Below are 57,671 nucleotides of genomic sequence, written 5' to 3'. Positions count from 1 at the left end.
CAAACGGCTTTTGATGCAACAGAGATCAGTGACATTATAGAGACACAGCTGAGCTACATTGAACAGCTTGCCTCGCGCTCTTCAGGGCAAATTCAGATTTGTGGTGATGTGCCTGCTATTCGTAATGCCTTAGAGCAGAATCAATTGGCAGTCGTGATTCATATGGAAGGCGCTGATGTTTTAGATGCCAACTTCGAACGGCTGAATTACTTCTATGCGCGTGGCTTAAGAAGCCTTGGGCCACTCTGGAACACGCCCAATCAGTTTGGGCATGGTTTGCAGGCCAACTTTCCACATTCGCCCGATACAGGCGCAGGCTTGACCGAACTCGGCCAAGCACTGATTCAGTACTGCTCAGAACGCCGAATCCTGATTGACGTATCGCACATGAACGAACAAGCCTTTTGGGATACCGCCAAGCTGAGTCAGTTACCCCTGATTGCCACGCATTCCAATGCACATCAGCTTTGTGCGCAAGCACGTAATCTGACCGACCATCAGCTTAATGCAATCAAAACAAGCCGCGGCTGTGTGGGTGTAAATTTTGATACGGCTTTTTTACGATCTGACGGACAGCGTAACAAGGCAACATCGTTAGATATCATTCTGGATCATATCGAGTATTTGATGCAGCATCTGGGCGAAGACCATGTGGCTTTAGGTTCAGATTTCGATGGCGGATTTATTTCGGATCAGCTTCAAGATGTTAGGGGCTTGACTGCCTTACAACAGGCCTTCGAGACGCGTAGTTACTCAAAGGAACTGCAACATAAATTATGTTTAGATAACTGGCTTAATGCTCTCGATCGCGTCTGGCATGGTGGCAATTCACAATTAAAATCAACGCAATAAAAAAAGACGGTACAAGTACCGTCTTTTTTTATTGCAAGTGATTATTGTGCAGTGTAACCACCATCAATGAGCACCGCCTGACCCGTCACGCCTGCGGCTTTATCGCTACACAGGAAAATCGCGTAATTGGCAATTTCTTCAACAGACAGTAAGCGCTTTTGCGGCACCATTGCCAAAATCACATCTTCAAGTGCAGTGGATTCACTTACATTTCGGTTTTTGGCCAGATCGGCAATTTGCCCTCGCACCAGTGGCGTGTCGACATAGCCCGGGCATAAAGCATTTACCGTAATACCCTCTTTGGCAGCTTCCAGCGCAGCGACTTTTGTCAGTCCGATCACTCCGTGTTTGGCACTGTTATAGCCCGCTTTACCTGCAAAACCAATCACACCATTAATAGACGCCATATTGATAATGCGCCCCGATTGCTGCGCTTTCATGATCGGGAAAACATGCTTGATTCCGATAAAAGCACCCGTCAGCATGACCCCAACCAGCTTTTGAAACACATCGGTTGGGAAGTCTTCAATGGCCGCAACATGCTGAAAGCCAGCATTGTTAATCAAAATATCAATGGTTCCAAACTCGCTTTTGGTCTGTTGCAGCGCAGCTTGGAATGCGGCTTCGTCGGTAACGTCACAAGGTGCAGCCAGTGCTTCAAATCCTTCATTTTTAAGCTGTTGCACAGCCTCATCACACTTTTGTACATTGACATCTGATATAACGACTTTTGCGCCTTCTTGGGCAAATTTTTTGGCAATTTCCAGCCCTATACCACTGGCAGAACCTGTAATAAACGCAACTTTTGCTTCGAGTTGTTGAGTCACTTGCGCTCTCCTATTTTTCATGCGGTAAGTGGTGTACAACGCATAACGATTACGCGTGTACACCTTTAATATGAGTTAGACAATACCGAACCATGTAAATGCGGCAATCACCACAAATACGGCCATGGTTTTGATTATCGTGACTGCAAAAATATCTTTATACGATTGCTTATGTGTTAATCCCGTCACGGCCAACAAGGTAATGACAGCGCCATTATGCGGTAACGTATCCATACCACCCGATGCCATGGCTACCACGCGGTGCATCACTTCAGGCGGTATGCCCGCAGCCAAGATCGCAGCGTTGTATTGTTCGGCCATTGCACTGAGCGCAATACTCATACCACCCGATGCTGATCCGGTAATCCCGGCCAGCGTGGTGGTGGTAATCGCGCCATTGACTAATGGATTGGTAAAGGTATTACTCAAGGCATGGCTAATTAATGCAAAACCCGGCAAGGCTGCAATAATGGCACCGAATCCGTACTCCGATGCGGTATTCATGACCGCAAGTAAAGACCCGCCGATACTGGCATTAACCCCCTCTTTAAACTGACTCACTACGCGTTGATAATCAAACAGAACAGCCGCGATAATCCCGACGATGAGTGCCAGACCAACAGCCCAGATGGCACCAGTTTTTGCAACATCGACCGTGTAATTTGCAAGGCCAATCGCATTGAAATCGAATCCGTTGGGATACCATGTTTTGATGGCACCCGACAAATACTTGTTCATGACTGCAACCAAAATCAGGGGGACAAATGCCAATAATTGACGCCCAGCCGAGCCATTATTTTTAGCATCGACCACGGTGCTCGCCGCCACTAGATCTGCTTGATCAAAACCGGCATAGCCTTCACCTGCTTTTGCAGCCACACGGCGACGCCACTCCAGATAAGCCAAACCCATGCACAATACAAAAATTGCCCCGATAATGCCCAAGAATGGCGCGGCATAAATATTGGTTCCAAAAAATGTGGTTGGAATTACGTTTTGAATTTGGGGCGTTCCAGGCAATGCATCCATGGTAAACGTAAATGCACCGAGTGCAATGGTCCCCGGAATCAGACGCTTTGGAATATTGGCCTGCTGAAATAACTGATTGGCAAACGGATAAATCGCAAATACTGCCACAAACAAGCTCACACCGCTGTAGGTCAGAATTGCACCGAGTAATACCACCGTCAAAATGGCTTTTTTAGCCCCAATCAAGTTTACAATGGTTTTGGCAATCGACTCTGCAATACCAGACATTTCGACCACTTTTCCGAAAATTGCACCAAGCAAAAATACTAAAAAGTAATCTTTAATAAAATTAACCATTTTGGGCATAAATACGCCCGAATAAAATGGTAAAACATTGGCTGGATTGATCAGCATCACCGCTAATAAGGCACATAGCGGTGCCATTAAAATGACTGAGAAGCCGCGATAGGCTGTATACATCAACAGTCCTAACGACAGCAAAATGACAAATAATTCCCACATATTCTTTTACTCCATTACCAAGAATACATCTCAGGTACAGCCCCCATATCTTGCCTAAACGTGGGTTTTGGCCGACCTCATCCTTGTCTCGACACAATTGCTTAAAATAAAAAGCAATAATTAAAATATAAAACCGCTTTAATTTTTTAAAATATCAACAAAAAGAAAAAATACAAGAAGATTAATTTTAATTTATTACTAAATAAATTTATATCATTAAAAATCATGGTTTTAATATTATAAAAACAATATTCCCATTTATTTACAAAACAAATTGTTTATTTTAAAAAACTCATTAATCATTTTAATAAATAAATGTCGCATTATTTTAATATAAATCTAATTCAAAAAATCTTAACGTTTTAGATCCCTTAAAACGGATCAGCACGACACGCTGGTTTTACAAAAATAACCGCATAAAACTTGATAAATTCCATATAATTACATAACAAAAATCAAAAAATCGATCAGGATGACCTCGCATGACCCTCAAGCAACTGAAAGCATTTTTGGTACTCGCAAGAACGTTGAATTACGCCAGTGCCTCAACTGAGCTACATTTGAGTCAGTCTGCATTGAGCTTAAGCATTAAATCTCTCGAAGAAGAACTGGGCGGAAAGCTGTTTAAGCGCAATACCCGACGTGTCGAGCTGACCCAAGAAGGCCTCTCCTTGATTCCATTTGCACGTAAATTGCTGGCCAACTGGGAAGACATGGAAAAAGACGTCAAACAGCGTTTTAAATTACACCGTGGCACACTCAGCATCGCCTCTATGCCCTTTGTGACCCATGCTATTTTGCCTGAGGTGATCAAGATTTTTTCCAGTGAACATCCGAATCTCAGTTTTTCCATTCACGATATTCCCAACGAACGAATTATTGAAAATGTTCTGGATGGTATATTCGAACTGGGTATTTGTTTTGAGCCTGTGATGAACGAACAGCTTGAATTTAAACCACTCTTTGATGAAGACTTTTTGGCACTTGTGCCTAAGCATCATCCATTGGCTCAGCAAAATAGCGTGCAGTGGCCTGAATTATATGCCTGCCCGTTTGTGACGCTACAACATCCATCGATTGTGCGGCATCTGCTCGAACAAAATGCACAACAACACGGCTTAATTTTAGATTTGAAAGTTGAGTGCCATCAAATCAGTACCCTCTCAAGTTTGGTCGCACTCGATATAGGAGTCAGTGCCATTCCGCGTCATTTTCAAAATTTTATCGATAAAGAACACAATGTCTTGCTTGAAATCGAAAACAGCGATGTGCATCAGGCGGTCGGGATTGTCTATAAAAATGATGGTGAACTCTCCAATGTCTCGTTACAGTTTATTGAAGCGCTCACACGTTTTTCTTATGCCTCGATTTTAAAAAGCGCCTGATGATGGGCTTTTCATGATGGATTCAGCTTTGTCCTTTGATTTGCGATTGTCGTTATCGTGTTGTCTTTGATTGTTAAATCAGCATCATTAATAAGTTTTCCTCATTAAACCTTTAAAATTTTCAACTTCTTTAAGCAAGTTGCAAATGCTAAAACTAAAAACAAGGGATTATGAGTAAAGACAATGAATAAAGTTTATTCAAGTGCAGCCGATGCACTTCAGGACATCGTCAAAGATCATCAAACCATTGCGGTTGGTGGTTTTGGTTTATGTGGCATACCAGAAGCATTAATCAATGCGCTCAAAGATACGCAAGTGAAGCACCTCACCTGTGTTTCCAACAATGCAGGTGTCGACGATTTTGGCTTGGGGTTATTACTGCAAACCCGTCAAATCAAAAAAATGATTTCTTCGTATGTGGGTGAAAATAAAGAGTTCGAACGTCAGTATCTCAATGGTGAACTTGAGGTCGAACTCACCCCTCAGGGCACGCTGGCCGAAAAATTGCGTGCCGGTGGCTCAGGCATTCCTGCATTTTATACCCAAACCGGTGTCGGTACGCTCATTGCAGAAGGTAAAGAGCAACGTGAATTTGACGGCAAAACCTATATTTTAGAGCCATCTCTCACTGCCGATATCGCACTGGTGAAAGCCTACAAGGCCGATAAAGCCGGCAACCTAATCTTTCGTAAAACGGCTCGAAACTTCAATCCCGAATGTGCAATGGCTGGCAAAATCACCGTCGCTGAAGTCGAGGAAATTGTCGAGACCGGTACATTAGATCCAGATGACATTCATTTGGCCGGTATTTTTGTCAATCGCGTGGTGCTCAATGCGACCCCGGAAAAGCGGATTGAACAAAAAACCCTAAAAGCACAGGAAGCATAATCATGGCATGGACCCGCGAGCAAATGGCACAACGTGCCGCAAAAGAGTTACAAGACGGATTTTATGTAAATTTAGGCATTGGTTTACCCACTTTAGTGGCCAATTATATTCCAGAAGATGTTGAAGTCTGGTTGCAATCGGAAAATGGATTACTCGGTATTGGTGAATTTCCAACAGAAGACACCGTCGATGCCGATTTAATCAATGCAGGTAAACAAACCGTGACTGCCCGATCCGGCGCAGCGTTTTTTTCGAGCAGTGAATCCTTCGGCATGATTCGAGGTGGTCATGTAAATATCGCTATTCTGGGCGCGATGGAAGTTTCTGAGCAAGGCGATTTAGCGAACTGGATGATTCCCGGCAAAAAAGTCAAAGGTATGGGTGGTGCCATGGATTTGGTGGTCGGTGTACAGCGTGTTGTGGTGCTGATGGAGCACTGCGCAAAAGATGGTTCACCTAAAATTGTGCCAACCTGCAACTTGCCACTCACAGGTCAGCGCGTCGTGCATCGTATTATCACCGATATGGGTGTAATGGATGTAGTCGACGGTGGGATTGAATTGATTGAACTGGCCGACGGTGTTCGTTTCGAAGACATTCAGGCCGCGACAGGTGTAACACTACGCAATACAGCACCCGCTTAAGCAATGTTGCTGATGATAAAAAACCGGTTCCATGACGGAATTTTAAAATAAAAAACCGAATCGGCAGCCTTATGCCGATTCGGTGTATCTATCTAAAACGACAAAATGGATGTTGATTATGGATAAACAACCCGCTTTATTGGAGCGTTTTGCGCTAAAAGTCAGTAACTGGTCTGAAAAATGGTTCCCCGATTCCTACATTTTTGCCTTATTGGGCGTGATTATTGTCTCAGTGGCTGCCATTTTTATTGGTGCACCAGTTAAAGATGTGGCTGGTGCTTTTGGAAACGGTTTTTGGAGCCTGATTCCCTTTACACTGCAAATGACCATGCTGATTATTGTCGGTTATGTGGTGTCGGTGTCGGCACCGGTTAAAAAACTGATTCATAAAATGGCCCGAATTCCACATTCGGGCCGTAGTGCAATTGTGCTGGTCGCGACAGTGAGCTTACTGGTGTCGTTGGTCAACTGGGCGATCAGTACCATTTTGACGGCCTTACTGGTGATTGCACTGGCCAAGCGTAAAGAACTCAATATGGATTATCGCGCTGCTGCGGCTGCTGCAATCATTGGGATGGGCGCCACATGGGCATTGGGAATTAGCTCATCTGCCGCACAGCTTCAAGCCAACAAGGCCAGTCTGCCAGAATCGATTTATAATCTCACCGGCGTTATTCCATTTACCGAAACCATTTTTTTGTGGCAATCTTTAGTCATGACACTGGTACTGGTGATTGTTTCGATCGTGATTGCCTACTGGTCGGCGCCAAAAGGGCAAAACGTCAAAACGATGCAAGATTTCCAGCTTGATTTTGACGAAGATGAAAAAGTCGAGGAGAAGTCTAATCGTCCGGGAGACTGGCTCGAAAACTCTCCAATCCTAACCATTTTGGTGGTAGTACTCGGCCTAATCTGGATGGCTCTTGAGTTTTCTAAAAACAATCCGATTATTGCCATTTCTAGCCTGAACACCTACAACTTTATTTTTCTGATGCTCGGCCTTGCTCTGCATCGCACACCACGCAACTTTTTAAATGCCGTGAGTAAAGCTGTACCTGCGGTTTCGGGTGTACTGATTCAATTTCCGCTTTACGGCAGTATTGCCTTTATTATGACCCAAGCAGTGAATGCGCAAGATTTTTCATTGTCGCATTATATTGCCGAGTTTTTTGTCTCGATTGCCTCGCATGATACCTTTGCTGTGGTGATGGGAATCTACTCGGCTATTTTGGGATTTTTTGTACCCTCTGGTGGCGGCAAATGGATCATTGAAGCGCCGTATGTCATGCAGGCTGCGATCGACTTAAAGTACCATTTAGGTTGGTCGGTACAAATCTACAATGCAGCCGAGGCCTTACCAAACTTAATCAATCCATTTTTTATGCTGCCCATGTTGGGAATCTTGAAACTCAAAGCCAAAGACGTGATTGGATTTACCGTGACTCAACTGGTGGTACATTTGCCTTTGGTGATGTTTTTACTTTGGATCTTGGGCAAAACCCTGACCTACAGCCCTCCCGTATTTTAAATTTTCATGATGGGTTTGATGGCGCTCTGTCAAACCCCAAAAGAAGGAATTGAACATGTCAAAAGTCATTATTGCAGCAGCCACTCGAACCCCGATGGGAAGTTTTCAAGGCAGTCTCTCCGATTTGCAGGCCCCCGATTTAGGTGCCGTGGTTATTCGACGCGTGGTTGAACAGACTCAGCTACCAGTCGATGATATTAATGAAGTAATTATGGGCTGCGTGCTACCTGCCGGATTAAAGCAAGGCCCTGCACGACAGGCGATGCGTAAAGCCGGACTGCCCGATCATGTGGGTGCGACCACCATTAATAAAGTCTGTGGTTCAGGTATGAAAGCTGCAATGTTTGCAGCCGACGCCATTCAAGCCGGCAGTATTTCGATTGCGGTAGTGGGCGGTATGGAATCGATGACCAATGCGCCATATCTGTTGCCTAAAGCGCGTTCGGGTTATCGTATGGGCCATGGTCAGGTGCTTGACCATATGTTTTTAGATGGTCTTGAAGATGCCTACACTGGCCGCGCGATGGGTTCTTATGCGCAGGAAATGGCCGATCAGAAAAACTACACTCGTGAAGCCATGGATGCCTTTGCCATTCGGTCTTTAACGCGGGCACAAACAGCCATTGCCGAAGGATATTTTGACGCTGAAATTACGCCTGTAACTGTTCAAACACGTAAAGGTGACATCACCGTTGTACATGATGAAAATCCGGGCAATGCCAAAATTGACAAAATACCAAGCTTAAAACCAGCTTTTGCCAAAGATGGAACAGTGACTGCCGCCAATTCTAGTTCAATTAGTGATGGCGCCTCTGCACTGCTGATTGTGTCCGAACAAGAAGCCAAAACGCGTCAGTTGCCTCAATTGGCCGAAATTAAGGGTTACGTCTCGAATTCACAGCGCCCTGAAGAGTTTACGATCGCACCAGTGGGTGCAATTGAAAAGTTACTGAAAAAAGTCGGTTGGTCGGCTGAGGAAGTCGACCTTTGGGAGATCAATGAAGCTTTTGCGATGGTCACCATGGCAGCCATTGATGCCTTTGCGCTTGATCCTGAAAAAGTCAATATTCATGGTGGTGCCTGCGCCTTGGGGCATCCACTTGGATCTTCCGGCTCACGTATTATTGTAACGCTAATTCATGCACTCAAACGTCTGAACAAGCGTAAAGGTGTTGCGGCGCTGTGTATTGGTGGCGGAGAAGCCACCGCTATTGCCATTGAACTGATTGACTAAATCTCGATACTCGGGGGCTGCCTATCGCATCTCCCGAGTGTTTAAATAATCACATCGGCTATTTAAAAGACAGCGTTTTAAGAAGTCGCGATGATTTCCGCGATCTTTTCATCTGCCTTCAAGGTTTTTCCAGTTTGAGCCAGATGTTGCAGTGTACCAGCTTGATGTGCCGTTACTTGAATCTCCATTTTCATGGCTTCCATAATCGCAATCACCTCACCTTTTGCAACCTGCGCACCTTCTACAACTTTCCATGTGGTAATGACCCCATTAATCGGTGCAATCACATCATTTGGGCTGCTGCTTTGTTCAACTAGATTTTCACGACTCGGTTGAGACTGGGCTGCAAAGCCGCTAAACACGCCAACCGGTAAGCCCACGCGGTGTAACTTACCATCAATTTCCAGCATAAAATGCTGTACACCACTTTGACTGCTCAGCGAACTGCGCGGTGCAACATCAAAGTTATGCTGAAAGTCCTGTTCAATCCAGCGCGTATGCACCTGAAAATTTTCAGTGAAATCCGGTTGTGTCAGTACTGCTCGATGAAATGGCAACACCGATGCAACGCCTTCAATTTCAAAAGTCGCAAGTGCTCGTCGGGCACGTTGTAATGCAATCTCTCGGGTTGGGCCGTATACAATCAGCTTGGCCATCAGTGAGTCGAAATGACTAGACACCAGACTGCCCGAGAGCACACCAGTATCGAGACGCACTCCCAGACCAAAAGGTGCGGTAAATTTTTCGATAAGCCCAAAAGCTGGAATAAAGCCGCGCGCCGGATCTTCAGCATTGATTCGAAATTCGATTGCATGACCTTGAGGTTGTGGTGTCTCTTGAATACTTAAAGGCCGACCCAATGCAATCTGGATTTGTTCACAAACCAGATCGATGCCTGAGGTCATTTCCGTGACCGGATGTTCAACCTGTAAGCGGGTGTTTACTTCCAAGAAAGATAATTTGCCATCTCGACTCAGTAAATATTCGACCGTTCCCGCACCCACATATTGTGCAGCTCGGCAAATATTGGTCGATGAGCTAAGAATTTGTTGATGTATATGTTCATCGATAAACGGTGCAGGTGCCTCCTCCACCAATTTTTGATTGCGTCGCTGTAATGAACAATCACGGGTTCCCACCACTACGACATGACCATGCTGATCGGCGATAATCTGCGCTTCCAGATGACGGGGTTTATCCAGATATTGCTCGACAAAACATTCACCACGACCAAATGCAGCAATGGCTTCACGTACCGCAGACTCATACAACGCTTCAACTTCTTCGAGCTGCCATGCCACTTTCAAACCGCGGCCACCGCCACCAAATGCGGCCTTAATGGCCATAGGTAAGCCATAGGTTTGAGCAAATTCAAGTGCCTCTTGGGCATTGTTTAAGGGCTGAGCTGTACCATGAACCAACGGAGCACCCACCGATGCCGCAATTTTTCTGGCTTCGATCTTGTCGCCTAACTTTTCAATACTTTCTGGCGAAGGCCCAATCCAGATCAGGCCGGCATCTAACACAGCCTGCGCAAATTCGGCACGCTCAGATAAAAAGCCATAGCCGGGATGGATCATGGTGGCCTGCGCATTTTGTGCAATTTCAATCAAACGCGGAATATTCAGGTAAGTCTCTTTGGCGGTAACGCCAGACAATGCCCATGCCTCATCGGCATATTGAACATGCAAACTGTCAATATCATCATCGGCATACACCGCAATAGATGGAATGTTTAAATCTTTACATGCCTGAATGACACGTACTGCAATCTCACCACGGTTGGCAATTAAAATTTTATGTTGTTTGTCCATTATCTATTTACTCGGCGTCCAAATCTAAAACATGTGTAAATTGGCGAAACTGAATGAAAGCACCCGGCGGAATTTGCGCAACTTTATTCAGATCGTGTGTGGCAACAGCCGCCAATACCGGATAACCGCCAGTTAAAGGGTGATCATTCATAAACAAAACGGGCTGACCATTGGGCGGGATTTGTAAAGCACCTGTACAGGTTCCCTCGCTGGGTAGCTCTTGCTGAATCTGTCGCTTTAATCCATGTGGTGCCTTTAAACGCAATCCCACGCGGTTGCTTTCGTGTGTGACCTGCCATTGCTGCTTAAAAAACTGCTGAATACTTTCCGGTTCAAACCAGTCGGTGCGTGGCCCTAAAACCACATCGATTTCGATAACTTCACCGACTTTCGCTAGCTGCTCTGGTGCCTGCGCATAAAGTTCAACCGCACTTACAGCAGCGTTACCCACACAGATCAGATCATGTACCTGTAAAGGGGCTGGCCCTAACTCAGCCAAAGTATCGTAACTTGCGCTTCCTAATACGTGTGCAGTGGCAACGCCACCACGCACGGCAAGATAGTTGCGTATTCCAGCCTGTGGTGGATCGATCTGAAGCATGTCTTCTGGATCAAGTGCCAATGCGGTATAACCAGAAACACGACTACGCACCGCATTTCGATCAATCACCCAAATATTACTCTGTGCCCCTGTCACAGCGACAACAGTGGGTGCTAATACTTTGAATTTTACTCCACCGTTGAGCACCTCAAGTGCCGCCACATCTGGGCGATTACCTACAATCTGATTAGCCAAATGATAAGAAGCACGGTCCATGGCGCCTGCCGCGCCTACGCCCATGGCAGCGACGTGCTTGCGGCCTTCATCTTGAATCAGGGTTTGCAGGCCTGCCTGTAATACCTCTAAAACAGGCAAAAGCTCAGACTGTGCGACATCAGCCGTTTTAAGGTTCACACCATGTATAGCCACACGGGTTGGTCGATGCGTCACATCGATAAACCGGACCTGATCGCCGGGCAGTAATAATGCCGGATGCTCGCGTGTCAGATCCCACATTTTGCAGGTGGTTTGCCCAATGAGTTGCCAACCGCCGGGACTATCCTTGGGATAAATCCCAGAATATTCACCTGCCAGTGCCACCGAACCGGATTGGATTTTTTTACGTGGTGAATCCAATCGCGGTACGCTACCAAAGGGCTGGTCTGCACGGCTTAAATAACCAAAGCCGGGTGCAAAACCAATAAATGCCACCTGCCACGGCGCTTGAATATGTCGCTCAATCACCTCTTTTACTGATAAGTTGAGCAGTTCAGCGACATGCGGTAAATCAGGCCCGTCATAGCAAACTTCTATCTCGATATGACGATGATTTGACTGCGTATCGGCACTTGGTTTTTGTGCTTTAATCCAATGGATGAGTGCTCTGGCAGTGATTTGAAGCGGATTGAAATACACTAAAATGGTCGCTGCGGCAGGTACCATTTCACGTATATGCGGATGCGCGGCGTCTCGCAAATGTCGATACAACTGTATGGTGTGTTGTAAATCACCCAGTTCGATTAGAAAACTGTCGCTATTTACAGATAAAAATCGCATCTCGAAGTTCTCCTTATCCTTAGCGCATCCATGCCCGATCTGGCACATCGGTGATCAGCATATGTCCCGGCGCGTGACTGATCGCAAACGGAATTTTTGATTGCATGACAGCAGCTTGTGGCGTCACGCCGCATGCCCAAAAGACCGGAATTTCATCGTTTAATATGCGAGGTGCATCGCCAAAATCTGGACAGTTCAGATCTGAAATTCCCAAGCTTTCTGGGTGGCCAATATGCACTGGCGCCCCATGAACATTGGGCATTTTTGCAGTAATTTGTACGGCCTGACTCACTTGTGATGCTTTAATTGGACGCATAGAGACGACCAGTCGACCTGAAATTCGTCCTGCGGGAACACATTCAATATCGGTGAGGTACATCGGAACATTTCGTTGGTCTTGAATATGACGGACTTCAATGCCAGCCTCTATCAGTGCTGTTTCGAAGGAGAAACTGCATCCAATTAAAAACGTTACCAAGTCGTTGTGCTGATTCCAGATGGAAGTGGCATCGGTCACTTCATCGGTACATTGACCGTGTTCCCAAATTCGATACCGCGGAAAGTCGGTGCGAATATCATGGCCAGGTTCTTGAATGAGTTTGCTTTGAAACTGGCCAGCTTCAATTACATCAAGTACAGGGCAGCTTTGCGGATTGCGTTGGCTATACAGTAAAAAGTCATAGGCCCATGCCTTGGGAACCGAAATCATGTTGACCTGCGTTAGGCCCGCCGCCAAGCCAGCCGTCGGGAGGTCAAAGCCATTACGAATGTCATAGCGTGCTTGCTTTGCAGCATAAAGCGCTTCACCATGGGCAAATTGTAGCTGATTCATTTAAGTGCCCTCACAAAATGAGCGGATCTCGATACCCTCTTGAATCAAGGCCTCACGTATGGCTGCTGCCATCGACAATGCGCCCTCGGTATCGCCGTGCAAGCAAATACTCTGTGCATCGATTGGTGTAAATTGACCATCAATTGAGACAACACCTCCTTCTTTGAGCATACTCACTACACGTTGTGCCACAAAGTCGGCATCATGTAGCACCGCGCCAGGCAACCGACGCGATACCAATGATCCATCAGCATTGTACGCACGGTCTGCAAAGGCTTCGGCCACCACCTGAAGGCCTTGCTGCTGGGCATATTTAATCAAGCTTGAACCAGCAAGTGCCACCAACGTCAGGTCTGAATCCATCTTTTTGATTGCATCAATTACGGCTCTGGCCTGCTCCAGATCTGTGGCAATGGTGTTGTACAGCGCGCCATGTGGCTTTACATATTTCACTTCGGTGCCTGCCGCTTTGGCCAGACCTTGCAAGGCCGCAATCTGATACATCACATCAGTCATGAGTTCATCGTAAGAAAGCTGCATATTACGGCGCCCGAAACCGACCAGATCTGGATAAGACACATGTGCCCCGACCGTCACCTGTAACTGTGCTGCCTGTTTCAGGGTATTAAAAATACCCAGCGGATCACCGGCATGGAAACCACAGGCAATATTGGCGCTGCTGACAATGGGTAGAATCTGTGCATCATTCCCCATGCTCCAAGATCCGTAGCTTTCACCTAAATCACTATTCAAATCGATACGCATATGGGAATGTCCTATAGAGTTTTGAGGTAATTAAAAATCGTGTTAAACGATACATAACCCATGTACCACGTAAGCAAGCAGGTCAGTACGCCTAAAACGGTCAGCCACATTGGGTAGTTGTAGCCGCCGAGCATATCTTTACGGCATGCGGCAACATATACAAAGATAGTCAGACCAATCGGTAGAACCAGACCGTTTAAACCGCCGACAAATACCAATAGGCTCGCTGGCGTTGCGCCAATCAAGACATAGAGCAACAATGCAAGCGCAATAAAAATAATGGTACAAAAGTTACGCTGCTTGAGGTCGAGGTCTTTTTTAAATGCTGTAAAGAACGAAACTGAAGTATAAGCTGCACCAATTGAACTACTGATACCGGCTGCCCAAAAAATAAGGCCAAACAGTTTAAATCCGAACTCACCGGCAGCATATTGAAAGGCTTGAGCAGCTGGGTTGGCATTGTGCGATGCCAAATCAATGGTTGCGCCACTGACCACTACACCTAAAATCGCCAAGAACAGTACATAGCGCATTACGCCAACCACCACAATGCCTTTGGTTGCAGCACGTGAGACTTCTGCAATGTGCTCAGGACCCACGGCACCTTTATCGAGCAATCGGTGCGCACCGGCATAGCAGATGTAGCCCCCGACTGTTCCGCCTACAATGGTAGTAATACTGGCAAAGTCGACATGGCTTGGCAAAATCGTTTGATGAAATGCATCGGCCATTGGCGGTGCCACAATAAAAGCCACCACGACAATAATCGCGATTTTTAAAATACCCAGAATGATCATGCTCTTATCGACCACCAAACTGGCTTTACGCGATGCAAAAATCATAATTGCCATAGCACCACTAATGACGCCGCCCCATTTGGTATCGAGTCCAAACAAGGCATTTAATCCGAGCGCCGCCCCGGCAATATTACCGATATTGAAAAAGAATCCTCCAAAAATAACCAGCACCGCAAGTACATAGCCACTTCCGGGCAACGCAATATTGGCAACGTCTGGAGCACGCTTTTGTGTTAGTGTGACCACGCGCCAGATATTTTGCTGTACCACATAATCAATAATAATCGAGAGTAAAATACCAAACCCGAATGCAGCGCCCATTTTGACGGTAAATGTTGCAGTTTGGGTAAGAAAACCCGGCCCCATGGCTGATGTTGCCATTAAGAAAATCGAGGCAACAATCGCCCACTGCCGTTCACTAAAAAATGTCTTTTTGTCCATAAAATTTATTCGCTCTTTGCTTAGCCTGAGGAGGAATCATGTTGCCCTGAGCAAGAAACAGATTTTAGTTTCTTCACTAATATTGGCGCTTATTTACTTAAACACAGCAGACAGGATTGGAACAATATTTACACAACACGAAAGATAAAAAATAACTTATTAATTTATATGGTTTTTTTGACTTAAAAATGATTAATAATTTTTGCTTATCGATATCGATTAGCTACGGTTATATCTAAAAAAATAAATATTAAAAATCAGTACTTTAATAGTGCATACTGCACTTATATGACGCACTTTTTTGCGCTGATCTGGACACATCCAAATGAGTTCATTTAAGAACTCATCTTAATCAAATGCAGAGCGGTTGAGCGTGTATTTAACGATAATCATCGCCATCAAACTGGTTATTGAGCTTACGCAGTGAGTGCTGTGCAATCTGCTGCGCAATTTTCGACAAACTTTGTTTGACCAGATCATCTTTACCCGCAATATACACACACGAAAAACGAAATGGCTTTAATACCAACTCAGAGGGCAAAATCTGTAACCGTTTTTCACGTAGTTCGTGAATCACCGATAAATGTGGAATAATCCCAATTCCCATACCTTCTTCGGTCATTTTAATTAAAGTGGCTAAGGAGTAACTGGTAATGGTTTTAGGTTCTTTTAAGCCGTGCTGCATCAGCTGATTTTTTAAATCCATATAGGGATAGGTCATTTTGGGATAAGTCAAAATGGTGCTATTAGACACATCCTTTAGAGTTAGTTGACGCTCTAAAAAGCGTTTGTGGAAACGTGGTGCAATTAAAAAGCTGTGTTGAAACTGACATAGTGGTATTTCTACACAATCAAAATTACAGCTTGATTCAAGCAAAAACGCCATATCCAGTTCGCCCGCTTCAACCGCTTGTTTGAGCATGGGGGTAATATTAATCACAATATCGAAAGTTACAGCAGGATACTCTTGTTGCACTTGCTCGATAAAATCGACCAGCCAAGTGTGTACAATCGTTTCTGCAACCCCCAAGCGAATGGTGGCCTGAAGTGCCGTTTTTTCAGACAATGCTTTGAGTAACTCATGATTGAGTTGAATATATTTTTCTGCGTAGGCGTAAACGATTTGGCCTTTTTCGGTCAATTGCAAGCTGCGTGATGTCCGCTCTAAAAGCTTGACTCCAAGTTCTTGCTCAAAGGTATTTAAACGCTGAGACACCGCAGGTTGTGTGGTATTAAGTTTAACTGCGGCTTTATTAAAACTATTTAAACGGGCCACCCAATAAAAATTTTCAATACTTTTAAAGTTCATTAGCTAAACCCGTACACCACGATGTGACTTAAGGATTAGCATCATATCTGAATTATCTTGTTCTTTTCTATTTTTAAGTAAATTAACACCCGACACATAAAGCACCCTTTTTAGGTGCTTTATGCTCAAATAACGCTCACAAGATCGTTACTTAATATTGGAGTTGCCCCGGTACCCAGTTGGTTCCAGCCAATGGCACACGTGCCATGGCAGCGGCTTCTACTGTTAGGGCAACCAGATCTTCTGGATCGAGGTTATGTAGATGTGATTTACCACAAGCACGCGCCATGGTTTGAGCTTCTAAAACCAATACGCGCAAATAGTTGGCTAAATGTCGACCACCCTCAATTGGATCTAGACGATTGGCAAGTTCTGGATCTTGGGTGGTAATTCCGGCAGGGTCACGGCCATTTTGCCAATCGTCATAATAACCTGATGCCGAACCGATTTTTTTTAGTTCATCATCAAGGCGTGGATGGTTATCTCCCAAAGCAATCAAGGCAGCAGTACCAATTGCGACTGCATCGGCACCGAGTGCCATCGCTTTTGCCACATCTGCACCAGTGCGGATACCGCCAGAGACAATCAGTTGTACTTTACGGTGCATGCCCATTTCCTGTAGAGCCTGAATCGCTTGGGGAATGGCAGATAAAATCGGAATTCCCACATGCTCAATAAACACTTCTTGAGTCGCGGCTGTTCCGCCTTGCATGCCATCGAGTACAATCACATCTGCACCTGCCTTAACTGCAAGCTTGACATCATAATAAGGACGACTTGCTCCAATTTTGACATAAATCGGTTTTTCCCAGTCTGTGATCTCGCGGATTTCGGCAATTTTGATGGCCAAATCATCTGGCCCAGTCCAGTCTGGATGTCGGCAGGCGCTTCGTTGATCGACGCCAACAGGCAAAGTGCGCATTCCCGCCACACGCTCTGTCACTTTCATTCCGAGCAGCATACCGCCGCCCCCAGGTTTGGCCCCTTGCCCCAAGACAATCTCAATGGCATCGGCTTTACGTAAATCGTCTGGGTTCATACCATAGCGCGATGGCAAGTATTGATATACCAGCGTTTCGGAATGCCCACGCTCTTCGGGGGTCATCCCGCCATCACCTGTGGTAGTAGACGTACCGACCATACTCGCGCCACGGCCTAAAGATTCCTTGGCATTGGCAGATAACGCACCGAAGCTCATTCCTGCAATGGTCACAGGAATTTTCAGATGAATCGGTTTTTTGGCAAAGCGTGTGCCTAAAACCACATCGGTACCACATTTTTCTCGATACCCTTCGAGCGGATAACGAGACATACTCGCACCCAGCAATAATAAATCATCAAAATGTGGCAGATGACGTTTGGTACCACCACCGCGAATATCATAGATTCCGGTCGCAGCAGCACGTTGAATTTCCTGAATGGTCAAACGATCAAACGTAGCCGATTCACGTAGTACTGGTTCAAATTGAGTAGCTGATTGTGTCATGGTTATTTCTCCGATCTACGTTTGATCTTAGTAAGCAGATGCATTGTCTACTTTGAAGTTATAAAGTTGGCGGGCTGAGCCATAGCGTTTAAACGAGGTTGGGGATTCGTTAAAACCAGCTTTGGCCAGCAGCTCCGCCAATTCGGCAAGATGTTCAGCACGCATTTCTTTTTCAATGCAGTCTGAACCTAAAGATTTTACGGCTCCTTTCACATAAATACGGGTTTCATAAAGAGAGTCGCCCAGTGCATCACCTGCATCACCACAGACGACCAAACGGCCCGCTTGCCCCATAAAACAGCTCATATGACCGATATTGCCTCCCACGACAATATCTACACCTTTCATAGAAATACCACAGCGTGCGCCTGCATCACCTTCAATCACCAGCAATCCTCCATGTGCAGTTGCACCCGCAGCCTGAGAGGCATTGCCCTTGATACGCACAGAGCCGGACATCATGTTTTCTGCAACGCCTACCCCAACGTTACCATTTACGACAATATCCGCTTCCTGATTCATGCCTGCACAGTAATATCCTGCATGACCATCGATGGTGACCGAAATCGGAGCTTTAATCCCCACCGCTATATTATGTATACCCGCAGGGTTCTTAACCGTCCAATGTGCAATTTCATTGACCAGATCCTTGCTATGCAATGCCTGATTGAGATCGCGTACGCTATCTAGATTTAAATCGTAAGTATCTTTTAAAAGTGTTTGCTCAATTTTGTCTGCCAATACTGTGCTGTTCATATTGCTGCTCCTGATTTTTTAACCGTTTAACTTATGCCGCTGCGTTCGTTTTGGCTGACGAACGCTCCCATACATACAAGGTGGCTGGTTCGGGTTCCCACACTTTGGCTTGATCGATATTGGGTAAAGAAGCCAATGCCTGATACTCAGAGGCCATCGCAACGTAATCTTCAGTTTCGGCCAGTACAGCAGGTTTGCATGCAATCGGATCGCGAATAACAGCAAAGCCATCACGGGTTCCAATCGCAAAGGTAAAGAAACCATCCAGATCATCGAGTGCGTGATTCAACGCCTGCTCCAGATTATCGCCCTGCTGTAAACGCCAAGTGAGATACCCTGCTGCAACTTCGGTATCGTTATCTGTTTCAAAGCTAATACCTTCACGCTTTAACTCTTGACGTAAACGTGCATGATTCGATAACGAGCCGTTGTGAACCAGACATAAATCGGCACCTGTTGAAAATGGATGACTTCCCTCCATGGTTACGGCACTTTCAGTGGCCATACGGGTATGTCCGATAATGTGGCTACCTTTCATGTTGGCAAGGCCAAAGCGTTCAGAAATTTCGACAGGTAAGCCCATGCCTTTTAAAATTTCGATACTTTGTCCAACACTCATGATTTTTAGTTCAGGGGCAATTTCATCGATTGCTGCACGCACTATTTCTTCATCTGCTTCAACTTTTACGACGGCAGCAGTTGCATTTTGAAACCAGTCAAAACCTGTAGATAATTTTGCTTGAAGCTTTTGTGCAAATGTCTGCCAGTTAAACGTTTCATCTGTGGTTTGCAAGGTTAATTTGACCCAGCCGTCTTGAACCTCATCACCATAAATCGCAAAGCCTGCGCTATCGGGACCACGACCGGTCATGGCTTGCAGCATTGGCTCAAACAATTTGCCAAGTTGGGATTCAAGCGCAGGATTTTTAAGATATAAACCAACGATTCCACACATAGGATGTCTCCAAAATTTAATTTTTAATCTGTTTGTTGTTTAAGGCTTTAGAAAAACTCTGTATAGCGCTGAATTTCCCAGTCGGACACATGGCGGCAGTATTCCACCCACTCCATGCTTTTTTGTTCAATAAATTCGTTCACAATTTCAGATCCCATTTTCTGTGCAAACAGTGGATCTGCTTTGAGTGCATCAATGGCTTCTTTAAGCGACTGCGGTAAGGTTTGAATGCCACGTGCTGCAATTTCTTCAAGCCCAAGGCTATATAGGTTTTCATTACAGGCCGGTGGTGGCATCAGTTCGCGTTCGATTCCGTCAAGTCCTGCTGCAATAATGGCAGCCGACACCAGATAAGGATTACAGCCTGCATCGGGCAAGCGCAGCTCAATACGACCATACGGAATACGCACCATGGCTGAGCGGTTGTTGCCGCCATATGCAATAAAGGCTGGTGCCCATGTCGCGCCAGAGAGTGAACGACCCACCACGAGGCGTTTATAAGAATTTACCGTTGGTGCGCAAAAAGCACAGAGTGCCGGACCATGTTCAAGCAGACCTGCAATAAAGTGGTAGGCCATTTTTGATAGACCCATTCCACTTGGATCACTGGCATCATGAAAAAGATTGCTATTTTTTTCACTGCCGATCGACAAATGAAAATGCATGCCGTTGCCTGCACGTTTCGGGTCAGGTTTTGGCATAAATGAACAAATCATGCCTAAATCGTTGGCAATTTCACCCGCAGCCATACGGAAAAAGGTAAACATATCTGCCGACTTCATGGCATCTGCATAGGTATAGTTGATTTCAAACTGACCGTTGGCATCTTCATGATCGATCTGATAAATATCAAAACCCACAGGAATGAGAGCTTCAGTTAATCGTTCTAAAAATTCGCGTGAACGAGACAAGCCTTTATAGTCATAACAAGGTTTATCCAGATTATCTGAGTCGTCTACCATTTTGAGTTTGCCGTCTTCGCCACGACGAAACAGGCTAAATTCCGGCTCAAGCCCAGTGTTTAATGTCCAGCCTTGAGCTTTTAGACGCTCGACTTGCTGGCGCAGTACATAACGTGAATCATATGGATGCGGCTTTCCGTTGACATATCCTTCACAAACCACACGCCCATAACCCGGTTGCCAAGGGACTGGAGTTAAAGTAGATAAATCGCCTTTCACCATAAAGTCAGGACCATGGGGTTGCATTCCCATACCAGAAATAGCAAAACCTGCAAATCCGACACCGTCTTTCTCAATCGCTTTTAAGCCCGAAATCGGGACCGACTTGGTTTTGGCAGCACCATGAATATCAACAAATTGCGCCAAAACATATTTTAAATGATGCTGATCAATGACCTTTTGTACTTCTGGACGGTACATCGGTTGACTGGTCAATTCATAGTGATCAAACATCTCCTTCACGGCTTGCTGCAACATAATTGACATACTCCTAATATGGCAAAACTGTATTTGGCTCAAAAAATGCACGTTCGTTTCTTAAATTGTTTAGCTTTCAATACAAGAAACTTTGTTTCCTATAAAGAAAGCAAATCCCTTGCCAACTTTTAAAAATTTCTTTTGTTTTTGTAATAAACGATCATATACGCCATATATTCCCAATAAGAATATATATTTCACCACAAGATTTTTTAAATGTATTACATCTACTTTTTGTTTTGAGTAAAATTCTCAGTTCATTGTCATCAAAATAGTGCAGAGTTGAACCATAATGAGACACACCAAAAACAGCGTGAAGCTGGAACAATATATTGGTATTCAAATTAAACGACATCGTCAGGAACAAGGCCTCAAACTCTCAGAAGTAGCTCAGATTGCAGGGATTAGTCAGGGCATGCTCAGTAAGATTGAAAATGCACAAGTGTCTACGAGCTTGGAAACCTTGAGCCGCCTTTGCGAAGTACTCGGAATTCCAATGTCGACTTTATTTAGTCAATACGATCAGCAAGAAAGTCATGCCATGCTGGTTAAATCTGGAGATGGTATGGAGGTGGTACGTCGCGGTACTGAAAAAGGCCATACTTATCGTTTATTAACGCACTCTAGAGGCCCAAGAAAGAACTTTGAGGCGTATCTGGTGAGTATGGATGATGCCAGTGAAGAATTCCCGACCTTCGCTCATCCAGGCACAGAAATGCTGTATCTGGTCGAGGGAGAGCTGATTTATCGACATGGACAAGAAGTTTTTCACATGCAACCAGGAGATTGTCTGACTTTGGAAGGTGAAATTCCTCATGGACCAGAGAAACTAGTGCAGGTGCCTATTCGTCTCTTGTCTGTAATGAATTATGGAAGCAGCGAAGAGTAATTGCTCTTCATGACCTGAAGCAATCGTATCTTCTATTTCTTCACCACTTTTCTTGTACTTAGATGACACTGGAAATAGAGATACGATCCAATCTTTAATTAATGCGTTCGGTTAAATTTTTGCAGAAGATAAAGACTAAAAATTAGAAAGATTGTAATGATTTCAAATGCTCGATTAAGCGTGACATATTGCAGCATGAAGCTCCCGATTAGCGCTCCCAAGCCAATACTGGCATTAAAAACTGCAACATAGATTGCCGAGGCTGCACTTGCCAAATCATCTGCCTGCTTCAAAACCCAAGTTTGTAAACCTACAAATATGCTTGCAATTGAAACGCCCCACAACGCCAAAAATACGATTGCGATGCTCAAAGTAACGTGATACCCCAAATATCCAAAAGCAAACACACTTCCCGAAATGAATACTAAACTGACCAAGATGATTGTGTGTAAATGTCGATCTATCAACTTTCCAGCAAAGATATTGCCCATTAAACCTGCAAAACCAAAAACAAGAAGAAGTAATGTGATCTGACCCGATTCAAGCTGTGCGATTTGGCTCAGAAACGGTTCAATAAATGTAAATGCAGCAAAATGTGAAGAAATGATCAGTGCTGTAAGAATAAATAAACGATTTAAAGTCGAATGCTGAAGCACTTTTTTAAAAAAGCCAGACGCTAAAGGGGCTTGATCTGGAATTTTGGGCACAAAGAGCAGAATTAAAATACAAACAATGAAAGATAAAAGACCCAGAAATTCAAACGCCAGCCGCCAGCTACTCAGTTGAGTAAGATAACTCGCCAGAGGTACACCCAAAATACTCGCAACTGAAACACCTGAAAAAATAATTGATGTAGCCAAACCCAATTTATGTTTCGGAACCAGACTGTAAGCGACAGCTCCAATCAAGGCCCAAAAGCTACCGTGCGCAATTGCACCGATAATACGTGCAGAAAAAATCATATTAAATGATGAACTATAGGCCACGATGATATTGGAAATTGCCAAAATCAGCAGCATGATCATTAAGACCATTTTTCGTGGAAACCGAATGAGCAAAACGATCGAGCATAACGCCGAGATAGCCGCCACCCAACCATATCCTGTCACAATCAGTCCAGTGATGGCTTCGCTTTGATTCAGGTCATGTGCCAAGGCGGAAAGTAAACCTATCGGCGCTAATTCGGTTGTGACAATGGCAAAGCTACTCAAGCTTAAAACAATCAAAGCTATCCATAATTTTAAAGACATTTATATATCCTCAGCATGTGAAAGCCGAAGTATCTGTTTCCATGATTGAAATTTATATAGATAATAATTGAAACTGGTTTTTCATTTTTGGAAAATATATGCATTGGGATGATGTGAAAGTTTTTCTTGCAGTTGCCCGAACAGGCACACTCACCACCGCTGCCGAAAAATTAAATTTGGGTATTGCCACCGTATCGAGGCGTTTGGAGCGCCTAGAGCAAGATATGGCCATGACGCTGTTTACGCGACATCAAACAGGTTATCAACTTACACTCGAAGGTGAAGCCTTACTTGGTAATGCAGAAGCATTCGAAAATGCAGCCCTCAGCCTGACAGAAAGTGGACAAAATTATGCACAAGCACAGGGACTGGTTCGTTTAGCTGTTTCAGAAAATCTGGCCAATGGTTTGGTAATCCCTTCCTTACAGTCGCTTTTTTCTCGCCATCCCGAGTTACGTATTGAAATTAACAGTGGTGTGCAACTCACTAACTTGCATCGTCGAGATGCCGATTTAGCCATCAGAACGATTCAACCTGACGCTGGTAATCTCACCATCAAACGCTTGGGAACACTTCGTTTTGGACTCTATGCTGCCACATCTTACATGAAGTTTATTCAAGACAATGATCTTCAACCTGATCAATATCACTATGTAGGCTGGGCCGATACCCATCAACATTTGTCACTTGCGCACTGGATGAAAGACTTTATACGAAATCAAAATTTTAAGATTGAAACCAATAGTCTTTCCACACAAATTGATGCTGTGAAATCTGGCTTAGGCATTGGTTTGTTGCCAGACTTTATTGCGAATCAATCAGGACTTGTTCAAATCAATGAAAATACCCGAGTTGAACAACCCATCTGGTTAGTGGTGCATAGTAATTTGATTACGGCCAAAAGAATCAGAACTGTAATGGATCATCTGATCCAACTTTTTACAGAGCATCCTTCATTTCAGTAGTCAATCAAAACCCTTATTGCATTTACTAACGAAGATTTAGGCAACTTGATTAGGTCTGACATTGAGAAAATTAAGTGCAAAAAACCATCGTGGTATAAGAATTGCTTTAACAAAGTGAAATTAATATTCCCTTTAGGAATAAAAAGTTTTTCATTTTCTTTTTGCATTAGGAGTTTCTACCATGCCCTCCGATATACTCAAAAAATTAGGATTGTGTCTATTTATACTGATGCTTGCCGATGTATTTGCTGCCGATACACCTTTTGATGCTGCTTCCACTGTATGGCTAATGGTTTCAGCAATTTTAGTGCTCATGATGTTCATTCCTGGTCTGGCACTGTTTTATGGCGGAATGCTGAGAGCTAAAAACGTACTTTCAATTTTTTCCCAGTTTTTAGCAGTTGCAGGTGTAGTCGGCATTTTATGGATTACCATTGTATACAGCATCGTGGCGGATACTACACATATGAGTGAAGGTAGCCTTAATCTCAATAGTTTTGTCGGAGGTTTTAGTAAAGCATTTATGGCAGAAATTACCGATCAAACGCTGGTTGCAGGTGTGCCTGAATATGTTTTATGTATTTTTGGTTTGACCTTTGCCATGATCACACCATGTATTGCCATTGGTGGCTTTGCAGAGCGAATGAAATTTGGTGCTGTGGTATTGTTCGGTGCACTCTGGCTGGTTTTGGTGTATGGACCTTTGGCACATATGGTATGGGGCGGCCCCGGTGCAATTATGCATAACTGGGGTGTACTGGATTTTGCAGGCGGAACCGCTGTACACATCAATTCAGGTGTTGCTGCTCTGGTCGGTGCAATCGTTATTGGGAAACGTCTTGGCTGGCCAACAACCCCAATGCCTCCTCATAATCTGGTATTTACCATGATGGGCGCTGCTTTGCTGTGGGCTGGCTGGTATGGCTTCAATGTTGGTTCAGCACTGGCAGCAAATACTATAGCGGGCCTAGTACTCATGACCACCACCATTGCAACCTGCGGTGGAATTGTGGGCTGGATGATGGTTGAAAAAATAATGACCAAACATGTGACTTCATTGGGTCTTGCATCTGGAGTCATCGCAGGTTTGGTTGGTATTACACCAGCAGCTGCTTATGTTGGCCCTTTTGGTGCAATTGCAGTCGGTTTGATAACCAGTATATGCTGTTTCTTTGCGGTGACGGGGCTCAAACGTAAATTCGGCTTTGATGACGCATTAGATGTATTTTCACTACATGGCATTGGAGGAATGGTAGGTTGTATTCTGACTGGAATATTTTGTATCCCTGCCCTTGGCGGCAATCAGGATGTAAATCTGTTTAAACAGTTCATCGCGCAAATTGCCAGTATTGGCCTAACAATTTTGTACTGTGGCGTACTGACTTGGATCATTATGAAAGTCATCGATAAAACCATCGGTTTACGCGCCACATCCGAACAGGAACAACAAGGCATCGATGTGAGTGAGCACAACGAGCGTGCTTATAATTAATCCATTGAGCAACAAAAAGAGAGCTTATGGCTCTCTTTTTTAACTTAAACCTTAAATTATTTTGTAAGGTGTTCTGCTTCGTATTCTTTAATGGCTTCTTTGGCAATACGAAAGCTATCGACTGCTGCAGGTACGCCACAATAAATTGCCACCTGTAGTAATACTTCACGAATTTTTTCTTTGGACACACCATTACGCAGCGCACCTTTCACATGCAGTTTTAATTCATGAGGTCGATTCAATGCAGAAATCATGGCTAAATTGATGAGACTTCGTTCTGGTTTAGACAGCTCCTCACGTCCCCAGACTGCACCCCAGCAATACTCAGTGACCAACTCTTGTAGCGGTAGATTGAAGTCGTCTGCATGATTGATCGAGTGTTGACGTATTCTTCACCCAACACCTGTTTGCGAATACTTAAGCCTTTTTCAAATCTGTCATTACTCATTATAACCCTCCAAACAGTGTGTATTTAATTTCAAGATAATCTTCGATGCCGTATTTTGAGCCTTCACGCCCCAAACCAGAATGCTTGATTCCTCCAAAAGGTGCAACTTCATTTGAAATCAGTCCTTTATTGATGCCCACCATACCGTATTCAAGCTGTTCGCTCATCCGCCATGCACGTCCTAAATCACGTGTATAGCAGTAGGCCGCCAGGCCAAACTCAGTATCATTGGCCATCTGGATCGCTTGCTGCTCCGTATCGAATTTGAAAATTACAGCTAAGGGACCAAAGGTTTCCTGCGTTGCAACCATCATTTCGGAATTGGCATCGGCAATCAGGGTCGGTTCGAAAAATAGCTCACCTGTAGCGTCGACGTGTCCACCAGTAATTAGCCGACCATCTTTACTCAGTGCATCTTGAATGTGAGATTGTACTTTTTTTACTGCTTGCGCATTGATCAAAGGCCCAATTTCACTGCCTGCTTCTAGCCCATGTCCAATTTTTAAACTTTCGATTCTGATTTTAAATGCCTGAATGAATTTTTCATAAACACCAGATTGAACCAAGAAACGGTTTACACATACGCAGGTTTGTCCTGCATTTCTAAATTTTGCAATGAGTGCCCCTTCAACGGCTGCTTCAATATCAGCATCATCAAAGACAATAAACGGTGCATTGCCGCCCAATTCGAGCGAGACTTTTTTCAGTGTTTTTGCAGATTTTTCCAGTAAGAGTTTACCAATCGGGGTTGAGCCGGTAAAAGTAAACTTACGTACATGATCACTGGCGAAAATGGCATCACCAACCTGAACAGCATCACCTGTAATCACACTGATCATTTCGGCAGGAATTCCTGCCTGTATTGCCAGATCAGCCAGTGCCAAGGCTGTAAATGGTGTTTCAGGTGCAGGTTTGACAATACATGGACAGCCTACCGCCAATGCTGGGGCCACTTTACGGGTAATCATGGCAGCCGGAAAATTCCATGGTGTTATTGCAGCCACCACCCCAATCGGCTGTTTGTTTACTACAATTCGTGCATCCGGATAAGGGCTTGGAATCACATCGCCATAGATCCTTTTAGCTTCTTCTGCAAACCATTCTATAAAGCTCGCCGCGTAGCTAATTTCGCCTTTTGCTTCATTAAGAGGTTTACCCTGCTCGGTCGTCAAAATTTCTGCAAGTACATCAAGATTGGCGATAATCAGCTCATACCATTTTTTGAGTAAAACTGATCTTTCCTTGGCGGTTTTTGTTTTCCACGTATTCCATGAAGCATACGCTGCTTCAATTGCACGCTCGGTTTCAGCCCGTCCCATATTCGGAACATATCCAATCAATTCTTGGTTTGCAGGGTTGTAAATTGGCGTTTGCTGACCATTATCGGCATCACACCATTGCCCTGCGACAAGTGCTTTTTGTCGAAATAAAGGCTGTTTTTGAAGATCCATGTTTGCCAATCCCATTCAATCTTTTGAGGTCTAAAATGGCTATAAATGAGATTTATAGCCCACCACTGTAATGGACACCATATCTTACACATATGGTATACCATTTAAATTAAGAAAAAAATTTGAGCACTGCTGCTCTTAACCAAAAGGCTTAGAAATAATAAAACAGAGTCAAGTTGAGTAATCGGTTCGACTTGCTTGCATTATCTCCTTGTGCCAATGAGGCCGTATCACCGCCAATGAATGGATCATTTTTACTGATAATGTATTCAGCAACCAAAGACACCTTCTTATAGTCAAATGATGCACCTAAAAAGTGACGTGTTGAATTTTTATAACCGTCTGTATCCTTGATATAACTGGTATAGGTAGCATAAGGCGTAATATTGATACCCTTATAAACGTCTTTAAAGACGTAGCGAGCATCTGCGGTATAAAACTGGCCTTTATTGGCCACATAATATGATGCGCGCCGAGATAATTTCGGCGTTTTTTTGAGATAATTGACTTAAAATTAAATTCCACTATCTGCAATGAAATTTCAAATTAACCACCTAATCCTGGTAATGGTTTGGATGGAACAGAACCATGTCGATTAGATTCTTTTTGAGTTGAACCGCTAACAGAATCCAATAAAGAGCTACCATTGATGATCAGCGGAGGCTGGGGCTTGTTTGCTAGGTTCTGTAAATTCTGGTTGATAGACATTAGTAACTGTGATTGTGAAGCCGCTTCTTTGCTTTGTTGCTCTTGTTGCGCAATCATTTGATCATATTTATTTTGAGCTTCAACTGCTGCACGTGCTTCATCATTTCCAAATGCAGCTAGAATTTGAGCGATCTTTTCACCCGCCCAATCATCAAAGTTTTTTCCGGTTTCAGTTTGCATGTACATATTTCTGATACCAGTGCCAACTCCATAACCTGCAATGCCAGCTACAGCAACTTGACCTCCAACCTTGAGTGCAGTTCCAGCGCCTCCAGCCAATAATCCTCCTGCTCCAGCAATACCACCTAAAGTACCGCCCCTCATAGCTACAGCAGCGACACCGCCTGCTGCCGCAACTGCTGTCAGTCCTACAACTGCTGCGCTTGCAGCGGCAGCCACACCTGAGTTTGATGCAGCAAAATCAGCTAACTGTTGTTTAAAATCACCCCACCAACCTGCAACGCCATTGTAATTGTCTACCTTTGCATTAAATTGAGCTGTTTCAAGTGAACTATTTTTTCCATATTCTTGCGCAGCTTGTCGCTCATGAGATATTTGGATTGTTCCTTGTGAATCTGATATACCTTTATCTAATTCCTCTTTGAAACCACCTTTTTCCATGTTCATGGTAATACCCATGAAGGCCATTAAAGCTTGTTTGTTATGAAAGATTTTTCCAATTTCAGATTGCGCAGCGATTTGTGTGGCTGCTTGGACATTTTCTAGATATTCAGAATTATTACCCGATTTAAGCGCCTCCTGCGCTTTACCTCGATATTTTTGGTATAGAGGACTTTTCTCCATTTGCCTGTTCATAATTAAAGCTGCGGCTTCAACTTCACCAATACCTTTTTCTCGCATATTAGCTGCATAAGTTGTCCAATCGAAACCTGATCTTTTTTTACTCACACCATATGCAGCAATTGGATCACCTTTTTCCACCTTCACGTGTTTAGCAAAAGACAATCCCAAATGATACTGACTAAATGAACCTAATAAATCAGATAAATTCACTGCTGCACCTTCAGCAGTTCCCGCAGTTTTTTTACTTAACTGCATCATTGTCAGAAGATCACGATATCCCTTATCTCCGATATAGCCAGCACCTTTACCTTGGGTGAGTAGGTCAGGCATATAACGAGCCATATCTCTGAGTTCAAATGAACCTAATTGACCAGCTTTCATAGCCTGGTCATTTGCGCGTACTGTATCGTTTAATCCAAAGTTTTTCTGTGCAATAGTCATCAGTGCTACATCATTAGCATCTGCACCAGAACCAAATGCAGTGCGACTGACTTGCAACATTACATCCTTTAACTGATTAAAATCATAAACGTTAGAAGCTGTAAGTGTATTGAGTGCCTGAACCATCTGTTGAGGCGATGAACCACCCTTTATCGAAGAATTTCTAACAAAACCCTCCATTTCGTAAACCTTTTTATTAAACTCTGATAGTGATAGTTTTTGGCCTGCAAGTGCTGTATCAGTAGCAAGTGAAATTTGCTTCATATACTCACGCGGTTCTTTAAGATAATTAGCACCGATCATTCCGGCTGCATAACCTCCGCCAGCCAATCCAGCAGCTCCACCTATCAAATTTCGATTACTTCCTGGACTACTTCGATTTAAATCACGTTGAGCATTACCAGCTTGTTGTAATTGTTGTCTCAATCTTTCTGCTGCTGCAACTTGTTGTCTCAATGAATTTAATTGCAATTGATATGATCGTTGCTGCTGCATGAGTTGTTGATTCAACGTACTAGATGAACGTTGTTGTTGCTGAAGAATCTGTGCAAGCAAACGATTGGTTTGCAGCATACTTTGACCTGTACGTAACTGCTGTTGACCGTACTTGCTGCCTTGTTGAGTAGAAGAGTTGATTCGATTTTGTGTCTGCAATATCTGATTTAAATTTTGTCTTTGCTGCTGTTGAGCTTGACTTAAATCAAGATTCATACGCTGAATTTGTTGAGCAGCCTGTTGACCTGTAAGCTGCAATCGTAATTGAACTGTTCTAGTCGTCATGAGCACACTCGCTTGGTTGAGACGTATGATTTTGAAGAGCTTGATCGAGTCGCATGAGAATTATTACGCCGCTCATGAGGGGGTTTAGTTTTAAGTTCAGCAATCTGTTTTATTTCGGCTTTTGCAGATAAAAATGCCAATGCATAATGCACTGGCATTTGTTCAGCAGTTTTAATATCAATGCCTGCGTTATGCAATAAAGCGATTAGCTGGATGGGTTCTCTAAACTCACGGCAATTAGCTTTAGTTGCAACTCATAGTCCAGCTCTTCAAGTTTTTTGAAGTTTACCGATGACATGCCTGCAATGACGTCATAAGGAATTTCATGTTTAGTTCCGTCTGTATCGATAAGTTTGGTTTTTGCGATATATTCATAAATCGGTAAATATTCGCCTTCTTTTGCTTGTGATCGTGCAGCCATCAGTTCGATTGATGAAATATCAGAGAACTCAAAATCTTTTAATTTTTTTGGTGCACCAGCAACTAATATGGTTATAGCCACAGGAAAGGATGACAAAATTGAGAGCTTACTCATTAAATAGATTCCTTCACATAATCAAGACAAAAGCCAGTAAGATCACGACGTGACTCACCATTGACATCGTAACTGTCTGACACCGTAGTGACGCTGACATCGATATACGTCTCACGAAAGCCACCGCTAGGCGATTCAATCGAAATACGTTCATCTTCAAGCTCATCCCAGTCCACAGAGTCTTTGCCGTCAGGGATCACAACAGACCAAGAAAGCTCAAACGTGCGGATACCATTGGTTTTAAACTTGACACGCTGCTGGCGGTTCATGGTTGGCTTTGGTTTTCGGCCAGTATTTTTGGTAGAGCTAAACGTGGCAACATCGTATTCATCGCCACCGACACTCATAATGATCGTGTCGACTGAGTCTTCAGCCATTTCTAAAATCTCTTTTCAAAAAGAATGCCGCAATCATGCGGCATTTATCTCATCTACATCAGTAGGAAGTGCTTCCGTTTAGTTTAAGCCACTCTACCTTTCGTCTGACCAGAACCAATATTGGTAACTGTGACATTTCCAGTTGAGATTAATCCTGCTAATCCCGCTGTACCATTCGTTAATGTTGAAGTGCTATTTTGTCCGTTTTCACCAACACCACCGCCAGATCCAGCTTGCAAACCTGTACCCACTGCACCTGTACCAGACGTGGTTAATGTAGCTGCTGCACCTACCAAATTGACCAAAGTTTTACCCGCAGGAGTAGACTGATTAATATTGCTACCGCCCACACCATAAGGCATACCACCGCCACCAGTTCCAACTGCATAAAATTCAGTTTCACCAATTGAATATTCAGATTTGCCTGGTGCACCGCCACCACCACCGCCCGCAATCAAACCATAGTTACGTACATCAATGAAACTTGAATCATTAATTGCAACAATAGCTGTGCCGCCATCACCCACCATTGAATTATTACCATCAAAATATCCACCTGAACCACCTACACCATAAATGTTGCCATAATTGATAATTTGACGGCTTGAACCAGATAACCAGTTTCCTGATGTAATTGATACAACGGTAGTATTAGCTGCAACTACAAATACAGCCCGCGTTGTGGCTGTTGGAGCACCGTAGGTTTGAATAAACAGATCAAGTAAATTGACGCTAATGAGATTTTGATCGATGTAAACCACTTGACCCGCTTCATCATCCTGACTTGTATAGTATGGATAAGGATAATTATTTAAATTTTCTAGATCAGTATTAGATGCACCAAAGCCTGATACACGAATATACGCAAAGCGTTCCCGATTACCTGGCGTATTTGAACTGACATTATCAAAACGAAAACTTAAAACACTGCGACGTTCCTGTAAGCCATTTTCAGAAATAATAATTTCATCATAAATATCAAATAATCGAATAGTTGAATCGTCATCATTGTAATTATTTCCAAGACCTTGATATACCGCAGAAACGTTTAGAACATTTGATAGACCTATTGGTAAATATACCTGAGCGTTGTAATCGCCATAAATAGTTCTTACTTTAAATGTCTGATCAATAAATCCGTTTGGCATGATATGTACGCTGATATTTTCAACAGTATGTTTGATCTGCCAAGTGTTTGGATTTTGAGTATAAATAAGCGGGTGTTGAGTCGTCTCAGTAGTTAAGCCTTTGTATAGAAGACGAAAATCTTTTCGCTGAACATACTGTGAATGTGGGTTAAGTGCATCAGAATGTGCCTGGAGTGCAGCAATACGAGCAGTTCGTTCAGTCGTGACCAATTCTTGCATCATCGACAATAGATTTTGCAAGTCATCTTTGCCTGCGAGTGCATCAAATAGTTGTTGTCGATTATTGATATCAAGTGATATGCCACGCTTTTCCAACAAATTACAGATTTCTTCCTGAAGTGCATTCAACCACACTGGGGTGAGATAAGTAGCATCCTGACCAGGCAAATCAGCGTTATCGTTAAAGCCAGCTTTGCCAATTCCATTTTCATCAGGGCGTGCATTAATACTATCAATACGTTGCATATCAAACCTCTACAATATCAATTCTTAAAAAAGCGGGAAAATAGTTTTCAATAATGCATTGCACATCTGCATTGACAGGTTTTTGTAGCTTCAGCGTGACTTTAAAACGTAGCTGCTCTGTGTTGACAGGTGATGTACATGACTGAATGCACGTTATTGGCCGATGCTTCAGTACATTGAGCACCGTCACACCAAAGAAACCAAATAGTGTAACTAAGTATTCACGACTGAAAACATCATCGTTTTTCATAACCCAATTGAGAATATCCAGACGTTGCTGGGTACTTTGTCCAATGTTGCTGGAACACTTAAGTGGCAAGCCGTACTCATTTTCATACTCCGCTAGCAACTCAATAGGAACCGCAGATACATCGTTCAATAAGCGTCTGGCATCTATTTCGACCTGTGCAAAGGCTTTGGCATGCGCATAAATGTCTTTACCAACATTGGTATTTGGTGAACGGTCATAACCACCGACAGGTAACAACTGCCGTAATACCGCAGCATATAGTTCGGTTTTCTGCTCAAGGCTCATCATGATAGACGTACCTCAAGTAAACCAAGACGCAACCAGCCTGTGTGCTGCCAGTTTACAGTTGGAGTTATATTGCTCTTGGTATTGAGTTCAACATCAGTCACGCCATCAATAGTTAAGATGCGATCTAATAAAATGGTCGGCTGATATGTATCACCTGGTGCAAGTGCATCTACATAATCTTCAATTACGCCTTCGATGTCGCTTTTGCTTGCAGTACCTGCAACAGTTGCAATGATATTGACGTACTCTTTGGTAGGTGAATAAGCGCGACAGTCAGACCAAAATCCGCCTGATACGTCATCCAGTAATAACTGGACACTGGCTAGTAATGAGTCTGTAGGCAGCATGGCAGGCTTACCTTTTGCCGTTATTGCAACATCAACAGTACCCAAGCCACGTCGCTTGGCATAGACATAGATGTCCCGAACTAGCGAGATTGAACGAATACTTGCGATAAAGTCAGACTTGCGATCACGCGAATATCCAAGTTCTTGAATTTCTTTTAGACGTTCACGCCAGTCCTCCAGTTCTTCTTCATCAGAACCACCTGTGATCGATACCACAGTCACTGTCGATTGTAGGCCAGCCGCAGGCGCAACCCACATTAACGTGCCAGACTCCATATTCCAGCTGGCACCTGTCTGATCCGCAGCAACCTGAATGCTTAAAAATTGATTGGCTTTTACATCAACACTGCCAGCCACAGACCAATAGTAGCCTTTGCCGTTTGTAATTTTTGCATCGCTAGTAATGGTCATGTCTACATTGGATATTGCTGTGACAGACCCGCTGGCATACGTTCCACCCTGACGAGGAGCATTTAGACGTTCAGCATGAATATATAAGTATGGCTCATCGGCAGTTTCAAGAAAGCGCTGTCGTTCAATCCACTTTTGATGTTGATATAAGCCTTCAACCACCGCAGTTTCACCATCAGCACGAATGGCTGCATCTGAATCGTCTGGTACAGTGATGCCAGTCTGATTTCTGACTTCCTGAAGAATGCTATTTCGGATTTTATTAAAGCTTGGAATCGGATATGCCATATTAGCCTCCGACTGCTACAAAATATTGAATTGACTGTTTTTCCCCAGTCAAACGTACAACTTCAATAGTGAGATCAACACGGCTTTTAATGGTTTGAGTTGCCGTTGTGGTAATTGAAGAAAGCCGATCTGGAACCAGTCCATCCAATGCTTCATCTGCATATTGTTTGACTAATGCGATCATGCGTGGCACGTCTTTACTGCGCTTCATGCTGTATGAACGACTCCCCAGCAGTGGGTCTGCCCAATACTTACGACGATGAATATTGAGACGACTACAAATCGATTGCAGCACGTCAACCGAAAATGCCTCATCCAAGCTATTCAACACATAATCCTTACTTTCTAAATTAATTATTGCCATTTCTGCCTCACATTTTTTGAGTCGGTGGCGGTGTATTGCCATTGGTATGTTCGTTGTAGATGTCGCGCATTTCCTGCATCGAGCTTTTGCTATCTGAAACGTCGCCATCGGCAGTTAGATTGCCCCCGACGTGCATATCACAATTTGTTTTGATGCCTGTTTCTGTCAGACGTAGCTCATGACCAAACTGATCATAAATACAGGTTTCTCCTTCAGACACCTCAATCATCACAGGTGCGCCAGTTGAGCCAGCGATGACAGCACGGCTTGTTTTGCCGCCAAGTGGGATAATCACAACCTTTGAACCTTTAGGAATCCATGATGAGAAACCGACGTGCTGGATCACTTCAACGTCTTGCAGTACTTCGTTATCCAGACCTTTCAATTGCAAAGACTTGCCTGAGCCACGTGCGACCAGACCCAAAAACGCCTGGCGTATTTGCTGGCCAGCACCTGCAATAGTGCGTTGCATGGTTTTAATCATCTGAAGCATCCTTGGTTTTACGTTTCTTTGGTTTTTTCTGAGTTGGCTGTTGTTTTAGTTTCAATGGTTGCGACCAGTCACCCTGGCGTTTGAGTTTGAGCCGTGTGGTTTTGCCATCTTTGCGCGATAAATTCAGCGTGCGACCCATGACGACCCATTTAGCATTTGCGCGAATCAAGACATCACTCTCAAGTGTCACTGTCCAGCCTGTTTGCCACACCTTGCCATCGATCATCCAGTCTGCAACATCACAGGTCAGGCTATAGGCTTCCAAATCGTTATCTTTAATGACTTTATTTAACAAAGCCTGCGCTTCAGCCTGTGTTTCTGCATCTGAAGAGGTGACAAGCTTGAGACGTTTGAACGAGTACGGTGTATTGGAAGCGCCTTGCGCCAGAATCTTTTGAGCATCTCTGTCCTGGCTTAAAATCTGGATATCGGTATAAACGTTGCTGACATCCTCATCGTATTCAGCACTCAGGACGTTATTGTTTGTACCTGAAAACATGAGTGTTAAAGGCGTTTGTACTTGGTAGGAATTATTGAAAGGATTACCGATTTCAAAACTGCCGTCAGCATTCATCCAGATCCATTGGCCTGTAATTGCGGCAGCTTTGGCCAGTGCATCCCAGATCGATTCGCCAGGCTCAATTGATGCCTTATTTTTTAGCCAGGAATTGTCCTGAATTTTAAAATCAGAAATGATGGAACCTAAGCTCGCCTTAAGCACAAACTCTTCAATTAAATATTGCAGGGTCAGTTGCTTACCATTAAAAATGGGCACTGAACAATTGATAAGCTGGCCTGCCAGATCGCGGCCAGAAAGCTGAATTGCACGGCCAGAACGTCCAACAGCTTCTTTTAAATTATCGACAATTCCTGTCAGTACCAGCTCTGAGTCATAAAAAATCTGCATCTGAGCGCCAGCCTTGACCTTTGGGTCAAGATGACCCATTGCAGGGTTCCAGATCATTAAATTCCATTCGTCTGCGGGTACATCAATTGCGGAATCAATACTGGCATCAGACCATGTTGAGCATTCAATACCTGCTACGACCAGTCTGATTTTCTTACTATTCGAGTCAATCACAGATTGCCTCCTTGCACTCAGGCGAAGCAATGCTTCGCTTATCTTCGTTCTTATCGAGCATAAACAGTTAACTCCTGACCTGTGCGAAGCGCAGCAGGATTCTCAAGCGTTGGGTTTAAGCGTAAAATCTCGGCACTCCGGGTAAAATCGCCATAAAGTTGATGAGCAATCAAATGTACCGTGCAAGGTTGTGTAATCACTGTCGTGGTTAGCGGTGGACGTGTTTCAATCAGTGCCTGAATTTGTTGATGTACTTGATCTGCATATTGCTTAAAGATTGCAACCTGCGTAGACGTTGGTAGGTTTTCTTCAGTCACAGCACGTTCTGTACGAATAGTCGTTTGAATTTCTTCGCGTACCTTTTGACGAATCAAAGCCAACTCAGTTGGTGTCATACTGGATTCATTGCTAGATTGATTATTAGTTTTTGATAACTCGGAACGCGTTTGGCTCACAATTTCCTGTGACACAGCAACATGCGAGCTAGTGGTGGTTGCACGCCACAACTGAGCTAAAGTTGATGTACTGTCATCTTCATCGCTAAATACACCTGAGAGTTTATCGATACGTTTGCTAAGGCTTCGCCATTTAGAAATTGCTGAAATATCGGTGACATCAAAGGTCACAAGTCGCGCAACATCATTGATTAGGCCATACGCCCAATCAGCAGGTGACAAAATATTATCGACGGTTTTTTTCACGCCATTGATGATCTGATACGCTTTTTGTAATCCCGTTCTAATTTGAGCCATGCGATGAAAATAAGCATTAGGATCTGTACGCTGAAGCTGCTCCAGTTCTTTAGAGAGTGCACCTGCTGGAGCACCAACTGCCAGGGAAGTATCAATTTGCTCAACAGTCGCAACGGGAATAAATAATTCGCGCTGTTCAGCTTTAGCCTTGATAAATTTGATTGAAATACTGCAAAAATCGACATTTTCGGTATTGTGATTGACTTCCCAACTCACAACCTGAACTTCCAGAATGCCGTAGACTGGATGGATCAGTTCACCTGAACCTGTGGCTGCCAAAGCTGCTTCTAAGGCATTCGTCCACACCAGATAGTCTTCCCCCGAATACATGGCTTCAACGGATATCTGACGAGGCTCGAGCCCCATATCTTCAATATCAGCATCATCAGAATATGGTGCTTGATGTTGAGCTATAGATTTTGTATATGAATCTACTGTAGCCGCGACTTCAAACATCACGCCACGAAAGCTTGCATCATATAAATCGTCTTTCCAGCCCATAAAAAAATACCCTCTGTGATAGAAGGTATTTTTTAATAAATTGAGGTTTTAGGTCAGAAGGAACTAGTTCCACTTAATTTAATAAACATTGAGTGTCGTCGCTACTACATGCATACCGCGCACCCAATATGTCGGGATTTCAACATTACAGCGATATTTGTCATTTTCATCTTGAGTCACAATCAACTGATCCAATGAGTCTTTGACGTTCTCTAGAATTTCAGCTTTTTCAAGCTGAAGTAAGCGAGTGGCAACAATAGAGCGAACATTACGACGTTCAGGTGCGGTATTTTTACGACGACGCTTTTTATTCAAATCAGCGCGTACCACTTTACGTGTGTAATCGGTGATTAATGCACCATTAATATCTAACATTAAATCATCATCTTCGCCTGAATCCGGATTGACACGAAATGTTGAAATGGCACGCACAATTTCAGGTTTACCATCCGCACCAGTCTGAATCATTGCAACGCCTTTATTTAAAGCCGCTTCGATGCGCTCAAATTGAAGCTCGTATTGTGGATCGACAGGTGTAATACCTTCCAAGTTATAGCCATTGAACGGAAGCGCTGGATCAGCCGAGTCTGCTAATGCTGCGGCCATTGCAGCAGCCAATTCAGCTTCTTCACCAATTGCTCCATGGTAGCAGACACAAATGACGCGATAGTTGGTTTTGACTGGAGCTTGGTTTGCAAAAGTCTCAGCTGCCGTAATATTGGAAAATGGAATCACCAGAATTGCTGGCTTTTGATTGATTGCATCACTCACCGAGTTTAAGTGCGTGATCCAAGCCAATGTGTCTGCGCCTGCTGCTGGAGGTGCCGATACTGCAATGACGGTATGGCCGAGAGGGGCGATAGTGTCGAGTGTTGATTGAAGAGTCATAGCTTTTATCCTAAATTTAATTTTGTTTCAGACAACGGCTCAGGCTTCGGGCGCTCAGCTTCATACTGCTCTTTAGAAATGAACTCGACGTTGTGAATCGTATTCAATTCATTTGATTCGTGTAGTTCACCGTACATCAAGATTGCACCGGAACTTTTGTTTGTAACTTTGAAGTACTGACCATCTGCTTTTGTATATGTTTTAGCGCTCATTAAACTAACCCTCCATCGACAATTGTCCAACCCGCACCGATCAGGCCGCTCACCGCAGCTTGGCTCGCTGCTGATCGTTTTGCAACAGCGTTTACAACACGCGGGCTTGTACCGTTTGCCCAAGCCGCTTGTCGTGTTGTGCCGACGTCGAGCCACAGTGCATTCAAATATTTGTCATAGTTTTCTGTCGACCAATTTTGAGCTTCTGACACACCAACAATATTCGCATTCACATTGAATTTAGCCGGCCAAGCCGATAAATCTTGATTAAATGCGGGTGCACCAGTCAAAAACCCCTCAAAATTAAGCACATTTTTGATATTAAAATGCGATATTGGCTGGTTAAAAGACGTGGCTAAAAAGAAGAAGTAAGACATCGTCGTTGCGCTACTAAAATCAACAGTGATTGTGCTGTTAAACTTGGCATTTCCAGAAAACAACCCGCTTACATTCCATAATTTGGGTGCAATAAACTTAACAGGGCTGTTAAGAGCTGAACTCGCAAACAAATATTGTGCTTCTTCAAGAAGCGGTAAAGTACCAAAATCAATTATTTGATTAAATGACCGAGCACCTTCCAGCATATTTGAGATTCTAACGGCTTTTCTAAAATCTAAATTAGAAATACTTTGATTAAAGCTCTCTGCATCTCTGCACATCGCAGTAAAATCAGAACACTCGGAAGTGTCTATATTGATTTTCGAGTTAAAAGAAATAGCTCGATCAAGAAGACCTGCAACTGAAAGAGGTTTAGCATTCCTAATCGTGATGTTTTTATTAAACTTAGATGCTCCTCTTAAAAAATCAGTCAAACTGTTTAGTTTTGGTGCATTCCATTTTATTTCACGATTAAAGTCACGATTATTATAAAAAACAGCGGCTGCTTGAGTGACTTCAGAAAGATTCCAAAAATCTACACGCTGATTAAAGCCTCCGACATTCATTAAAAGACCAGCGATGCTTGTTGCATTTTCTGTATGAAGACCCAAAGAGTAATCGACATATGCACCAAAAAAAGCAGAGCCATCAGATGGCGTAAAGCCCATTATTCCTGCTGTATCATTCCAAGACAAATACGCATAATCACGACCTTCATCTAAAGTCATTATGATTTCTTGAGCAGGGTTTAAAAACACCTCCGTGACTGGTGTTAGAACATTATTCGATGGGCATGTTAGTGTTGCACCAGTCGCTTTAAACGTTCTAGCAACATCTGAGCGAAATTTAAAGATATACCCACCATCTACATCATCATTCTTCAGCACTCGAACATTGCTAATGTAGCCTTTCGGCGGGAATACATTGACCGATTGATCAACCGCATTTGTTGATTTAAACACTGTGCAAGACATGTTAGTCTCCTATTTATTGTATTGATAAAGATTATCTAAGTAGATAAGTCGCTGTTTTGTCCAATTCGCAATCTGAAAAATACTTGAAAAATATTGAGATGGTGAGTCTGGCCATCTCTCTCTTTCAAGCAAAACCAAATCGTACGGAAACTTTGATGCAAGTTCGTAGCAAGTGTTATAGATAAACGACTCATCAAATATTTTTAAATCTCTCAACTCTTTGTATCTGGCTCTCATTTCATTTGCATAAGTGTTCTTAACTTTATTCCAAAAATCAGCAGTTGCTGATGGCAAGTCATCTTTAGTCAGAACTGCTGTTGCGGGTATCGTTCCTGTTCCAGAGAAATTTGAACCGAATGTCGAATCCAAGTCGTATGGCATAAAGTAGAACTGTGTTCCATTCCAGCTCACAAATTGAAAGTTTTTACCCAGACCGTCATAGTTATATGTCAGATCTGAAAAGAGCCAGTAATCAATCACATTTGTTTGATTCAAAAACTTAGATGCATTTTCAGAAAAAGATGACTGTTCTGAAGATGCAAAAACATCCCATGCTCTCAAGCAATCAATCGTCACTTGAGTGACCGCTTTTGGAGATTTAAATTCATACACACTGGCACTACTTGAGCTTAACTTTGTTAAATCCGCTTGCCCCATTCCCCAATCAATTTGAATATTTTTAGGTTTTTTTCGATTCAAATTGTAATTAAAGTATTTCTTACCAATGCAAAGATTTCCAATGCCATAGAATTTATCGTTAATATAAAGTAGCGCTGAATAACCAACGACATGACCTGTTGCGTTGGTAGGCACTGCATCTACACCCGATTTACCGAGAAAAACCTGGTCGACTTCTCGCTTGTAGAGAGTATTTCTACTTTGCACCATGGCTTCCCAAAAGTTATTTGCACCAACATTACGAACATTAGAAAAATCAACATAATTCGATTTAAACACCCACTCATCATGTGCTGGTACTGAGCCAATTTGCATTTTTAGAGCGTTACTTAATTTTTGGTCGCTGTATAGCGCCAGTGTCCAGTTCTTTTTCGGATAAGCTGCACTACTTGAACCTTGGACCTCTAGTGCTGTGTAGCATGCAATAGTCTCACCATCGATGTGTAATTCAGCTTTTGCCGAAACTTGGGTTCCTTTTGATTCCGGTAAGTAATCAACATCGGTCAGATAAATTTGAACAACAGAATCGGGGGCTTTAACTGCGATTTGCTTGAGTGCTGTCACAGTTTGCGCTTTGTTCTTAAACTTCTTCAGCTCATTGATTTCATTTAAAACATCGACACCGTTGAAGACCCAATTATTGAACTTATCGACATAGCCTAAAAGATTCTTTTCAGCATCTTCAAATCGAATCAGTTTTGAGTCATCTGACTGCTTTGTTAGCTTTTTCAAATACTCAAGTGCATCAACAGCATTGTGAAGCCCATCGATCTGACCAGAGCGTATCATTCCAGATTTCGTTAAACGCAGGACAATATTTCCGTCGCTATCGTCAAACGTATATAAATCACTGGAATTACTTGTCGCAAGCAGCTTTAACAATACGCTGATATTGTTCAGATTCAGTTCATCGACGAACTTTTGTAGTTCCTTGATATCTTCTTGATTTGTGAGCAATATCGAGCGTTTTGTATCTTCATCATATGAGACAAGCTGGCACTTTTTATTCAGCGCAAGTACGACATTTCCAGCGTTGTCTTTCCACTCATAGAGATTTTCAGAGTCTGTTTCAACTACGAAATGACCAATGATATTTTCGATAGTTTCAATTTTTTGATCAGAATATTGCTTTGCGTCTTGTAAAGCTTCATCAGCTTTAAGCTGCGCATCAAAGGCAGCAGATTGAATAGCTTGAGCTGCTTTCTGATCAGCATAGTCTCTAACTAGATTATCTTTAGCATCAACTAAAGCTAAAATGTAGTCTGGTAATTTTAGGAAGTCATTCCCATCATAATGATACTGGCCATTAAAATCATTGGTTTCAGGGTTATTTGCTGAATCATTAAGGACATGCAATAAGCTGTTGGCTGGAATATTTGCAACATCAGCAACCATCAATGCTTTGCTTCGATATGCTTTAAATACTTTATTGTTTTTAAGCAAGTATGCAGCAACTTCAATCCGATCAATACGTTTATTCTGCTCATCAGCACGTGCTTGCGATTTAAGATCAACTTCAAGCACAGAACCCGATGGTTCAAAATCAGTGGTCGAAGCCTTTGCTGCTGACCCCAAGCTATCAACAACATATTTACGAATAATAGGTGCAGTAACTTTCTTAGTCACACCGTTTTGCACAATAGGTACAAGATCAGTGGCCGTTACATTTGATGCATCAGGTAACTCACTGATTTTAACTAATTCCAATTCTTCAGCCATAAATCACTCCTTATGGCGAGATGCCAGTACCTGATTCTGTGGTAACAGGATCATTAGATTCAGTCGTCAATGCACGTCCAGCAACAGTTGAACCCTCAATCCCATAGCCTTGGACATTCACAAGACGATTGGTTTTCACTGCGGCTTTAATCATGCGGCCAGCGATGGAATTCGTTCCAAATTTTGCATCTGCATCTGCTTGAGTATAGAGATCGACAGGTGATGTCAGTGCGGTGACTGGCGTATCCGGAGTGATGAATAAAATTTTCTGCGTATTGTCAGGCAGACCAGTCCGCTGAGTATTGATATTGACGTCGGTATAAACGCCCGGTGTTTTAATTCCAGCTTGAATCGTCATAATTCAAATCCTTAATCGTGATCCAACTGCACAAGATCGGATGCATCTTTAATGTCATCTTGTGGCTGGAAGTAGTAATTAATATTGATGCTGTGCATGTCTGGCGTTTCAGGATCATCACGCTCACGATCCCGATCAGATGCAACAATGGTGTAAGCAGTGGTAAATTCTTGAGCTAAAACAGAAATCGAATCACGGCGTGTGATGGTGTTAAAGACGGTTTTAACTCGTCCAAGTTCCAAAGGCGCAAGTCCGGTTAGATTTTGACTTGAAAGATCATTACCAGTGAGTAAGCGCTGCACGTAGTCCAGCATTTGAAAAGTACCGACATTTTTACCCGTGCCGTGCCGCTGTGCTTCTTCATTACGAACAGTATGATCTGCTACTAAAACCACAAAAGTGATCGGCATTTTGGTTTTGTTATAGCTGATCTTCTCAGGTGTTTTACTTCCATCGAATGTCACCCAAATGGCAGGAAATCGCTTTATAACAGCGTTAATATCATCATCAAACTCGCCACCATAGGTTTTGATTTCACGTACCCAATCCCATTTACCAGAGTCTATTTGTGCAGCCAATTCATCTTTTATTGCCTGTTCGATCATTGAAAGATTGAGCATTACCAACCTCCACGACCAAAATCATGACGGCCAACGGTCATCATGACGTTATTACTTGAGGTTTTTACAGGTTCAGATTGACCAGCTGGCGCACCACCGAGATTCAAAATACCCTTGGCAATATTGGTTAAAACCTTGATGCCATTGTCATAGCGCAGTTTGGCACGCTCATTGAGTACCGTATCGCCGAGGCAGGCATGGTAATAAGCCAAGTCACAGCCAACAGACTTTAAAAAAGGTGGAACGATTTGTAACGGTAGTGCATAACGAGTGCCAATATAGCCATCGATTTCGCTATTTGCGGCTTCAATCGCTTCATTGAGCTTGATCTGATTAATAACCTCCTGATACGGCTTTACAGTATCAGTCAGCTCAATCAATTCATGTTCGCCAAACTTGGCAATCATCGCATCTACCGTTACATACATGGTTTATGCCTCCGCACCTGTAGAGCCATAAACGGTTTGCCAGAAGCCATAGCCTGATGCACCACGTGCTTCAGCACCAAAATAGAAAACACCTTCCATGAATACATTCGGTGAATCCATTGAGGTTTGCTGTACAAACACAGGCTTTTTACGCACTTGGTAAACAAATGGTTTAATCGGTTTTGTGGTATCGAGTAGGAACCATGCATTGTCATCTGTTAAGCGTGCTGAAACCTGTACTTTGGCTGTACCTTTGTATGGGTTTGGCTTACCGTCTTCCAGCCGATCTACTGTCATCAAAGCATTTGCAATGTCTTCAAGCGCAGCAGGAACCAACAGAACGTTAGGTGTCACATTAAGAGGACGACCAGATTCATCTTTGAATTTACGCATGGCTGTACGGGCAGCACCGAAAGAGGCTTGTGCTTTGGCCAGTGTTTCAATTGAAAGTTTTTTAGTACCTTTGTTACTAATATTGACCTTGCCCACCTTATGGCTGGTAGAGATCATTGGGTGACCGTCATAACATTTCGCGGTAAATGCATTATTGACCGCATCAAAAACCAGCTCGTCAGGATGTTGCTTGGCTGACCATGCTGCGGACTGGGCTTGTGGAGCGTAAATCCCGAGCTGATCATCTTCAATATCATTACGACGTACTTCAATCGTTGCCGCGAAGTCTTTGTTGCGAATGACATAATCATATTCAGCAAGCTTTGAAATATGCTTTTTACCGATCCATTCTTTCATCTGTGGAAAGTTGGCTAACCAGCGATAATCCACGTATGCACCATTGCTAGGAACAACCATTGCAATTGATGTGTATTCAACAGGAACATCGTTAAATGTATTGTTGAAGATTTTATTCAGATTCTGAAAAATCGCGTTTAATGCTGCACCGTTTACGTTCATTCTACCCATACTCCATTTTCATCAATTCCAACCACTCGACCTGCGGCAGAAAGCGTATTACTTGCAGCGGTTTTAGCTACGGTCTGGCCATCAGCCAAATAGCAAAGCTTGCCAAAAGACGCTTGAGTCACTGGATCAGTTGTACTGTTGTCAAATTGGAAAGCACACGAATTACGCACTAACACATACACATCACCATTACCGCCAGTGCTGTTATCTACACTGTCTTCGTAGCGACCCAAATAAGTCAGTCCGGTTGCTGCTGTTACTGGTACTGCATAGCCAGTGGCATCCACAGCGGCAGCCAACCCAGCAACAATCACGGCACCAGCTTTGACGGGTACACTAAATAAACCCAAGTCACGACGTAGAGTCTGGCGTTCAGCCTGATTTAAAATACTGCTCATGCTTGTTTAACCTCATTCCAATTGACGCCCATTAAATCGCCAACAACCAATGTTTCTGCGGAAAGTTGTTGATTCCCACCTAGATTATTGTGCGTTCCAGAATTGGTCTGCTGAGTCTGACGCTGGGTCAGTGCTGCAATTTTTGGCAAATCTTCAAGATGTTTTTTCACAAATTCAGGATTAGTTTTTGCCTGATCCTTAATCCAGTTGATGGTTGATTCACCCGTCAGACGACCATCGCTACATGCGGCGGTAATCAAATCATCCAGCTCTTTCGCTTTAGCGACAGCATCGGCATTACCTGCTCGAGCCACTGCCTCTTGGTAAACAGCCATTGGTACAAATTTCGATGGATCAGGTGTAGCTTGGCTATTTGCAGCCATTTTGATTTCCACAGCCTTATCAATAGCTGCATCAAGAGTCTGATCAGCTGCGAGTGTTGTTCCGAAAGCACCATCCATTTTGGTAAAAACACTATTGGCTGCGACCATTACTTCTTGTTCTGTGGCTGTTTCAGGTAGCCCCAGCTTTTTACGCATGAGTTCTAAAAACTCTTTCATCGTAGGTTCCTCATTATTTTGGGCAAAAAATTCCTGTGCTGCTGCCGCAAGCTTGGCTTCGGGCAACTGATCTAATGCGGGGGTATTGGTTAATGCGGTGTTGAGTAACGCGAGTACGTCACCTTGTTTGTTGTATAAAAATACCGGGGAAAGATATCTGTATTCTTTTAGCTCGATAAAGTTCTTTGCTTTGTCCAACCATTCAAATTGAGTACTACATAAGCCGACACCCTCTATGTAAGTAAATGATTTTGATTTCAACCATCCAGCAGCTGGGGCAGGTTCACCTGACTCCTGGGACTTTAAAGTCGCATGTTCATAATCGATCACCATATCGATTTCACGCTGATTTAAAGCCGCAGCAATTTGATGTCCACGTTCTGGCGTTAAATTCCAGTGTGGTGCATCAAAAGGACGTCCATCGATGCCACGGAAAATCCCTTCAGGAATTAAAACCATGTAGTTCGATGTTGCGGTCAGGTCGAATGAGCACGAAGCTGCGAGTAATGTATTTTTCATACTCGCAGCATAAAGAGACGGGAAAAATTAGATCAGTCGGAAGTGCTTCCGTTTATTTTTTATTTTTCTTAATCAAAGCTTTTTTGCCAGTAGTAGTCTACATCATCAAAAATTGCATCTTCAGCTTCACGCTGTAAAAATCCACGTTGATCCATCGGTAAGTATTCACGCGCTGGAATGTCTGAACCTGGATGATTCACCTTTTTAAATACCAAGCCATTGAAAGCGAGAGCCTTGCCATTCTTTGGCCGAATCACATGCGGCTTAGTTTTACCACCAAGCTGGTGAATCGCGGCATAAGGTACATTGGTTCCAATCATTGCAAAATCACGGCCATGTGCAGTGGTAATACTACGACGTAAATTACCTGACTTGTATAACCGCGATGCACCGCCAGCTTTTAAGCCCGCCCAGGTTGGACGTCCGCCACTATCAAAATTATCCTGGGTAACCGTGTCTAGGCTTAAAGCAATCGCAGCAGCCAAAGGCGTTGTATCAGTTAATCGTTTTGCCACTTGCTCCAATCGATCAATCAGAGCCGTATTATTGATTTGAATTGCGCTCATAATTTATACTAACCTCAAGGGTGGTAGTTTCCTAATAGAAAGGTTACGAGTGTTGCAAAACATTGGTATTATGCTGTGCAAGTCAGCCGCCACCTTTATCTGATTTTCTCGTACAGATTCGACTTTAATCCCGCCGCAATATCCTGTTGTTTCACTTTAAAAATACTCACAATCTCCATCACGCCAGCTTCTCTAATCGATAGCTTGATCACTTCACTTTCATTGGTCTTGGCCAGCGCAGGCAGAATATATAATATGCTGTCATTTTTTACATCCCAGACCACTTGCTCGGCCTGAGCAATCAATTTAGACAATTGAATCCATTCATCCGTGTTTAAAGCATTACCAGCCTTGCTATGACGTTCAGCTTTCTTACCGACAAGTAAATGATCACTGACTGTCATAATCGGACTTTCAATCAGTTTATTTTTACCAGACAAAAACTGAATTTCATCAATATGTAATACACCCACAGTACTAGTGCGATTTTGCGGTTTTCCAAAGCTCAAGGCATTACGGACAAAAGACTCATGCGCTTTTAAACGTGGCTCAGAGAGCAACATCTGCTGTACTTGCTGCAAACCTTTCACATTCCCCATGAGCGCTGTAGCACGTTCTGTCAGCACTTTATCAAGTAAATAACTGGTTGCTGGTGAACCATTAAAACCTGCTGCGGGTGCAAATGTCAGCGTTCCCGACTGTGTTGGAATGCGAAATTGAGTTCGCTTAACAACCACATTCATACCCGTTGCACGATCTTTACCGACTACCTCCGTAATCTCAGTTGCATATCCATCACTGTCCAGTACTTCTTTTTCACCAACTTCACGCGCAGATCGGGCAACAATGCGACATTTGCAACCCCACTCAGATGGTGGGTAGGCAACATTCCAGAACGGATCGTCATAACGGAAAATACAACCGTTCAATGCCACGTGTTGCTTGCGCGGGTTTCTAATCGTAATGTGTCGCCATTCCCAGTATGGGCGTGTTTCACTTGCTGCAAGCATGGCTTTATAACGGCCTGCCGCAAAAGCTGACTGCATATTGGTGTCGTAAATAGTACGTAAACGACGTGGACTACCCAGTTGAACTTCCTGTTCACGGCCTTCAGGGTTTGTGACTATTTTTTTACCCCACCAACCCTTATCCTGAAGTGTCGGGGTAATACTGGCTTTCCATTGCTCCAGTGTTTGGCCTTGTTCCATTGCCGTAATTAAAGATTTACGGATATCAGAGAGCAAATCTATCCGAGCCACTTTAGCTACTGTAAACGCACGACTATGCGCATCGTCTAAAGTCTCATGCCAATCCCAGCCGATTTTAAAACCTTTCGACTTCAAATAATCAATCGCATCATTGGGGGGCAAGTTGAATAAGGCATTCAATTCAGGGCGCTGTGCAGTAGGCATCAATTAGACTCCGACTCAACACTTAAACGTCCCAGTACTTCAGTCGCAAAGATCAGACGGGTCAGCTTTTCTTGCAGTGCTGGCTCATCATCATTTGGGTAAGCATCCTGAAGAATCGCCAAAATATCATCTTCATTTTGACCAGCTTGAAGCTTTGCCAGCAGATCACTTGTCCAGGCTTCAACTGTCGATTGTGAAGTTTGAATTTGTTGATTGAGTAGCAATTGCATGGCTTGCTCTTCAATCGGAAGCTGGGCCGAATTAGCAGCAACTAAATTACCAAGCAAGTGCGGCTGAAATGTATTCATTGCCAAATTTGGCACCTGAGCAGTTTCTGGCTGAACTTTTAAAATCTGCTCTTTATCATCAGCAGGCTGTGGAATACCCAGTTTCTCATGCGCCCAACTTACGGGGATTTGCATACCCACACGAACGAGCTTATCCAGAGAATCACTAAAGACGCCCATATCTTCCGTATCGGAAGTATCAAAATGAAATTCTGGATAGCGATCCTTCTCAATATTGGGATAATTGAGCCGCATCATGTAGTCGATCAGATTGTCACTGATTGAACGTGCAAGCTGTTTTGCGTCTGATTTAATCAGCGTCTGAAATTGAATTTCATGTGTTTTAGACTGAGCATTGGTACTGCTTTTACCGTCAGCTTGAGAAATGAGCGTACCACCAACAATGACTTTCGACTGAATCTGCTCCAGATACTTGATCATGTTCATGTGATTACTGGTATCACCATCTGCCGCACTTTCAAAATCAATCGCCATACCTTGTGGAATAATACCGCCAGCGTTTCGGCCAATCATCATGACTGCTCGTTGCAGCGTCATCTTTTCCTCATTGGTTGCACCACTCGGGTATTTACCAATACGAATCGGCAGGCCATATATTTCCAAAAACTCCATGACATCACGGACACTGTAATTCTTAAATAAAAATGGCCATGAAAGGACACGGTATAAACCTGCGCGGCTGATATAACCCGATTTTGCTTGATGCAAGTGATTGAACCAGCCGAAATCCCAAAATTCAGCACCTTCCACAGAACCATCATTTAAGCGCAAACAGTTTGGCTCACCATAAGGGGTCATGAAATTACGCGGGATAACATGCTCAAACTTGGCAGGCAGCCACAAATGACCAAGTTGTTGCCAATGGATCTGCTGGCACGAATAACCATGTCCAACCGCATCCATTGCATTAAACAAAAACATTTCAAAATTCTTGATATCGTCAATCCATTCCTGAACTTCTTCAGCAATCTTTTTTTCTTGTGCGCTGGCGTTCTTCGGTGGTGTGACATTCCATGCCAGACCGTTGACGCCTTTTTTACGTTTATCCATCTCGCTAAAGACGTGACCGTCACGCTCTTCAATATCACAAAACAGATCAGCCTGAGCCTGAAGATTGCCTTGCTCAGCATTGGTGAGTAATTGGTGTAGCTTTTGTGGTGTGAGGCCAAGCACAGGATGTTCCTGCCATTGATGTGATAACCAGCTCACCTCAGCAGTTTGTTGCGCTTCAAGTGCAGCACGATCCTGTTTTGATTTACGGTCTTTTTTAGCCATGATGATGCAAACAAAAAATTAAATGGATTGGCATCACCATAAGTGCTAAGGCTGTTTTAAGTCAGACGGAAGTAGTTCCTGAGAATTTCATATTTTTATAGAAAATTAATATTCACGCTCAATTGCGATTTAAGCGCTTTTAAAAGAAAGAACACATCATTTATGTTAAAACTCTTAAAAGCGGCTAAAAATGCATTTATAAAGATTTATAAATCTATAAATCCATCAAATCAGTAATTGGTAATGATGAGTTCATGTTTTAACTCACGACCTGCACCAGAATTACCAACTGAATATTTAATTTTGGTTGTATCAATCTTTAACCCAGCAAATACTGTTCGCATGTCTTCATGATCATTGATCGATAGCATGACTTTGCTTTGACAGCTTTTCATTAACTCAGCCATCTTCTGATATTGATCAAGACCAAAGTCCATACCGTAACCCGTCAGCTTCCAGTAAGGCGGATCAGCGTACATAAAGCTATGTGGACGATCATACTTTTTAAAACAAGCATCCCAACTTAAATGCTCAACTGTTACACCTGACAACCGTAAATGCGCTTCGCTCAGCTGCTCTTCAATACGAAGTAAATTAACTGGTCTAGCAGTTGTGGCAGTTCCAAAAGTTTGGCCTGAAACTTTTGCACCGAACGCTGTATGCTGCAAATAATAGAAACGAGCTGCACGTTGTATATCCGTCATCAACTCTATACTTGCAGATTTTAGCCACTCAAACATCTGGCGGCTAACAAGCGCCCACTTAAATTGACGCACAAACTCTTCTAAATGATGTTGTACAACCCGATATAAATTGACCAGTTCACCATTTAGATCATTGATCACCTCCACCTTGGAAGGTTGATTACGCATGAAAAATAATGCTGCACCACCAGCAAAAAGTTCAACATAACATTGATGTTCAGGCATCTTTTCAATCAATTGCGACACCAGACGACGTTTACCACCCATCCAAGGAACTATAGGACTGACTTTCACGATTTCACCTACTGCAAAACAATTCTAAATTTGATAACCTCGAATGACTCTGTACAGGGTAACGAGGCTTTGTCTGCGGTAGCACTAATACCAAAGGGGGCGGTTCTTGCTCTAACAAGAATCGTCACCTCGTTTTTGATTATGACTTTTTAATAATTACTCAATCAGGGGGAAGGCGTTCCATGAATGCTCTTGTAAATAGACATACTCCAGAAATTAAAAATGAAATAAGAGAAGGAGAATTTGAGACAATCTTCGGAATCAATATCTGGAGCCGATACAACGACGATAGTGAACTTTATGAAATGCTCAAGTTTTGTAAATATCTTAATAAGATTGGAATGACTGAGTGGGTCGATGAGCTTTTCTATGACTCTAAAGCTAGCCTCTGTTACATAAGATTGATAGGAACCGATAGTGATGCTGACTGTTCCTATGAAATAGATGCTGTAAGAATAATAGCCTCACTCACCATTGAGCAATTTGAATTAAATGGAATAATTGGTCATAAAAATCCTTACCTGAGTAGTGCTATTACATTCCAGATTTAATAACACCCAACATCGCTAACCCAATCATCCGCATTCACTTCCATATCTTCTTTGGATGGAAGTGGAATAAACTCAATTGCGGATGATAAGTGCAGACTAGCAAACCAACCTAGAATCATGGCAACAGCACCGTCACCATGTCGATATAGCTCTGGTTCTTTCAAATCCTTGGCACGCACTTTTGATACCATATAAATCCCGTCGACTTCCTCAATCGCAGAGCAATCATTTTTAAGATCAGCATCACGCGGTAAGTCAATCATGTCTTCTTCAAATGCTGTGACCAACTTAGGCGTCCAGAGGCCATACCAAGCACGGCTCAACTTAATTTGATGCACCATATGTTCGCCATATTTTTCAGCAGTGTTCTCGGCCAGCGTTTCACCATTACCAGTCGCATCCATAGCAATACCACCAAAGCGTGGCAGCCGATCCAGCATGTACCAGAGTATTTTTTGTTGTAACCGAGATGGTACTCGATGCATCTCAATAGCAAAGGGAGCAATACGTCTTAAGTCCTGTGCAATATAAAAAGGCAAGATAAAACTAAAGTCACGATGCCGTGCATAGTCTTGTCCAGCACAGTGCTGAAAACGTTTATCCAGCTTCTGAAGTTCTGGTTCTAAATAACGTTCAATCCAGTCATCGATATAGGCATCACGTTCATCTGGCGTTAGTTCAGTAAAATCATCACCTAATGCCAGACGCAGCACTGTACGCACTTCTGGCATAGCACGCTCAACCCAGAGCTGTGGCAAGCATACGGACGATCCATCTCTTGGAATGGCATCCAGCTCTTCGCGCATAGCGGCCTTACGGCTACCGTATGCTTTACGAATCTTTTTATACCATTTCTCTTTACCCTCAAGCGTAGGAGCCTTGCCTTGCATAAAGCAAACACGCTCATACAAGCCATTAGCAACAGCATCATCAAAAGTGACCACATGCACTTTTGCATCTTCACCAAAAACACCATTTTCAATATCTTTAACAAACTGATTGAACGGATTGTTTTTTCCATTGTGCGAGCTGATGATTGAGATTCGACCACCCCAAATCAAGAGCGCTGTTGCAGCTTCAATCACGCCTTGGACGTTGGGATGGAAAGCAGCCTCATCAATAATGACTTTACCTTGTAGACCACGGATATTTTCAGGACGGCTGGACAAAGCCACAATTTGAAAACCACTCGAATAACGTACACGGTAGGCGGTAATCTGACGGGTTTCGCCTTTGTCGTTTTGATCCTCAAAAAGAAATTCTTCAATCTGAGAAATACCTTGACCTTGTGCCTCTGCAATCACACGAGAAAACTTGGCACAATAACCAATAAACTCCAGACCTTTTTCCTTGGTATCCCCAATATAATAAACACTCATACCGCCAGCTTCTTTACTTGCGGCTGCGGTAAAAACAGCATCAAAACTCTCGGCAAAGGTGATACCAGTACGACGACCTTTAGGACATGCTTTAATATCTGTCTTAATTTTTAGCCATTCAATTTGGTGTTTCATCAAAACACCTTCCTCGAAAGGATTTAAGTTGTTGGGTAAATTCCGTGCCCGTTCTGGAAGGTCATCCCAGTCAATAATTCGTACTGTATCTTGCCGTGGCTTTGGTGCATTCATCATTATTTGATACCCAGTACTTTTTCACGCCAGAATTGAAGTTGCTCTGCGCCCATGCCTTGAGACGCTGCCGCTTTTTTAAGATTTTCGTCTTGTTCTTTGAGCAACTCTTCACGAGCCAATCGGCGAATTTCCTGACGGTTATCTACAGCTTTTTCTTTGGTCATCATGGCTGCACGTGCAGCACGGGCCAAAGCACCTACAGCATCAATATCCATTTTCGGTTTTTCTGGATCATCTCCAGTATTGGTTAGCTCATCTAACGCTTTTTTGGTCACAATCGCTTGCACAGCCTGAGCGAGCAACATGCCGCCTTTATCGTCAGGATCTTCACCAAACTCTTTAACTAGAACTTCAGATGCAGCAGCGAATTCACGCATAGCCTTGGCTTCTTCAGCCCAGCCTTTTTTCTCGCGACCTAAAGCCGAGCGACTCGGAATACAGTCCACTGGAAATTGGGCACGAATTTCATCCATCATTTCGTTGAGTGTGAGCCGATCTTCACGCAACATCTTTTCAATAAATGCGCGCTGTTCATCAGAGAGCTTATGCATAAAAGACTTCGCCATATTTCACCTATGCAGATGGACGCTTAATGCCATGAATACGCGCACGGCCTTCAACATAGTCCTGACCACGCTCAGTTAAACGCACGACCAATACAGCAGGATTGTCCATTTCAATGTCAATACAGCCTTGCTCTTTAAGCCAGTACAGTTCAGTTTTTACTTGATCACGGGTAAAGCTAAGTCCCCAATGATTTAGTCCACTATGCAATGTGGAACTGTTCCCACGATAGCTAGGCAGCTCGTTTAAAAGTCGCAACAGTACAAGTCGCATTTCTTCTTTTAAATGATTTTCAAAGCTCATACGACCTCACTTATTATTGTTTAAAAGATAATCCTCAATACGCTTAACTCCTTTCTCGACACCGCCGAGCTGAGAATTGACCGTATTAAGTTGACCCTGTAGGTTTGAAATATCGACACGCGTGGGCATATCTTTCATTGAGTTTTCAAGGGCAATAACACGTAGATGTAGATCAAGCATTTCTTTTGCTGAAGCACTGTGCTTCTGGATAATCCATGCATAAATACCTAAAGCAGTCACCACAATCCATTGCACCTCAGCAAAGCCAAGCTTCAGAAAATCAAACATCAGCATCTCCTTTTACTAAAGGCAACGGCTTTGGTTTACTCTGATTAATGAAACGGCCAATAAAACCAATCAGTGCCAATACTCCAGTGACTGTAGATTGGTTTGCCTCTGGTACAAGAACTAAAATTTCCTGTGGTACACCATAAAAAGACACGTATCCGATTGCTGCAAATGCCCAAGTAGACAACCACTTCCAGAATGTCTGCCAATTCCGCACGAGCCAACCATGATTTTCTACATAACTGGAGACACCGAGCATAGGCACGAGCTGCTGTGCCTGTTGCTCTATTTTGTCTTTAAGTTCAGTCACACGAGCTTGATGGCGTTTGGCCTGATCTGTTTTTTCTTTTGCGAGCTGAGCCACCTGTAAAGTTAGCTCATCAACTTTAGAATTGAGTTGAGCATGAATAACTGGATCAATCCGCGGTGACTGAACAAAATTGCGTGGAAGTTTATGCTGTGTTTTTTTCATGAAAAATCCTCCACAGCATAGCGAAGGTTATCCACCATTCGATTCATCCAGCCTTTGCCAAACGTATTGAATGTTGAAATCTTTGTATAAAACTGAATGCGTTCAGCATGAAATGAATAAACAAATAAACATTGTGGCATCTTACGAATAGCGGCAAGACTGACTGAGCCAATAACACCATCGTCCTTTACGCCAACTGCACGCTGTATAATTTTTCGCGCATTGAGTAAGCCATGATTTACTGCTGCGTCAAACATATGAAATGCAATTGCAAATTCAAAACTGTCACAACTCATAGCATCCCAATATTGCTGTTTATAGATTTTCTCTACTATAGCCATTGGAATGTTTTTCATTGAACCGTTATAACCGAACTGTTTTGCAGTATTTTTGGTGATGCCGTAATTCGTTTCCCCACCAGGATCAGACGGATGATTTACATAACCGCCTTCATGTTTTAATACTCGTTTTAGAGCTTCTTGGAAGTCTTGAGACACAATAAAAAACCTCATTAAATAATGAGGTCATGGTGCAATTAATATGATTTTTAGGTCAGACGGAAGTGGTTCCGTTTAATTAATGATTTTCTGGTAAATCAAACATTCCTACCAAATAAGGAGCACTTGTTGTTCCACCCATAGCATTGGTAAATCCTACTTTACCAATTACAATTCCACAAAATGTTGCATTGGAATCTGCTACCAAATCACCTGTAGAACCAACAGCTAAAACACGAGTAACATCTCCATTGTTATTCATAATTCCAGCATGATAGGCTGGAAAACCTCCCGAACGATCTACTTGAATTTCAACTACATTACCGCTGACACAAAGACGTTTGCCACGTTCATTATAAGAATCTTTAAGAATTCTTCCACGCTTAGTTGATTCTAAATCTTTAATATCACCAATTTTGGTTGCATTACTTTGCATCCAATATGCTAAAACACCAGCTGCGGCAGGAAATGCATCAAACTCATCTGTCATTCTAGGTTTAGCATTTTCAATCGCATCAGATAAGGTTTTACTTGAATTAGAACCATTGAAAGCTTGTTGCATAGAACTCTGAGATTCTTCTGAATGTTTTTCTTCAATCTTAGTTTCTTGTTCTTTAGTTTCTACATCATGAGTATTTGATGTATTTTGCTTTGCACATCCTGATAACAAAAATAATGCAATTAATAATGGTAATGTTTTATCAAGAATCATAGTTTTCCCCGTTTTCTTAATATCTTGGTTGCTTCTTTAAAATTGTACTTATAATCTCTCAACAATTCATCATCATTATATCTAATCCAGAGAATCCACAACGTAGGTATTACACAACCTACAAACATCATCATTATCACTATTGCCCAATCAGTAGGTCTTAAATTACCAAAAAGATTAGGTAAAATAAGAATAAACATAAAATATAGAGTCGCAGCAGAACCCAACAAAAACCATGCAAAAGGCACTACTCGTTTAAGATAAAGTTCAGAAATTCTACCCTTACAAAAACTACGCTCATGGAATAATTCATGATCACTTAAATCATAAAGCGTTTGACGTTCTGGGTAATAAATATTTTTATCACCAGATATAAAATCCCCATCAAGTTTATTAATTTTAATTTTTTTAATCTCTTGGATCTCGTTCATACAACCTCCTAATTCACCTAGTTACGTTTTTATCTCCATTTACAACGTCGCCACGCTGTTTACCAATTTTTATTTTGGTTTGATTAGTTGTAGAAGGAGCATTATTTATGGTTTGAATTTTTGCATTATTTTGCGTGCCTTTTCCAGAGTTTGCCCCCTGATTTACGACATCGCCTGACGTTTCTCTTTCTAGCCTAAATAATGTAGCGAGTATCTTATCTTTAACCTCTGTAGCAGCTTGACGATATTTAATAATAAGTAGTTCTTCTTCATGTGAGTATGTTTGTTCTATTTCACCAAATAACACGTAAGAAATATCAAAACCAAGATTTTTCATAAGTATTAATTTGTCACTTGGTATAGCCGTAACACCAGTCTCCCAACGCTTAATCGTCATATCACTAACATCAAGTAATAGAGCTAATTTCTGTTGAGTTAGCTTTAATTTTTTTCGCTCATTTTTTAATCTATCAGAACATAAATGTAACATTTAGGGGTAAATCCGTATTGAAAATAGAACATATATGTTCTATTGTCTTTTTAACAGGTGAAATTATTCACCTAATTAACCAAAACAATCACCACATGAACCGCAAGGAAAACACCATGCAATCACTCAAAACAGGAGAGCAAGTAAAGCAGGACTTTATTGCTTGTGGCGACACGATTCACGCTTGGTCAGTTCGTAATGGTTTTGATCCAAGCGAGGTTTACCGAGTTATCAATGGCTATAACAAAGCCACCAAAGGTAAAGGGTTTTTAATCGCTGTTGCTCTTGGAATGAAAGCTAAGCCAGCTCATAACGCTAAAAATAGCACAATTTACCCTAACTTTGCATAACAAAAACAGGGAGAAAAATCATGAAAAACGATACTTCGATATTTGCATACATCTTTTTAGCACTAACGGTATTTAGTTTTTTTGGTTGGTACATGGCTGAACAAGACAACGAAATCCTACGCAAGGAACTCTCCATATATACCAATAAGGAGATTTTTAAATGAGCACAGTCAAATCTGCGGGCAAAGTTTTACGGGTTATTAAGGCACTACGCGGACATAGCTTGTCAGGTGTAAGCATCAAGGAGCTTTCAGAAAGCCTGGGTGAACCAGCTTCACAAGTACACCGCGCTTTACAAACCCTGATCGATGAAGGCTTTGCAAAACAAGAACCAAACGGCCTTTACACCATTGGCACAACATTAGTTCAGATCGCAAAGGCACATGACCGCGAAATCGAACGAGCAAAACAACGCATTGCCGAAGTTGAGCAACGCAGCAGTATCAATATTTACTAAGGAATCACCATGGATTTAGAACATTCACAAGATTTAGCTGTTTCTGATCATGCTCAAAAACTTGGCAACCTAGCTGTTTCCCTTGGATATGAAGGCGCATTAACTCTTGGTGCTATCGAGGATGAAATTCGTTTTTACCAGCAAC

At 43.0% G+C, this 57,671-nt stretch carries 60 protein-coding genes and 2 pseudogenes (2 of these 62 running past the window's edge); 13 read left to right on the top strand and 49 right to left on the bottom strand.

All coding sequences use genetic code 11. The features are described from left to right. On the top strand, positions 1-852 hold the 3' portion of the coding sequence (locus ADA42_RS09520; protein ID WP_004948504.1) for a dipeptidase. Its footprint begins 219 nt before the window's first position; only the last 852 of its 1,071 coding nucleotides appear in the window; the start codon falls outside the window, past its left edge; its stop codon occupies positions 850-852. Between the two features lie 41 nt (positions 853-893). Here ADA42_RS09520 and ADA42_RS09515 read toward each other — a convergent pair whose 3' ends face one another. After that, complete coding sequence (locus ADA42_RS09515) at positions 894-1,700, bottom strand: 3-hydroxybutyrate dehydrogenase (RefSeq protein WP_268843461.1); 807 nt, start codon at positions 1,698-1,700, stop codon at positions 894-896. A 54-nt stretch (positions 1,701-1,754) separates the two neighbouring features. After that, a complete protein-coding gene (locus tag ADA42_RS09510; RefSeq protein ID WP_004939072.1) occupies positions 1,755-3,170 on the bottom strand; it encodes a GntP family permease in 1,416 nt (471 codons plus the stop codon). A 482-nt stretch (positions 3,171-3,652) separates the two neighbouring features. On the opposite strand from ADA42_RS09510, the gene ADA42_RS09505 reads away from it, so the two are divergent. The 5 genes from ADA42_RS09505 to ADA42_RS09485 all read left to right on the top strand — a co-directional run bounded on the left by ADA42_RS09505 (position 3,653) and on the right by ADA42_RS09485 (position 8,849). Beyond that, positions 3,653-4,555, top strand: a complete 903-nt coding sequence (locus ADA42_RS09505; protein WP_004948509.1) for a LysR family transcriptional regulator — start codon at positions 3,653-3,655, stop codon at positions 4,553-4,555. Positions 4,556-4,738: 183 nt separating this feature from the next. Then, a complete protein-coding gene (locus ADA42_RS09500) occupies positions 4,739-5,443 on the top strand; it encodes a CoA transferase subunit A (RefSeq protein ID WP_048764892.1) in 705 nt (234 codons plus the stop codon). Positions 5,444-5,445: 2 nt separating this feature from the next. After that, positions 5,446-6,087 carry a 3-oxoacid CoA-transferase subunit B gene (locus ADA42_RS09495; RefSeq protein WP_004948515.1) on the top strand — a complete coding sequence of 214 codons (642 nt, stop codon included), beginning with the start codon at positions 5,446-5,448 and terminating at the stop codon, positions 6,085-6,087. A gap of 118 nt (positions 6,088-6,205) precedes the next feature. Continuing rightward, positions 6,206-7,615, top strand: a complete 1,410-nt coding sequence (locus tag ADA42_RS09490; RefSeq protein WP_004948517.1) for a short-chain fatty acid transporter — start codon at positions 6,206-6,208, stop codon at positions 7,613-7,615. A 55-nt stretch (positions 7,616-7,670) separates the two neighbouring features. Further along, positions 7,671-8,849 carry a thiolase family protein gene (locus ADA42_RS09485; protein ID WP_004939087.1) on the top strand — a complete coding sequence of 393 codons (1,179 nt, stop codon included), beginning with the start codon at positions 7,671-7,673 and terminating at the stop codon, positions 8,847-8,849. Positions 8,850-8,926: 77 nt separating this feature from the next. Here the strand turns inward: ADA42_RS09485 and ADA42_RS09480 are convergent, their stop codons facing one another. The 10 genes from ADA42_RS09480 to glnT form a co-directional block, all read right to left on the bottom strand. Continuing rightward, complete coding sequence (locus ADA42_RS09480) at positions 8,927-10,663, bottom strand: acetyl/propionyl/methylcrotonyl-CoA carboxylase subunit alpha (protein WP_048764891.1); 1,737 nt, start codon at positions 10,661-10,663, stop codon at positions 8,927-8,929. Between the two features lie 7 nt (positions 10,664-10,670). Continuing rightward, entirely contained in the window at positions 10,671-12,260 is a 1,590-nt protein-coding gene (locus ADA42_RS09475) for a 5-oxoprolinase/urea amidolyase family protein (protein WP_004948523.1), read from the bottom strand. A 19-nt stretch (positions 12,261-12,279) separates the two neighbouring features. Beyond that, a complete protein-coding gene (locus tag ADA42_RS09470; protein WP_004948526.1) occupies positions 12,280-13,092 on the bottom strand; it encodes a putative hydro-lyase in 813 nt (270 codons plus the stop codon). Then, positions 13,093-13,857, bottom strand: coding sequence for a LamB/YcsF family protein (locus ADA42_RS09465; RefSeq protein ID WP_004939100.1), 765 nt, complete (start codon positions 13,855-13,857; stop codon positions 13,093-13,095). Between the two features lie 11 nt (positions 13,858-13,868). Next, positions 13,869-15,095, bottom strand: a complete 1,227-nt coding sequence (locus ADA42_RS09460; protein ID WP_004948530.1) for an NRAMP family divalent metal transporter — start codon at positions 15,093-15,095, stop codon at positions 13,869-13,871. A gap of 379 nt (positions 15,096-15,474) precedes the next feature. Further along, the gene (locus ADA42_RS09455; RefSeq protein ID WP_025094928.1) at positions 15,475-16,404 is read right to left on the bottom strand and encodes a LysR family transcriptional regulator; all 930 of its coding nucleotides are present in this window, start codon (positions 16,402-16,404) and stop codon (positions 15,475-15,477) included. A gap of 151 nt (positions 16,405-16,555) precedes the next feature. Beyond that, positions 16,556-17,890, bottom strand: a complete 1,335-nt coding sequence (locus ADA42_RS09450) for an FMN-binding glutamate synthase family protein (RefSeq protein ID WP_004939108.1) — start codon at positions 17,888-17,890, stop codon at positions 16,556-16,558. 27 nt (positions 17,891-17,917) lie between these two features. Beyond that, positions 17,918-18,646: a hypothetical protein gene (locus ADA42_RS09445; RefSeq protein ID WP_004948533.1), complete on the bottom strand. Its 729-nt coding sequence runs from the start codon at positions 18,644-18,646 to the stop codon at positions 17,918-17,920. Between the two features lie 31 nt (positions 18,647-18,677). Beyond that, positions 18,678-19,601: a class II glutamine amidotransferase gene (locus tag ADA42_RS09440; protein ID WP_004948535.1), complete on the bottom strand. Its 924-nt coding sequence runs from the start codon at positions 19,599-19,601 to the stop codon at positions 18,678-18,680. Between the two features lie 47 nt (positions 19,602-19,648). Continuing rightward, positions 19,649-21,040: a type III glutamate--ammonia ligase gene (gene glnT, locus ADA42_RS09435; RefSeq protein WP_004939119.1), complete on the bottom strand. Its 1,392-nt coding sequence runs from the start codon at positions 21,038-21,040 to the stop codon at positions 19,649-19,651. A 292-nt stretch (positions 21,041-21,332) separates the two neighbouring features. Between glnT and ADA42_RS09430 the strand changes: the two genes are divergently transcribed. Then, the gene (locus tag ADA42_RS09430) at positions 21,333-21,929 is read left to right on the top strand and encodes a helix-turn-helix domain-containing protein (RefSeq protein WP_004939122.1); all 597 of its coding nucleotides are present in this window, start codon (positions 21,333-21,335) and stop codon (positions 21,927-21,929) included. 98 nt (positions 21,930-22,027) lie between these two features. Here the strand turns inward: ADA42_RS09430 and ADA42_RS09425 are convergent, their stop codons facing one another. Then, positions 22,028-23,179, bottom strand: a complete 1,152-nt coding sequence (locus ADA42_RS09425; RefSeq protein WP_004948539.1) for an MFS transporter — start codon at positions 23,177-23,179, stop codon at positions 22,028-22,030. A 98-nt stretch (positions 23,180-23,277) separates the two neighbouring features. Here ADA42_RS09425 and ADA42_RS09420 point away from each other — a divergent pair, with 98 nt between their 5' ends. Further along, positions 23,278-24,144, top strand: coding sequence for a LysR family transcriptional regulator (locus ADA42_RS09420; RefSeq protein WP_004948541.1), 867 nt, complete (start codon positions 23,278-23,280; stop codon positions 24,142-24,144). Positions 24,145-24,325: 181 nt separating this feature from the next. Beyond that, a complete protein-coding gene (locus tag ADA42_RS09415) occupies positions 24,326-25,636 on the top strand; it encodes an ammonium transporter (protein WP_048764889.1) in 1,311 nt (436 codons plus the stop codon). 56 nt (positions 25,637-25,692) lie between these two features. On the opposite strand, the pseudogene ADA42_RS09410 reads toward ADA42_RS09415, so the two are convergent. The 27 genes and pseudogenes from ADA42_RS09410 to ADA42_RS09280 form a co-directional block, all read right to left on the bottom strand. Beyond that, positions 25,693-26,084: pseudogene (locus ADA42_RS09410) on the bottom strand (carboxymuconolactone decarboxylase family protein). Beyond that, a complete protein-coding gene (locus ADA42_RS09405; protein ID WP_048764887.1) occupies positions 26,084-27,535 on the bottom strand; it encodes an NAD-dependent succinate-semialdehyde dehydrogenase in 1,452 nt (483 codons plus the stop codon). Before ADA42_RS09405 ends, ADA42_RS09410 begins: the two are co-directional and overlap by 1 nt. A 151-nt stretch (positions 27,536-27,686) precedes the next feature. After that, positions 27,687-27,998: pseudogene (locus tag ADA42_RS09400) on the bottom strand (hypothetical protein); the annotation flags it as partial. 83 nt (positions 27,999-28,081) lie between these two features. Then, the gene (locus ADA42_RS09395) at positions 28,082-30,268 is read right to left on the bottom strand and encodes a phage tail tape measure protein (protein ID WP_048764883.1); all 2,187 of its coding nucleotides are present in this window, start codon (positions 30,266-30,268) and stop codon (positions 28,082-28,084) included. A 205-nt stretch (positions 30,269-30,473) separates the two neighbouring features. Continuing rightward, entirely contained in the window at positions 30,474-30,803 is a 330-nt protein-coding gene (locus tag ADA42_RS09390) for a hypothetical protein (RefSeq protein ID WP_048764882.1), read from the bottom strand. Further along, on the bottom strand, positions 30,803-31,180 hold the full coding sequence (locus ADA42_RS09385) for a hypothetical protein (protein WP_048764880.1): 378 nt from the start codon (positions 31,178-31,180) through the stop codon (positions 30,803-30,805). Before ADA42_RS09385 ends, ADA42_RS09390 begins: the two co-directional genes overlap by 1 nt. Before the next feature lie 83 nt (positions 31,181-31,263). Continuing rightward, complete coding sequence (locus ADA42_RS09380; RefSeq protein WP_048764878.1) at positions 31,264-32,793, bottom strand: tail protein; 1,530 nt, start codon at positions 32,791-32,793, stop codon at positions 31,264-31,266. 1 nt (position 32,794) lies between these two features. Further along, entirely contained in the window at positions 32,795-33,331 is a 537-nt protein-coding gene (locus ADA42_RS09375; RefSeq protein WP_342626611.1) for a hypothetical protein, read from the bottom strand. Then, the gene (locus ADA42_RS09370) at positions 33,328-34,377 is read right to left on the bottom strand and encodes a baseplate J/gp47 family protein (RefSeq protein ID WP_048764877.1); all 1,050 of its coding nucleotides are present in this window, start codon (positions 34,375-34,377) and stop codon (positions 33,328-33,330) included. Before ADA42_RS09370 ends, ADA42_RS09375 begins: the two co-directional genes overlap by 4 nt. A 1-nt stretch (position 34,378) precedes the next feature. Next, a complete protein-coding gene (locus ADA42_RS09365; RefSeq protein ID WP_048764875.1) occupies positions 34,379-34,741 on the bottom strand; it encodes a phage GP46 family protein in 363 nt (120 codons plus the stop codon). Between the two features lie 7 nt (positions 34,742-34,748). Beyond that, positions 34,749-35,225 (bottom strand): phage baseplate assembly protein domain-containing protein, encoded by a 477-nt coding sequence (locus ADA42_RS09360; protein WP_048764874.1) that lies wholly within the window; start codon positions 35,223-35,225, stop codon positions 34,749-34,751. After that, the gene (locus ADA42_RS09355) at positions 35,218-36,315 is read right to left on the bottom strand and encodes a phage baseplate assembly protein (RefSeq protein ID WP_048764872.1); all 1,098 of its coding nucleotides are present in this window, start codon (positions 36,313-36,315) and stop codon (positions 35,218-35,220) included. The genes ADA42_RS09360 and ADA42_RS09355 overlap by 8 nt, the downstream gene beginning before the upstream one ends. A 50-nt stretch (positions 36,316-36,365) precedes the next feature. Continuing rightward, positions 36,366-37,568: a DNA circularization protein gene (locus tag ADA42_RS09350; protein WP_048764871.1), complete on the bottom strand. Its 1,203-nt coding sequence runs from the start codon at positions 37,566-37,568 to the stop codon at positions 36,366-36,368. 78 nt (positions 37,569-37,646) lie between these two features. Beyond that, the gene (locus ADA42_RS09345) at positions 37,647-38,456 is read right to left on the bottom strand and encodes a phage tail sheath-like protein (RefSeq protein WP_048764869.1); all 810 of its coding nucleotides are present in this window, start codon (positions 38,454-38,456) and stop codon (positions 37,647-37,649) included. A gap of 5 nt (positions 38,457-38,461) precedes the next feature. Continuing rightward, positions 38,462-38,668 carry a hypothetical protein gene (locus tag ADA42_RS09340; protein WP_048764868.1) on the bottom strand — a complete coding sequence of 69 codons (207 nt, stop codon included), beginning with the start codon at positions 38,666-38,668 and terminating at the stop codon, positions 38,462-38,464. Then, complete coding sequence (locus tag ADA42_RS09335; RefSeq protein ID WP_048764866.1) at positions 38,668-40,020, bottom strand: BspA family leucine-rich repeat surface protein; 1,353 nt, start codon at positions 40,018-40,020, stop codon at positions 38,668-38,670. Before ADA42_RS09335 ends, ADA42_RS09340 begins: the two co-directional genes overlap by 1 nt. A 9-nt stretch (positions 40,021-40,029) precedes the next feature. Further along, the gene (locus tag ADA42_RS09330) at positions 40,030-42,417 is read right to left on the bottom strand and encodes a CotH kinase family protein (RefSeq protein ID WP_048764865.1); all 2,388 of its coding nucleotides are present in this window, start codon (positions 42,415-42,417) and stop codon (positions 40,030-40,032) included. A 10-nt stretch (positions 42,418-42,427) separates the two neighbouring features. Further along, positions 42,428-42,775, bottom strand: coding sequence for a phage tail sheath-like protein (locus ADA42_RS09325; protein WP_048764864.1), 348 nt, complete (start codon positions 42,773-42,775; stop codon positions 42,428-42,430). Between the two features lie 11 nt (positions 42,776-42,786). Continuing rightward, positions 42,787-43,395, bottom strand: coding sequence for a phage protein Gp37 (locus tag ADA42_RS09320; RefSeq protein ID WP_048764861.1), 609 nt, complete (start codon positions 43,393-43,395; stop codon positions 42,787-42,789). Beyond that, positions 43,395-43,823 (bottom strand): gp436 family protein, encoded by a 429-nt coding sequence (locus ADA42_RS09315; RefSeq protein ID WP_048764858.1) that lies wholly within the window; start codon positions 43,821-43,823, stop codon positions 43,395-43,397. The genes ADA42_RS09320 and ADA42_RS09315 overlap by 1 nt, the downstream gene beginning before the upstream one ends. A 3-nt stretch (positions 43,824-43,826) precedes the next feature. Next, complete coding sequence (locus ADA42_RS09310; RefSeq protein WP_048764855.1) at positions 43,827-44,735, bottom strand: Mu-like prophage major head subunit gpT family protein; 909 nt, start codon at positions 44,733-44,735, stop codon at positions 43,827-43,829. Further along, the gene (locus ADA42_RS09305) at positions 44,732-45,142 is read right to left on the bottom strand and encodes a hypothetical protein (RefSeq protein WP_048764852.1); all 411 of its coding nucleotides are present in this window, start codon (positions 45,140-45,142) and stop codon (positions 44,732-44,734) included. The genes ADA42_RS09310 and ADA42_RS09305 overlap by 4 nt, the downstream gene beginning before the upstream one ends. Further along, the gene (locus tag ADA42_RS09300) at positions 45,139-46,221 is read right to left on the bottom strand and encodes a phage protease (protein ID WP_048764851.1); all 1,083 of its coding nucleotides are present in this window, start codon (positions 46,219-46,221) and stop codon (positions 45,139-45,141) included. Before ADA42_RS09300 ends, ADA42_RS09305 begins: the two co-directional genes overlap by 4 nt. 68 nt (positions 46,222-46,289) lie before the next feature. Beyond that, a complete protein-coding gene (locus ADA42_RS09295; RefSeq protein ID WP_048764850.1) occupies positions 46,290-46,787 on the bottom strand; it encodes a phage virion morphogenesis protein in 498 nt (165 codons plus the stop codon). Between the two features lie 95 nt (positions 46,788-46,882). Next, positions 46,883-48,199, bottom strand: coding sequence for a phage minor head protein (locus ADA42_RS09290; RefSeq protein ID WP_048764849.1), 1,317 nt, complete (start codon positions 48,197-48,199; stop codon positions 46,883-46,885). Continuing rightward, positions 48,199-49,782: a DUF935 domain-containing protein gene (locus ADA42_RS09285; RefSeq protein WP_048764846.1), complete on the bottom strand. Its 1,584-nt coding sequence runs from the start codon at positions 49,780-49,782 to the stop codon at positions 48,199-48,201. The genes ADA42_RS09290 and ADA42_RS09285 overlap by 1 nt, the downstream gene beginning before the upstream one ends. Positions 49,783-50,012: 230 nt before the next feature. Further along, positions 50,013-50,780, bottom strand: a complete 768-nt coding sequence (locus tag ADA42_RS09280) for a DNA adenine methylase (protein WP_048764843.1) — start codon at positions 50,778-50,780, stop codon at positions 50,013-50,015. 182 nt (positions 50,781-50,962) lie between these two features. Here ADA42_RS09280 and ADA42_RS09275 point away from each other — a divergent pair, with 182 nt between their 5' ends. After that, positions 50,963-51,331: a hypothetical protein gene (locus tag ADA42_RS09275; protein WP_048764841.1), complete on the top strand. Its 369-nt coding sequence runs from the start codon at positions 50,963-50,965 to the stop codon at positions 51,329-51,331. On the opposite strand, the gene ADA42_RS09270 is transcribed toward ADA42_RS09275, so the two are convergent. The 9 genes from ADA42_RS09270 to ADA42_RS09230 form a co-directional block, all read right to left on the bottom strand. After that, positions 51,328-52,959 carry a phage protein gene (locus ADA42_RS09270; protein WP_048764840.1) on the bottom strand — a complete coding sequence of 544 codons (1,632 nt, stop codon included), beginning with the start codon at positions 52,957-52,959 and terminating at the stop codon, positions 51,328-51,330. The genes ADA42_RS09275 and ADA42_RS09270 overlap by 4 nt on opposite strands. Before the next feature lie 2 nt (positions 52,960-52,961). Then, complete coding sequence (locus ADA42_RS09265) at positions 52,962-53,528, bottom strand: phage protein Gp27 family protein (protein WP_048764838.1); 567 nt, start codon at positions 53,526-53,528, stop codon at positions 52,962-52,964. A 7-nt stretch (positions 53,529-53,535) separates the two neighbouring features. Then, positions 53,536-53,829 (bottom strand): hypothetical protein, encoded by a 294-nt coding sequence (locus tag ADA42_RS09260; RefSeq protein WP_048764836.1) that lies wholly within the window; start codon positions 53,827-53,829, stop codon positions 53,536-53,538. Positions 53,830-53,835: 6 nt separating this feature from the next. Continuing rightward, complete coding sequence (locus ADA42_RS09255; protein ID WP_048764835.1) at positions 53,836-54,117, bottom strand: DUF2730 family protein; 282 nt, start codon at positions 54,115-54,117, stop codon at positions 53,836-53,838. Next, positions 54,110-54,589 carry a hypothetical protein gene (locus tag ADA42_RS09250; protein ID WP_048764833.1) on the bottom strand — a complete coding sequence of 160 codons (480 nt, stop codon included), beginning with the start codon at positions 54,587-54,589 and terminating at the stop codon, positions 54,110-54,112. Before ADA42_RS09250 ends, ADA42_RS09255 begins: the two co-directional genes overlap by 8 nt. After that, positions 54,586-55,101, bottom strand: coding sequence for a glycoside hydrolase family 108 protein (locus ADA42_RS09245; RefSeq protein WP_414629812.1), 516 nt, complete (start codon positions 55,099-55,101; stop codon positions 54,586-54,588). The genes ADA42_RS09250 and ADA42_RS09245 overlap by 4 nt, the downstream gene beginning before the upstream one ends. A gap of 64 nt (positions 55,102-55,165) precedes the next feature. Further along, on the bottom strand, positions 55,166-55,798 hold the full coding sequence (locus ADA42_RS09240; protein ID WP_048764829.1) for a hypothetical protein: 633 nt from the start codon (positions 55,796-55,798) through the stop codon (positions 55,166-55,168). Continuing rightward, complete coding sequence (locus ADA42_RS09235; protein ID WP_048764826.1) at positions 55,795-56,229, bottom strand: hypothetical protein; 435 nt, start codon at positions 56,227-56,229, stop codon at positions 55,795-55,797. Before ADA42_RS09235 ends, ADA42_RS09240 begins: the two co-directional genes overlap by 4 nt. 13 nt (positions 56,230-56,242) lie before the next feature. Continuing rightward, positions 56,243-56,719, bottom strand: coding sequence for a helix-turn-helix domain-containing protein (locus ADA42_RS09230; RefSeq protein ID WP_048764825.1), 477 nt, complete (start codon positions 56,717-56,719; stop codon positions 56,243-56,245). A gap of 17 nt (positions 56,720-56,736) precedes the next feature. Here ADA42_RS09230 and ADA42_RS09225 point away from each other — a divergent pair, with 17 nt between their 5' ends. From ADA42_RS09225 to ADA42_RS09215, 3 genes are all read left to right on the top strand, one after another. Further along, positions 56,737-57,069, top strand: a complete 333-nt coding sequence (locus ADA42_RS09225) for a DNA-binding protein (protein WP_241485697.1) — start codon at positions 56,737-56,739, stop codon at positions 57,067-57,069. A 160-nt stretch (positions 57,070-57,229) separates the two neighbouring features. Beyond that, on the top strand, positions 57,230-57,526 hold the full coding sequence (locus ADA42_RS09220) for a helix-turn-helix domain-containing protein (protein WP_048764821.1): 297 nt from the start codon (positions 57,230-57,232) through the stop codon (positions 57,524-57,526). Positions 57,527-57,535: 9 nt separating this feature from the next. After that, a protein-coding gene (locus ADA42_RS09215) for a DUF3102 domain-containing protein (protein ID WP_048764820.1) crosses the window boundary here: on the top strand, positions 57,536-57,671 show its 5' end (the start). It continues 752 nt past the right edge of the window; the window shows 136 of its 888 coding nt (coding positions 1-136); the start codon lies at positions 57,536-57,538; its stop codon lies off the right edge, out of view.

This window comes from Acinetobacter sp. 243_ASPC (genome assembly GCF_001054715.1).
Lineage (GTDB): Bacteria > Pseudomonadota > Gammaproteobacteria > Pseudomonadales > Moraxellaceae > Acinetobacter > Acinetobacter soli.
The sequence above is the reverse complement of the archived record's forward strand: the minus strand, read 5'-3'. Positions and strand labels throughout refer to the sequence as shown.

Excerpts from the sequence above, each read along its gene's own strand:
- ADA42_RS09515 (WP_268843461.1), bottom strand. The coding sequence starts at position 1,700 with ATGAAAAATAGGAGAGCGCAAGTGACTCAACAACTCGAAGCAAAAGTT.
- ADA42_RS09510 (WP_004939072.1), bottom strand. The coding sequence starts at position 3,170 with ATGTGGGAATTATTTGTCATTTTGCTGTCGTTAGGACTGTTGATGTAT.
- ADA42_RS09505 (WP_004948509.1), top strand. The coding sequence starts at position 3,653 with ATGACCCTCAAGCAACTGAAAGCATTTTTGGTACTCGCAAGAACGTTG.
- ADA42_RS09500 (WP_048764892.1), top strand. The coding sequence starts at position 4,739 with ATGAATAAAGTTTATTCAAGTGCAGCCGATGCACTTCAGGACATCGTC.
- ADA42_RS09495 (WP_004948515.1), top strand. The coding sequence starts at position 5,446 with ATGGCATGGACCCGCGAGCAAATGGCACAACGTGCCGCAAAAGAGTTA.
- ADA42_RS09490 (WP_004948517.1), top strand. The coding sequence starts at position 6,206 with ATGGATAAACAACCCGCTTTATTGGAGCGTTTTGCGCTAAAAGTCAGT.
- ADA42_RS09485 (WP_004939087.1), top strand. The coding sequence starts at position 7,671 with ATGTCAAAAGTCATTATTGCAGCAGCCACTCGAACCCCGATGGGAAGT.
- ADA42_RS09480 (WP_048764891.1), bottom strand. The coding sequence starts at position 10,663 with ATGGACAAACAACATAAAATTTTAATTGCCAACCGTGGTGAGATTGCA.
- ADA42_RS09475 (WP_004948523.1), bottom strand. The coding sequence starts at position 12,260 with ATGCGATTTTTATCTGTAAATAGCGACAGTTTTCTAATCGAACTGGGT.
- ADA42_RS09470 (WP_004948526.1), bottom strand. The coding sequence starts at position 13,092 with ATGAATCAGCTACAATTTGCCCATGGTGAAGCGCTTTATGCTGCAAAG.
- ADA42_RS09465 (WP_004939100.1), bottom strand. The coding sequence starts at position 13,857 with ATGCGTATCGATTTGAATAGTGATTTAGGTGAAAGCTACGGATCTTGG.
- ADA42_RS09460 (WP_004948530.1), bottom strand. The coding sequence starts at position 15,095 with ATGGACAAAAAGACATTTTTTAGTGAACGGCAGTGGGCGATTGTTGCC.
- ADA42_RS09455 (WP_025094928.1), bottom strand. The coding sequence starts at position 16,404 with ATGAACTTTAAAAGTATTGAAAATTTTTATTGGGTGGCCCGTTTAAAT.
- ADA42_RS09450 (WP_004939108.1), bottom strand. The coding sequence starts at position 17,890 with ATGACACAATCAGCTACTCAATTTGAACCAGTACTACGTGAATCGGCT.
- ADA42_RS09445 (WP_004948533.1), bottom strand. The coding sequence starts at position 18,646 with ATGAACAGCACAGTATTGGCAGACAAAATTGAGCAAACACTTTTAAAA.
- ADA42_RS09440 (WP_004948535.1), bottom strand. The coding sequence starts at position 19,601 with ATGTGTGGAATCGTTGGTTTATATCTTAAAAATCCTGCGCTTGAATCC.
- glnT (WP_004939119.1), bottom strand. The coding sequence starts at position 21,040 with ATGTTGCAGCAAGCCGTGAAGGAGATGTTTGATCACTATGAATTGACC.
- ADA42_RS09430 (WP_004939122.1), top strand. The coding sequence starts at position 21,333 with ATGAGACACACCAAAAACAGCGTGAAGCTGGAACAATATATTGGTATT.
- ADA42_RS09425 (WP_004948539.1), bottom strand. The coding sequence starts at position 23,179 with ATGTCTTTAAAATTATGGATAGCTTTGATTGTTTTAAGCTTGAGTAGC.
- ADA42_RS09420 (WP_004948541.1), top strand. The coding sequence starts at position 23,278 with ATGCATTGGGATGATGTGAAAGTTTTTCTTGCAGTTGCCCGAACAGGC.
- ADA42_RS09415 (WP_048764889.1), top strand. The coding sequence starts at position 24,326 with ATGCCCTCCGATATACTCAAAAAATTAGGATTGTGTCTATTTATACTG.
- ADA42_RS09405 (WP_048764887.1), bottom strand. The coding sequence starts at position 27,535 with ATGGATCTTCAAAAACAGCCTTTATTTCGACAAAAAGCACTTGTCGCA.
- ADA42_RS09395 (WP_048764883.1), bottom strand. The coding sequence starts at position 30,268 with ATGACGACTAGAACAGTTCAATTACGATTGCAGCTTACAGGTCAACAG.
- ADA42_RS09390 (WP_048764882.1), bottom strand. The coding sequence starts at position 30,803 with ATGAGTAAGCTCTCAATTTTGTCATCCTTTCCTGTGGCTATAACCATA.
- ADA42_RS09385 (WP_048764880.1), bottom strand. The coding sequence starts at position 31,180 with ATGGCTGAAGACTCAGTCGACACGATCATTATGAGTGTCGGTGGCGAT.
- ADA42_RS09380 (WP_048764878.1), bottom strand. The coding sequence starts at position 32,793 with ATGCAACGTATTGATAGTATTAATGCACGCCCTGATGAAAATGGAATT.
- ADA42_RS09375 (WP_342626611.1), bottom strand. The coding sequence starts at position 33,331 with ATGATGAGCCTTGAGCAGAAAACCGAACTATATGCTGCGGTATTACGG.
- ADA42_RS09370 (WP_048764877.1), bottom strand. The coding sequence starts at position 34,377 with ATGGCATATCCGATTCCAAGCTTTAATAAAATCCGAAATAGCATTCTT.
- ADA42_RS09365 (WP_048764875.1), bottom strand. The coding sequence starts at position 34,741 with ATGGCAATAATTAATTTAGAAAGTAAGGATTATGTGTTGAATAGCTTG.
- ADA42_RS09360 (WP_048764874.1), bottom strand. The coding sequence starts at position 35,225 with ATGATTAAAACCATGCAACGCACTATTGCAGGTGCTGGCCAGCAAATA.
- ADA42_RS09350 (WP_048764871.1), bottom strand. The coding sequence starts at position 37,568 with ATGGGCTGGAAAGACGATTTATATGATGCAAGCTTTCGTGGCGTGATG.
- ADA42_RS09345 (WP_048764869.1), bottom strand. The coding sequence starts at position 38,456 with ATGACTCTTCAATCAACACTCGACACTATCGCCCCTCTCGGCCATACC.
- ADA42_RS09340 (WP_048764868.1), bottom strand. The coding sequence starts at position 38,668 with ATGAGCGCTAAAACATATACAAAAGCAGATGGTCAGTACTTCAAAGTT.
- ADA42_RS09335 (WP_048764866.1), bottom strand. The coding sequence starts at position 40,020 with ATGTCTTGCACAGTGTTTAAATCAACAAATGCGGTTGATCAATCGGTC.
- ADA42_RS09330 (WP_048764865.1), bottom strand. The coding sequence starts at position 42,417 with ATGGCTGAAGAATTGGAATTAGTTAAAATCAGTGAGTTACCTGATGCA.
- ADA42_RS09325 (WP_048764864.1), bottom strand. The coding sequence starts at position 42,775 with ATGACGATTCAAGCTGGAATTAAAACACCGGGCGTTTATACCGACGTC.
- ADA42_RS09320 (WP_048764861.1), bottom strand. The coding sequence starts at position 43,395 with ATGCTCAATCTTTCAATGATCGAACAGGCAATAAAAGATGAATTGGCT.
- ADA42_RS09315 (WP_048764858.1), bottom strand. The coding sequence starts at position 43,823 with ATGTATGTAACGGTAGATGCGATGATTGCCAAGTTTGGCGAACATGAA.
- ADA42_RS09310 (WP_048764855.1), bottom strand. The coding sequence starts at position 44,735 with ATGAACGTAAACGGTGCAGCATTAAACGCGATTTTTCAGAATCTGAAT.
- ADA42_RS09305 (WP_048764852.1), bottom strand. The coding sequence starts at position 45,142 with ATGAGCAGTATTTTAAATCAGGCTGAACGCCAGACTCTACGTCGTGAC.
- ADA42_RS09300 (WP_048764851.1), bottom strand. The coding sequence starts at position 46,221 with ATGAAAAATACATTACTCGCAGCTTCGTGCTCATTCGACCTGACCGCA.
- ADA42_RS09295 (WP_048764850.1), bottom strand. The coding sequence starts at position 46,787 with ATGAGCGCAATTCAAATCAATAATACGGCTCTGATTGATCGATTGGAG.
- ADA42_RS09290 (WP_048764849.1), bottom strand. The coding sequence starts at position 48,199 with ATGCCTACTGCACAGCGCCCTGAATTGAATGCCTTATTCAACTTGCCC.
- ADA42_RS09285 (WP_048764846.1), bottom strand. The coding sequence starts at position 49,782 with ATGGCTAAAAAAGACCGTAAATCAAAACAGGATCGTGCTGCACTTGAA.
- ADA42_RS09275 (WP_048764841.1), top strand. The coding sequence starts at position 50,963 with ATGAATGCTCTTGTAAATAGACATACTCCAGAAATTAAAAATGAAATA.
- ADA42_RS09270 (WP_048764840.1), bottom strand. The coding sequence starts at position 52,959 with ATGAATGCACCAAAGCCACGGCAAGATACAGTACGAATTATTGACTGG.
- ADA42_RS09265 (WP_048764838.1), bottom strand. The coding sequence starts at position 53,528 with ATGGCGAAGTCTTTTATGCATAAGCTCTCTGATGAACAGCGCGCATTT.
- ADA42_RS09260 (WP_048764836.1), bottom strand. The coding sequence starts at position 53,829 with ATGAGCTTTGAAAATCATTTAAAAGAAGAAATGCGACTTGTACTGTTG.
- ADA42_RS09255 (WP_048764835.1), bottom strand. The coding sequence starts at position 54,117 with ATGTTTGATTTTCTGAAGCTTGGCTTTGCTGAGGTGCAATGGATTGTG.
- ADA42_RS09250 (WP_048764833.1), bottom strand. The coding sequence starts at position 54,589 with ATGAAAAAAACACAGCATAAACTTCCACGCAATTTTGTTCAGTCACCG.
- ADA42_RS09245 (WP_414629812.1), bottom strand. The coding sequence starts at position 55,101 with ATGAGGTTTTTTATTGTGTCTCAAGACTTCCAAGAAGCTCTAAAACGA.
- ADA42_RS09240 (WP_048764829.1), bottom strand. The coding sequence starts at position 55,798 with ATGATTCTTGATAAAACATTACCATTATTAATTGCATTATTTTTGTTA.
- ADA42_RS09235 (WP_048764826.1), bottom strand. The coding sequence starts at position 56,229 with ATGAACGAGATCCAAGAGATTAAAAAAATTAAAATTAATAAACTTGAT.
- ADA42_RS09230 (WP_048764825.1), bottom strand. The coding sequence starts at position 56,719 with ATGTTACATTTATGTTCTGATAGATTAAAAAATGAGCGAAAAAAATTA.
- ADA42_RS09220 (WP_048764821.1), top strand. The coding sequence starts at position 57,230 with ATGAGCACAGTCAAATCTGCGGGCAAAGTTTTACGGGTTATTAAGGCA.